This window comes from Euzebya sp., assembly GCF_964222135.1.
Lineage (GTDB): Bacteria > Actinomycetota > Nitriliruptoria > Euzebyales > Euzebyaceae > Euzebya.
Window position 1 is genome coordinate 1 of the sequence record NZ_CAXQBR010000006.1, and the last position, 56,980, is coordinate 56,980.

At 73.8% G+C, this 56,980-nt stretch carries 53 protein-coding genes (1 of these 53 cut by a window edge); 36 read left to right on the forward strand and 17 right to left on the reverse strand.

Translation table 11 applies throughout. The features are described from left to right. Positions 1–614: biotin carboxylase N-terminal domain-containing protein (locus ACEQ2X_RS02310; protein WP_370324140.1), on the reverse strand; the 614-nt coding region annotated here is incomplete at its 3' end. 89 nt (positions 615–703) lie between these two features. Between ACEQ2X_RS02310 and ACEQ2X_RS02315 the strand changes: the two genes are divergently transcribed. The 6 genes from ACEQ2X_RS02315 (at position 704) to ACEQ2X_RS02340 (ending at position 8,333) form a co-directional block, all read left to right on the forward strand. Beyond that, positions 704–2,641 carry an FAD-dependent oxidoreductase gene (locus ACEQ2X_RS02315; RefSeq protein ID WP_370324142.1) on the forward strand — a complete coding sequence of 646 codons (1,938 nt, stop codon included), beginning with the start codon at positions 704–706 and terminating at the stop codon, positions 2,639–2,641. A gap of 68 nt (positions 2,642–2,709) precedes the next feature. Beyond that, positions 2,710–3,915 (forward strand): acetyl-CoA C-acyltransferase, encoded by a 1,206-nt coding sequence (locus ACEQ2X_RS02320; protein ID WP_370324143.1) that lies wholly within the window; start codon positions 2,710–2,712, stop codon positions 3,913–3,915. A 49-nt stretch (positions 3,916–3,964) separates the two neighbouring features. Beyond that, the gene (locus ACEQ2X_RS02325; protein WP_370324144.1) at positions 3,965–5,605 is read left to right on the forward strand and encodes a class I adenylate-forming enzyme family protein; all 1,641 of its coding nucleotides are present in this window, start codon (positions 3,965–3,967) and stop codon (positions 5,603–5,605) included. Then, positions 5,602–6,423, forward strand: coding sequence for an SDR family oxidoreductase (locus tag ACEQ2X_RS02330; protein WP_370324145.1), 822 nt, complete (start codon positions 5,602–5,604; stop codon positions 6,421–6,423). Before ACEQ2X_RS02325 ends, ACEQ2X_RS02330 begins: the two co-directional genes overlap by 4 nt. Positions 6,424–6,445: 22 nt before the next feature. Next, positions 6,446–7,564 carry a Coenzyme F420 hydrogenase/dehydrogenase, beta subunit C-terminal domain gene (locus ACEQ2X_RS02335; protein ID WP_370324146.1) on the forward strand — a complete coding sequence of 373 codons (1,119 nt, stop codon included), beginning with the start codon at positions 6,446–6,448 and terminating at the stop codon, positions 7,562–7,564. Position 7,565: 1 nt separating this feature from the next. Next, a complete protein-coding gene (locus tag ACEQ2X_RS02340) occupies positions 7,566–8,333 on the forward strand; it encodes an SDR family oxidoreductase (RefSeq protein WP_370324147.1) in 768 nt (255 codons plus the stop codon). Positions 8,334–8,359: 26 nt separating this feature from the next. Here the strand turns inward: ACEQ2X_RS02340 and ACEQ2X_RS02345 are convergent, their stop codons facing one another. Beyond that, a complete protein-coding gene (locus ACEQ2X_RS02345; RefSeq protein ID WP_370324148.1) occupies positions 8,360–9,586 on the reverse strand; it encodes an NAD(P)/FAD-dependent oxidoreductase in 1,227 nt (408 codons plus the stop codon). A 14-nt stretch (positions 9,587–9,600) separates the two neighbouring features. Next, on the reverse strand, positions 9,601–10,320 hold the full coding sequence (locus tag ACEQ2X_RS02350; RefSeq protein ID WP_370324149.1) for an SDR family NAD(P)-dependent oxidoreductase: 720 nt from the start codon (positions 10,318–10,320) through the stop codon (positions 9,601–9,603). A 95-nt stretch (positions 10,321–10,415) separates the two neighbouring features. Here ACEQ2X_RS02350 and ACEQ2X_RS02355 point away from each other — a divergent pair, with 95 nt between their 5' ends. The 6 genes from ACEQ2X_RS02355 to ACEQ2X_RS02380 are packed head-to-tail and all read left to right on the forward strand — an operon-like array spanning position 10,416 to position 16,581. Next, complete coding sequence (locus ACEQ2X_RS02355; RefSeq protein WP_370324150.1) at positions 10,416–10,751, forward strand: non-heme iron oxygenase ferredoxin subunit; 336 nt, start codon at positions 10,416–10,418, stop codon at positions 10,749–10,751. A 32-nt stretch (positions 10,752–10,783) separates the two neighbouring features. Beyond that, positions 10,784–11,899 carry an LLM class flavin-dependent oxidoreductase gene (locus ACEQ2X_RS02360; RefSeq protein WP_370324151.1) on the forward strand — a complete coding sequence of 372 codons (1,116 nt, stop codon included), beginning with the start codon at positions 10,784–10,786 and terminating at the stop codon, positions 11,897–11,899. A 43-nt stretch (positions 11,900–11,942) separates the two neighbouring features. Continuing rightward, positions 11,943–13,187 (forward strand): cytochrome P450, encoded by a 1,245-nt coding sequence (locus tag ACEQ2X_RS02365; protein ID WP_370324152.1) that lies wholly within the window; start codon positions 11,943–11,945, stop codon positions 13,185–13,187. Positions 13,188–13,197: 10 nt separating this feature from the next. Beyond that, complete coding sequence (locus ACEQ2X_RS02370; RefSeq protein WP_370324153.1) at positions 13,198–14,004, forward strand: sugar phosphate isomerase/epimerase family protein; 807 nt, start codon at positions 13,198–13,200, stop codon at positions 14,002–14,004. Beyond that, the gene (locus ACEQ2X_RS02375; RefSeq protein WP_370324154.1) at positions 14,001–14,912 is read left to right on the forward strand and encodes an alpha/beta fold hydrolase; all 912 of its coding nucleotides are present in this window, start codon (positions 14,001–14,003) and stop codon (positions 14,910–14,912) included. The genes ACEQ2X_RS02370 and ACEQ2X_RS02375 overlap by 4 nt, the downstream gene beginning before the upstream one ends. A gap of 13 nt (positions 14,913–14,925) precedes the next feature. After that, the gene (locus tag ACEQ2X_RS02380) at positions 14,926–16,581 is read left to right on the forward strand and encodes a class I adenylate-forming enzyme family protein (protein WP_372530536.1); all 1,656 of its coding nucleotides are present in this window, start codon (positions 14,926–14,928) and stop codon (positions 16,579–16,581) included. 37 nt (positions 16,582–16,618) lie between these two features. Here ACEQ2X_RS02380 and ACEQ2X_RS02385 read toward each other — a convergent pair whose 3' ends face one another. Continuing rightward, positions 16,619–17,392, reverse strand: a complete 774-nt coding sequence (locus ACEQ2X_RS02385; protein ID WP_370324156.1) for an SDR family NAD(P)-dependent oxidoreductase — start codon at positions 17,390–17,392, stop codon at positions 16,619–16,621. Positions 17,393–17,494: 102 nt separating this feature from the next. Here ACEQ2X_RS02385 and ACEQ2X_RS02390 point away from each other — a divergent pair, with 102 nt between their 5' ends. Continuing rightward, positions 17,495–18,418: a DMT family transporter gene (locus ACEQ2X_RS02390; RefSeq protein ID WP_370324157.1), complete on the forward strand. Its 924-nt coding sequence runs from the start codon at positions 17,495–17,497 to the stop codon at positions 18,416–18,418. A 21-nt stretch (positions 18,419–18,439) separates the two neighbouring features. Here the strand turns inward: ACEQ2X_RS02390 and ACEQ2X_RS02395 are convergent, their stop codons facing one another. Continuing rightward, positions 18,440–20,056 carry an AMP-binding protein gene (locus tag ACEQ2X_RS02395; protein ID WP_370324158.1) on the reverse strand — a complete coding sequence of 539 codons (1,617 nt, stop codon included), beginning with the start codon at positions 20,054–20,056 and terminating at the stop codon, positions 18,440–18,442. 73 nt (positions 20,057–20,129) lie between these two features. Between ACEQ2X_RS02395 and ACEQ2X_RS02400 the strand changes: the two genes are divergently transcribed. Further along, complete coding sequence (locus ACEQ2X_RS02400) at positions 20,130–20,597, forward strand: nuclear transport factor 2 family protein (RefSeq protein WP_370324159.1); 468 nt, start codon at positions 20,130–20,132, stop codon at positions 20,595–20,597. An 86-nt stretch (positions 20,598–20,683) separates the two neighbouring features. Next, entirely contained in the window at positions 20,684–21,478 is a 795-nt protein-coding gene (locus ACEQ2X_RS02405) for a FadR/GntR family transcriptional regulator (RefSeq protein WP_370324160.1), read from the forward strand. Positions 21,479–21,493: 15 nt separating this feature from the next. Here ACEQ2X_RS02405 and ACEQ2X_RS02410 read toward each other — a convergent pair whose 3' ends face one another. Continuing rightward, positions 21,494–22,162 carry an EthD domain-containing protein gene (locus ACEQ2X_RS02410; RefSeq protein ID WP_370324161.1) on the reverse strand — a complete coding sequence of 223 codons (669 nt, stop codon included), beginning with the start codon at positions 22,160–22,162 and terminating at the stop codon, positions 21,494–21,496. Positions 22,163–22,283: 121 nt separating this feature from the next. On the opposite strand from ACEQ2X_RS02410, the gene ACEQ2X_RS02415 reads away from it, so the two are divergent. The 9 genes from ACEQ2X_RS02415 (at position 22,284) to ACEQ2X_RS02455 (ending at position 32,168) form a co-directional block, all read left to right on the forward strand. Then, positions 22,284–23,084, forward strand: coding sequence for an enoyl-CoA hydratase/isomerase family protein (locus ACEQ2X_RS02415; RefSeq protein ID WP_370324162.1), 801 nt, complete (start codon positions 22,284–22,286; stop codon positions 23,082–23,084). A gap of 5 nt (positions 23,085–23,089) precedes the next feature. After that, positions 23,090–23,938, forward strand: a complete 849-nt coding sequence (locus ACEQ2X_RS02420; RefSeq protein ID WP_370324163.1) for a hypothetical protein — start codon at positions 23,090–23,092, stop codon at positions 23,936–23,938. 79 nt (positions 23,939–24,017) lie between these two features. After that, positions 24,018–24,890, forward strand: a complete 873-nt coding sequence (locus tag ACEQ2X_RS02425; RefSeq protein WP_370324164.1) for a branched-chain amino acid ABC transporter permease — start codon at positions 24,018–24,020, stop codon at positions 24,888–24,890. Positions 24,891–24,903: 13 nt separating this feature from the next. Then, complete coding sequence (locus ACEQ2X_RS02430) at positions 24,904–26,025, forward strand: branched-chain amino acid ABC transporter permease (protein WP_370324165.1); 1,122 nt, start codon at positions 24,904–24,906, stop codon at positions 26,023–26,025. Next, positions 26,007–26,849: an ABC transporter ATP-binding protein gene (locus ACEQ2X_RS02435; protein ID WP_370324166.1), complete on the forward strand. Its 843-nt coding sequence runs from the start codon at positions 26,007–26,009 to the stop codon at positions 26,847–26,849. The genes ACEQ2X_RS02430 and ACEQ2X_RS02435 overlap by 19 nt, the downstream gene beginning before the upstream one ends. Beyond that, complete coding sequence (locus ACEQ2X_RS02440; RefSeq protein ID WP_370324167.1) at positions 26,846–27,676, forward strand: ABC transporter ATP-binding protein; 831 nt, start codon at positions 26,846–26,848, stop codon at positions 27,674–27,676. The genes ACEQ2X_RS02435 and ACEQ2X_RS02440 overlap by 4 nt, the downstream gene beginning before the upstream one ends. After that, entirely contained in the window at positions 27,676–29,430 is a 1,755-nt protein-coding gene (locus ACEQ2X_RS02445; RefSeq protein WP_370324168.1) for an AMP-binding protein, read from the forward strand. Before ACEQ2X_RS02440 ends, ACEQ2X_RS02445 begins: the two co-directional genes overlap by 1 nt. A 28-nt stretch (positions 29,431–29,458) precedes the next feature. Then, entirely contained in the window at positions 29,459–30,628 is a 1,170-nt protein-coding gene (locus ACEQ2X_RS02450; RefSeq protein ID WP_370324169.1) for an alpha-hydroxy acid oxidase, read from the forward strand. Positions 30,629–30,806: 178 nt separating this feature from the next. Then, positions 30,807–32,168, forward strand: coding sequence for an ABC transporter substrate-binding protein (locus ACEQ2X_RS02455; RefSeq protein WP_370324170.1), 1,362 nt, complete (start codon positions 30,807–30,809; stop codon positions 32,166–32,168). Positions 32,169–32,313: 145 nt separating this feature from the next. Here ACEQ2X_RS02455 and ACEQ2X_RS02460 read toward each other — a convergent pair whose 3' ends face one another. From ACEQ2X_RS02460 to ACEQ2X_RS02475, 4 genes are read right to left on the reverse strand one after another with little or no spacing between them, the layout of a single operon-like run. After that, positions 32,314–33,969 carry a thiamine pyrophosphate-binding protein gene (locus ACEQ2X_RS02460; protein WP_370324171.1) on the reverse strand — a complete coding sequence of 552 codons (1,656 nt, stop codon included), beginning with the start codon at positions 33,967–33,969 and terminating at the stop codon, positions 32,314–32,316. Then, on the reverse strand, positions 33,966–34,568 hold the full coding sequence (locus ACEQ2X_RS02465) for a carboxymuconolactone decarboxylase family protein (protein WP_370324172.1): 603 nt from the start codon (positions 34,566–34,568) through the stop codon (positions 33,966–33,968). Before ACEQ2X_RS02465 ends, ACEQ2X_RS02460 begins: the two co-directional genes overlap by 4 nt. A gap of 39 nt (positions 34,569–34,607) precedes the next feature. Further along, entirely contained in the window at positions 34,608–35,159 is a 552-nt protein-coding gene (locus tag ACEQ2X_RS02470) for a nuclear transport factor 2 family protein (RefSeq protein WP_370324173.1), read from the reverse strand. A gap of 4 nt (positions 35,160–35,163) precedes the next feature. Beyond that, positions 35,164–35,844, reverse strand: coding sequence for a class II aldolase/adducin family protein (locus tag ACEQ2X_RS02475; RefSeq protein ID WP_370324174.1), 681 nt, complete (start codon positions 35,842–35,844; stop codon positions 35,164–35,166). Between the two features lie 115 nt (positions 35,845–35,959). Here ACEQ2X_RS02475 and ACEQ2X_RS02480 point away from each other — a divergent pair, with 115 nt between their 5' ends. Genes ACEQ2X_RS02480 through ACEQ2X_RS02495 form a run of 4 tightly spaced genes read left to right on the forward strand, consistent with a single transcriptional unit; the run spans position 35,960 to position 39,593 of the window. Next, positions 35,960–36,973, forward strand: a complete 1,014-nt coding sequence (locus tag ACEQ2X_RS02480) for a ketopantoate reductase family protein (protein ID WP_370324175.1) — start codon at positions 35,960–35,962, stop codon at positions 36,971–36,973. Beyond that, on the forward strand, positions 36,961–38,196 hold the full coding sequence (locus ACEQ2X_RS02485; RefSeq protein WP_370324176.1) for a cytochrome P450: 1,236 nt from the start codon (positions 36,961–36,963) through the stop codon (positions 38,194–38,196). The genes ACEQ2X_RS02480 and ACEQ2X_RS02485 overlap by 13 nt, the downstream gene beginning before the upstream one ends. 1 nt (position 38,197) lies before the next feature. Further along, positions 38,198–39,151, forward strand: a complete 954-nt coding sequence (locus ACEQ2X_RS02490; protein ID WP_370324177.1) for a ketopantoate reductase family protein — start codon at positions 38,198–38,200, stop codon at positions 39,149–39,151. Positions 39,152–39,173: 22 nt separating this feature from the next. After that, positions 39,174–39,593 carry a nuclear transport factor 2 family protein gene (locus ACEQ2X_RS02495; protein WP_370324178.1) on the forward strand — a complete coding sequence of 140 codons (420 nt, stop codon included), beginning with the start codon at positions 39,174–39,176 and terminating at the stop codon, positions 39,591–39,593. Between the two features lie 3 nt (positions 39,594–39,596). Here ACEQ2X_RS02495 and ACEQ2X_RS02500 read toward each other — a convergent pair whose 3' ends face one another. Together ACEQ2X_RS02500 and ACEQ2X_RS02505 are read right to left on the reverse strand one after the other, a co-directional pair. Then, positions 39,597–41,240: an FAD-binding protein gene (locus ACEQ2X_RS02500; RefSeq protein ID WP_370324179.1), complete on the reverse strand. Its 1,644-nt coding sequence runs from the start codon at positions 41,238–41,240 to the stop codon at positions 39,597–39,599. Next, the gene (locus ACEQ2X_RS02505; protein WP_370324180.1) at positions 41,237–42,805 is read right to left on the reverse strand and encodes an FAD-dependent oxidoreductase; all 1,569 of its coding nucleotides are present in this window, start codon (positions 42,803–42,805) and stop codon (positions 41,237–41,239) included. The genes ACEQ2X_RS02500 and ACEQ2X_RS02505 overlap by 4 nt, the downstream gene beginning before the upstream one ends. Before the next feature lie 90 nt (positions 42,806–42,895). Here ACEQ2X_RS02505 and ACEQ2X_RS02510 point away from each other — a divergent pair, with 90 nt between their 5' ends. Then, on the forward strand, positions 42,896–44,044 hold the full coding sequence (locus ACEQ2X_RS02510; protein WP_370324181.1) for an acyl-CoA dehydrogenase family protein: 1,149 nt from the start codon (positions 42,896–42,898) through the stop codon (positions 44,042–44,044). A gap of 41 nt (positions 44,045–44,085) precedes the next feature. Beyond that, entirely contained in the window at positions 44,086–46,182 is a 2,097-nt protein-coding gene (locus ACEQ2X_RS02515) for a 3-hydroxyacyl-CoA dehydrogenase NAD-binding domain-containing protein (protein ID WP_370324182.1), read from the forward strand. 12 nt (positions 46,183–46,194) lie between these two features. Here ACEQ2X_RS02515 and ACEQ2X_RS02520 read toward each other — a convergent pair whose 3' ends face one another. Then, positions 46,195–47,001 (reverse strand): nuclear transport factor 2 family protein, encoded by an 807-nt coding sequence (locus ACEQ2X_RS02520; RefSeq protein ID WP_370324183.1) that lies wholly within the window; start codon positions 46,999–47,001, stop codon positions 46,195–46,197. An 89-nt stretch (positions 47,002–47,090) separates the two neighbouring features. Here ACEQ2X_RS02520 and ACEQ2X_RS02525 point away from each other — a divergent pair, with 89 nt between their 5' ends. Genes ACEQ2X_RS02525 through ACEQ2X_RS02545 form a run of 5 tightly spaced genes read left to right on the forward strand, consistent with a single transcriptional unit; the run spans position 47,091 to position 51,850 of the window. Beyond that, positions 47,091–47,864: an enoyl-CoA hydratase/isomerase family protein gene (locus ACEQ2X_RS02525; RefSeq protein ID WP_370324184.1), complete on the forward strand. Its 774-nt coding sequence runs from the start codon at positions 47,091–47,093 to the stop codon at positions 47,862–47,864. A gap of 5 nt (positions 47,865–47,869) precedes the next feature. Continuing rightward, entirely contained in the window at positions 47,870–49,417 is a 1,548-nt protein-coding gene (locus ACEQ2X_RS02530; RefSeq protein ID WP_370324185.1) for an acyl-CoA carboxylase subunit beta, read from the forward strand. Between the two features lies 1 nt (position 49,418). After that, entirely contained in the window at positions 49,419–50,033 is a 615-nt protein-coding gene (locus tag ACEQ2X_RS02535) for a TetR/AcrR family transcriptional regulator (protein ID WP_370324186.1), read from the forward strand. 60 nt (positions 50,034–50,093) lie between these two features. Beyond that, positions 50,094–50,594 carry a MarR family winged helix-turn-helix transcriptional regulator gene (locus tag ACEQ2X_RS02540; RefSeq protein WP_370324187.1) on the forward strand — a complete coding sequence of 167 codons (501 nt, stop codon included), beginning with the start codon at positions 50,094–50,096 and terminating at the stop codon, positions 50,592–50,594. Then, on the forward strand, positions 50,591–51,850 hold the full coding sequence (locus ACEQ2X_RS02545; RefSeq protein ID WP_370324188.1) for an MFS transporter: 1,260 nt from the start codon (positions 50,591–50,593) through the stop codon (positions 51,848–51,850). Before ACEQ2X_RS02540 ends, ACEQ2X_RS02545 begins: the two co-directional genes overlap by 4 nt. Before the next feature lie 14 nt (positions 51,851–51,864). Here the strand turns inward: ACEQ2X_RS02545 and ACEQ2X_RS02550 are convergent, their stop codons facing one another. The 3 genes from ACEQ2X_RS02550 to ACEQ2X_RS02560 all read right to left on the reverse strand — a co-directional run bounded on the left by ACEQ2X_RS02550 (position 51,865) and on the right by ACEQ2X_RS02560 (position 54,928). Next, complete coding sequence (locus ACEQ2X_RS02550) at positions 51,865–52,659, reverse strand: enoyl-CoA hydratase-related protein (protein WP_370324189.1); 795 nt, start codon at positions 52,657–52,659, stop codon at positions 51,865–51,867. After that, complete coding sequence (locus tag ACEQ2X_RS02555; RefSeq protein WP_370324190.1) at positions 52,656–54,191, reverse strand: acetyl-CoA acetyltransferase; 1,536 nt, start codon at positions 54,189–54,191, stop codon at positions 52,656–52,658. The genes ACEQ2X_RS02550 and ACEQ2X_RS02555 overlap by 4 nt, the downstream gene beginning before the upstream one ends. Before the next feature lie 98 nt (positions 54,192–54,289). Then, positions 54,290–54,928 (reverse strand): TetR/AcrR family transcriptional regulator, encoded by a 639-nt coding sequence (locus ACEQ2X_RS02560; RefSeq protein ID WP_370324191.1) that lies wholly within the window; start codon positions 54,926–54,928, stop codon positions 54,290–54,292. A gap of 21 nt (positions 54,929–54,949) precedes the next feature. Between ACEQ2X_RS02560 and ACEQ2X_RS02565 the strand changes: the two genes are divergently transcribed. Then, a complete protein-coding gene (locus ACEQ2X_RS02565; RefSeq protein ID WP_370324192.1) occupies positions 54,950–56,095 on the forward strand; it encodes an acyl-CoA dehydrogenase family protein in 1,146 nt (381 codons plus the stop codon). A gap of 82 nt (positions 56,096–56,177) precedes the next feature. Here ACEQ2X_RS02565 and ACEQ2X_RS02570 read toward each other — a convergent pair whose 3' ends face one another. Beyond that, positions 56,178–56,980: the 3' portion of an amidohydrolase family protein gene (locus tag ACEQ2X_RS02570; protein WP_370324193.1), read on the reverse strand. 646 nt of this gene lie beyond the right edge of the window; only the last 803 of its 1,449 coding nucleotides appear in the window; its start codon lies off the right edge, out of view; its stop codon occupies positions 56,178–56,180.

Here is a 56,980-nt window from a genome sequence, read left to right on the forward strand (position 1 = left end):
GCGAGTCCGAAGCCGATGACGGAGAACGTCGGGCCGCCGTCGATCTGGGCCACACGCATCCGGAGGTGCTGCTTCTGCGCGCCAACGCACGACGGCTGGCCGACGACCTTCAGGCCGCGGCCCCCGCCGCCGAACGCCGCCTTGACCGCGATCGGGTACCCGTGCGCCTCGCCGAAGCGCACCGCCTCGTCGGGGTCGTCGGTCGGCTCGGTCGTCCCCGGCACGACGGGCACGTCCGCCGCCGCGGCCACCGCGCGGGCGGACAGCTTGTCGCCCATGCGCTCGATGGCCGACGGGGGCGGCCCGATCCAGGCGAAGCCGGCGTCGATGACGGCACGCGCGAAGTCGGCGTTCTCGGAGAAGAACCCGTACCCGGGGTGGATGGCGTCGACGCCTGCCGTCGCAGCGACCTCGAGGATCCGCTCGGTGTGCAGGTAGCTCTCGGTCGCCGGCGCGGGCCCGAGGAGGTGCGCCTCGTCGGCGCAGCGGACGTGGAGCGCTCCGGCGTCCACGTCGGAGTGCACGGCGACGCTGCGGACGCCGAGCTCCCGGCAGGCGCGGATGACGCGGACGGCGATCTCGCCGCGGTTGGCGATCAGGACGGCATCGAACATGAGGCCCCCACCATAGTCCTCGACTTACTGTTCAGTAAACTGTGGTTCCCGACCTGGCGGCGGCAGACCGCCGGAGGACTGGAGCCGACGTGGCAGACCTCTTCGACCCGATCACCGTGGGGACCATCCGCCTGGACCATCGGCTCGTCATGCCGCCGCACTCGGGTGGGAGGGGCGCCCTCCTCGGGCGTCCGGACCAGTTCGAGCGGTTCTGCGCCTACTGGGTGGAGCGGGTCCGCGGGGGCGTCCAGTGGGTTGGCGGCACCCCGACGTTCGTCCGCAACCCGTTGATCCCGGGCTTCGAACCCACCGGCGTCGGTGCGAGCGGCCCCGGCACGTTCCGCCAGCCGGGCTTCGTTGAGCGGCTGGCGGAGTTCACCGCTCGCCTCCACGCGGCGGGCGGGTGGTCCACGGTCCAGATGGTGATGCAGGGCGGGAAGCCGTCGGCACCGTCGCCGCGGCTGAGCGGGTACCGCGACCACGCCATCCCCCACGCCCTCGACGCCGACGAGGTCGCGTGGCTCGTCCGCGAGTACGGCGAGTCCGCCGCCCTGGCCGCCGAGGGTGGCGCCGACGTCATCGAGCTCCACGCGAACCACGACGACGTCCTCCAGTGGTTCCTGTCGCCGCTGACGAACCACCGCGACGACGGCTACGGCGGCAGCGCCGAGGGCCGCCGCCGTCTGCTGCGAGAGGTCGTGGAGTCGATCCGCTCACACGTCGACCGGCCGCTCACGCTCGGCCTCCGGCTGTGCATCGACGAGATGATCGACGGCGGCTACGGGCTGGAGGACTGCCAGGCGCTGCTGGCGGCGTTCACGGCCGACGGCACGGTCGACTACTTCAGCCTCGACGTCGGGAACAACTGGGGGGCGCCGAGCTACGTGCCGCCGAACACCTACGGCGCGGCGCCGTGGGCGGAGCTGTGCGGTGAGGCGCGGACGGCGACCGATCTGCCGGTCCTCTACGCGGGTCGGGTGACCGATGTGGCCACGGCTCGCCGGGTCGTGGCCGACGGCCACGCCGACCTGGTCGGCATGGTCCGCGCGCTCATCGCCGAACCGCAGCTCCTCGAGCACGTGCGCGACGGCGCGGAGGAGGAGTCGCGGCCCTGCATCGGCGTCCAGGACTGCCTCAACCGGCGCGTGGTCGAGCACCTGCCGTTCGCCTGCGCGGTCAACCCCCACGTGGGGCGGGAGACCGAGCGGCTGGTGCCGACCTCTGCGCCCCGCCACATCCTGGTCGTGGGGGGCGGGCCGGCCGGGACCGAGACCGCCGCGCTGGCCGCCGAGCGCGGCCACCGGGTCACGGTGTGGGAGCGCGAGGACCACCTCGGGGGGCAGCTCGCCGTCGCCGCCCGGGCGCGCATGAACCGGCCCTACGCGGACTGGATCGACTGGCAGGCCCGCCGCCTCGACCGGCTCGGCGTGACCGTGGCGCTCGGCGTCGAGGCCACGGCGGACGCCGTCGTGGCGGAGGCTGCGGACGTGGTCGTGGTGGCGACCGGCGCCCGTGCCCGTCGGCCTGACGCCGAGGGGCTGGCGCAGCCCCACGTGCGCACCGCCGTCGACGTCCTGTCCGGCGCGGAGGTGGGCCGCCGCGTGCTCGTGGTGTCCGAGGACGACCGCCCCGGCCCCCTCGCCGTGGCCGACCACCTGGCCGGCCTCGGCCACGAGGTGGTCCTGACCCACCGCTCCCCCGCGCCGTCGCCGCTGGTCGGCGCCTACGCCCTCGGCGCGGTCCTCGCCCGGCTGGACCGCGACGGCGCGCAGCTGATCGCATCCACGCGGCTCGTCGCCGTGGACGGATCCACGGCCCACGTGGCCAACACCTTCTCCGGACGTCGCTGGACCATCGAGGGCGTCGACACCGTCGTCCTCGCCACGGGCTCGGTCCCCGAGTCGACGCTGCACGACGCGCTCAGGGGCTCGCTGCAGGAGCTCCACCTCCTCGGCGACGCGTACGCCCCGCGCCGGGTCGTCTTCGCCACCAGGCAGGCGTACGCGCTGGTCGCCGACCTCGGGTGAGCTTGTTTACCTACTGGTAGGTAAATAGACTGGCGCTGTCGTCCTGCGAGAGCTGAGGAGCTGCACCCATGCGCGAAGCCGTCATCGTCGACGTCCTGCGGACCCCGATCGGCAAGGGCAAGCCCGGCGGGGCGCTGTCCGGCTGGCACCCGGTGGACCTCCTCGCCGAGGTCCTGTCGGGCATGGTCGACCGGACCGGCATCGATCCCGGCGTCGTCGACGACGTCATCGCCGGGTGCGTGTCCCAGAGCGGGCAGCAGTCCTTCAACGTCGCCCGCAACGCCGTGCTCGGTGCCGGCTTCCCCGAGCACGTGCCGGCCACCTCGATCGACCGTCAGTGCGGCTCCTCCCAGCAGGCCGTCCACTTCGCCGCCCAGGGCGTGCAGTCCGGCGCCTACGACGTGGCGATCGCCTGCGGCGTCGAGGTCATGTCACGGGTCCCGATGTTCTCCTCCGCCCAGGGCGAGGACTCCTTCGGCACCAAGGTCGCCGCCCGCTACGCCGACCGCGGCGGGCTGGTCAACCAGGGCATCAGCGCGGAGATGATCGCCGCGCGGTGGGGGTTCAGCCGCGAGGACCTCGACGCCTTCGCCGTCGAGTCGCACCAGCGCGCGGCTCGCGCGACGGAGGACGGGCTGTTCGAGGCCGAGGTGCTCGGCGTCGAGGTCGACCGCGGGGAGGGTCGCACCGGCGAGGTCATGACCGCCGACGAGGGGATCCGCGCCGGGTCGCGCGTCGAGGCCCTCGCCGGCCTGAAGCCGGCGTTCCACTCCGACGAGCTCGCCGCGCGGTACCCGGACATCAACTGGGTCGTGACCGCGGCCGGGGCGTCGCAGATCTCGGACGGTGCCTCGGCGGTGCTGGTCGTGGAGCGCGAGCGGGCCGAGGCCCTCGGGCTGACGCAGCGGGCCGCGATCCGCCACGTCGCGGTGGTCGGTGACGACCCCATCATGATGCTGACCGGCGTCATCCCGGCGACGCAGAAGGTCCTCGACCGGGCCGGCATGTCCATCGACGACATCGACGCCTTCGAGGTCAACGAGGCGTTCGCCCCCGTCGTCCTGGCCTGGCAGGCGGAGACCGGCGCCGACCTCGACCGCGTCAACGTCAACGGCGGCGCGATCGCGAACGGGCACCCCCTCGGCGCGTCCGGTGGCAAGCTGATGGCGACCCTGGTCAACGTCCTCGAGCAGACGGGGGGCCGCTACGGGCTCCAGACGATGTGCGAGGGCGGCGGCATGGCCAACGCCACCATCATCGAGCGGTTGGGCTGAGGCCCGGGAGCTGAGGGTCCGGGAGCGGCGAGAGGACAGGAGCGCGCACGTGGAGCACCGACTGGTCTGCACCGGAGGGGACCTGCTGATCCGGGGTGCCGCGGCCGACCCCGATCGAGCCGCCGTGGTGATGCCCGGCGAGCGGCGCAGCTACGCCGAGCTCCTCGCCGCCGCGGTGGACGCGGCGCGCTCGTTGCACGGCCTCGGCGTCCGGCGCGGCGACCGGGTCGGCATCCTGATGCCCAACTCGCTGACCTACCTGGAGTCATGGTTCGGCGCCATGCTCCTGGGCGCCGTCGTGGTCCCGGTCAACAGCCGCTTCCGGACCCGCGAGCTCCGCCACGTGATGCCCGACGCGGAGGTCACGGTCCTGCTCGTCGCCGACGAGCCGGGCGTGGTCAGCTTCGTCGACCGGATCACCACGGCGTTCCCCGACCTGGCCGACCAGGCCGGAGCAGCTGGGGGCGCGCCGCTCGAGCTGCCCGACGCGCCCGACCTGGCTCACGTGGTCGACTTCAGCTCCACCGGCGCCCCCGGCGTCATCGACGTGGGCCGCTGGGTCGACGCCCGCGCCGACGTCGCACCGGACGTGGTCGAGCTGGCGGCGTCACGTGTCACCGTCCGGGACCCGGCGACGATCTTCTACACCTCGGGCACGACGTCGCTCCCCAAGGGCTGCATCCTGACCCACGAGGCCATGGTCCGACAGGGCCAGGACACCGCGGAGCGGATGGACCTCCGGGTCGGGGACGTCATGTTCAGCCCCCTCCCGATGTTCCACAGCGCCTGCTCGCAGCCGTTGTTCGCGATGCAGTGGGTCGTCGGCACGTACTGCACCATGCCGACGTTCGACGCCGCCGCGGGGCTGCAGCTGATCCGTGACGAGGGCACCACGGTGATGTACACGGCGTTCCCGCCGATCACGGACGGCCTGGTCGACCACCCGGACTACGACCCCGAGCCCTTCCGGCGGGTCCGGTCGATCTTCACCGTCGCCCCACCGACCCAGCTGCGCCAGCTCGAGGCGAAGCTGCCCGGCACCAAGGTGGTCACTGCCTTCGGGATGACCGAGGTGGCCGGGTCGATCGCGATGTCCGACCCGCGCGACCCGCTCGAGCTGCGCATCGCCCCGGGCAAGCCCCTGCGGGGTGCCGAGGTGGAGATCCGCGACATCGTCGACGACACCCCGGTGCCCGACGGCGTCGAGGGGCAGATCGTCGGTCGCGGGCCCACGCTGTTCTCCGGCTACCAGGGCAGCCCCGACCTCACCGCCGCGGTCCTCGACGCCGACGGGTGGTACCACACCGGCGATCTCGGCGTCATCGACGAGAACGGGCTGCTGCACTTCCGCGGCCGGCTGAAGGACATGCTCAAGATCGGCGGGGAGAACGTCGCCTCGATCGAGATCGAGTCCCACATCATCAGCCACCCGGAGGTCAACATGGCCGCCGTGGTGGGCATCCCGGACGCCCGGCTCGGGGAGGTCGCCGTGGCCTACGTCGAACCCGTCCGCGGCGCGTCGCTGACCCCCGAGGACGTCATCGAGTGGTGTCGCGGCGAGATCGCCAGCTTCAAGGTGCCGCGCCACGTCGAGCTCATCACCGAGTGGCCGATGTCGGCCACCAAGATCCGCAAGGTGGACCTCCGCGAGCGCGCGGCGGCGACCTTCACCGGCGAGGCGACCCCATGACCCCGACCCCAAGCCCCTTCGTCCAGGGACCCTACGCCCCGGCCGCTGGACGTGCGCTCGTGACGGGCGGCAGCTCGGGGATCGGCCGGGACATCGCCCTGATGCTCGCCAGCGCGGGCGTCCGCACCTACGTCGTCGGACGGCGTGCCGCCAAGCTCGACTCGGTCGTCGCAGAGGCCCCCGCGGGCACCGTCGTGCCGCTGGCCGCCGACATCCGCGACGCCGACGCCGTCGCCGCGGCCTTCGACGCCGCCGAGGCCGACGGGGGACCGGTGCCCCTGCTGGTGAACGCCGCGAGCGGTGCCTTCCTGGCCGCGGCTGAGGACATCTCGCCCAACGGCTTCGCCGCCGTCGTCGGCTCGAGCCTCACCGGGCCGTTCACCGTGCTGCGCCGCTGGGCGCGGCCGCTGCTCGACTCCGGGACGGCGGGGTGCGCGACGATGGTCTCGAGCGCGCTGGCCGAGCGCGAGGTCCCCGGCGCGGCGCACTCGAGTGCCGCGAAGGCCGGCCTCGAGGCGCTGATCCGCTCCCTCGCAGTCGAGTGGGGCCCCCGCGGCCTGCGGGTCAACTCCCTCGCCCCCGGTGCGTTCTCCACCGAGGGGGCGGACGCCGGGATGTGGAGCGACGACGCCGTGCGCACCGCAGCCCTGTCCAACATCCCCCTCGGCCGGTTCGGCACGTCCGACGAGCTGCTCGGCGCCGCCGCGTTCCTGCTGAGCCGGGCCGCGACGTACGTGACCGGCGCGACGATCGTGGTCGACGGCGGCTGGCACCTCTCGTCGCACCCCTTCGGCGATACCTTCCCCTCCCGGACCTGACCCCCACCTGACTGGAGTCGACATGGGTGACGTGCACTGGCGTGAGCTGTACCGCGAGGTGGTCGAGCCGGGGCTGTGCACCGGCTGCGCGGCGTGCGTGATGGTGTGCCCCCGCGACGTGCTGGACTACACCGACGACTACTGGCCGGTGCAGATCGGCGAGGGGATGGACGTCGACGAGTGCGCGATCGGGGACCGGGGCTGTGACATCTGCACCCGGGCGTGCCCGCGGTTCCGCAACTGGGAGTCCGACATCGACGAGGTGCTGTTCGGCCAGCCCCGGGAGCCCGACGAGGTGTACGGCCACGTCCGCTCGATCCTGTTGACCCGGGCGACGGACAAGGGGGTGCACGAGGCCGGCCAGGACGGCGGGCTGGTGTCGACGCTGCTGATCTGGGGCTTCGAGAACGAGATGATCGACGGGGCGCTGACCTCGGCGGTCACCGAGAAGCGGGGGCCGTTCGACTCCGAGCCGGCGCTGGTGACGGACAAGGCGGGGGTGCTGGCCACGGCCGGGTCGCGCTACACGTACTCGGCGAACCCGTTGGCGATGGCGGAGGCCGATGAGAGGAAGCTGAAGCAGATCGCGCTGGTCGGCATGTCCTGCCAGGCGTCGATCAACGGGACGGTGCAGACCTACGGGGTGAACAAGTACAAGCGGAAGATCGCGTTGACGATCGGGTTGCTGTGCTCCAAGACGTTCACCTACGAGGGCCAGAAGATCGTGTTGGCGTCCCACGGGATCGACATCGCCGACGTGGTGAAGGTGAACATCAAGGGCCGCTACATGGTGTGGCTGCGCGACGGGTCCTACCACGAGCTGCCGTTGAAGGAGTTCCACCCCTACACGCGTGAGGGGTGCAAGAAGTGCCCGGACTTCGCCGCGGAGCACGCCGACATCTCCACGGGCGGGATCGGGGCGGACGACAACTGGACGTTGACGCTGATCCGCACCGAGCGGGGTGAGGAGTGGATGAAGGGCGTGATCGACGCCGGGCTGGTGGAGGCGCGGCCGGGCGAGTCCGACCCGGTGGCGATGAACCTGCTGACCAAGCTGTCGACGGTGTCCCGCAAGCGCTGGCCGGTCGACGACCTGGTCGAGGGCGCCCGCCGACCCGGCCTGCTGCCCATCGTCAGCTGACATGGGGCCGGACCTGTTCGACGTCGCCGGCCGCCACGTCCTGGTGACCGGCGCCACCAAGGGCATCGGGGAGATGATCGTCCGGGGCTTCCACGCGGCGGGCGCGCACGTCTACCTGACGTCCCGGACCGCCGAGGACTGCGCGGCGCTCGCCGACGAGCTGGGGGGGCGGGCCGTCGGCCTCCCCGCCGACGTGTCGACCCTCGACGGCGTCCGTGCCCTGGCGGCTGCGGTGGCCGAGCGGACCGGCACCCTCGACGTGCTGGTCAACAACGCCGGCGCGACCTGGGGCGCCGACATCGAGGACTACCCCGACGAGGCGTGGGACAAGGTCCTCGCCCTGAACCTCAAGTCGCCGTTCCACCTGACGGTGGCCTGCCTGCCGCTGCTGCGAGCCGCCGCGACGGCGGAGCGGCCGGCGCGCGTCATCGCGATCGGGTCGGTCGACGGGATGCGGGTGCCGATCTGGGAGTCCTACGCGTACGCCGCGTCGAAGGCGGGCGTGCACCACCTGGTGAAGGTCATGGGGAAGCGCCTGGCGTCCGAGCACATCACCGTCAACGCGATCGCCCCTGGCGTCTTCCCCTCGAAGATGATGCGCTTCGCCATCGAGGAGGCCGAGGACGAGCTGGTGGCGTCCGTGCCCCTCGGGCGGCTCGGGCAGCCGGGGGATGCCGCCGGCGCGGCGGTCTTCCTCGCCTCCCCCGCGGCGTCGTGGATCACCGGCGCGGTCCTCCCCGTCGACGGTGGGATGGTCACGCTGGCCTGACGCGGAGCGGTCGCCCGGCCCGCGGCTCAGCCGCGCGCGAGCCGGCGGACGTCCACGTCGGGGTCGGCGAGCTGCCCGTCGGCCACCGCGACGCCGGCGGCGATCAGGCGCTGGGCGCCCCTGACGACCCGGCCGACGGCCCGGCCCCGGGAGACCCCGGCGGCCGCGACGACCACCCCGTCGTCGTCGACGCCGAAGGCGTGCAGGCCGGCCTCGAGGTCGTCCGCCGTCCCGCGCACGACCCACCGCACCGCGCGGTCGGGCCACCCCGCCGCCTGCACGCTGAGGTCGTGCTGATCCGACCAGGACCAGGGCACCTCGGTGAACGGCGCGGGCTGGCCGAGGATCGTCCGCGCCGCGTGCTGGCCCATCGACATCGCGGGTGTGTAGGCCTCGGTCCGCGACACCCGACCGTCCCCGGTCCGCAGCGCCGCGACGTCGCCGATCGCCATGACGCGGGCGTCCGAGGTGGTCAGCAGCTCGTCGACGACCACCCCGTCGGCGACCTCGAGCCCGGCGGCCTCGGCCAGCGCGGTCCGCGGGGCGATGCCGGTGGCGACGAGCACGCGGTCACCGGTGGCCGTCGTCCCGTCGGCGCAGGTCACCGCGAGCGCGCCGTCGACGGCGGCGACCGACGTCGGCCGCACGCCCATGCGCAGGTCGACCCCCTCGGCGCGGTGGCGGTCGAGCAGCGGGGCCACCACCGCGGGGGGCAGGACCCGGCCCATCGGCGTGACGGCCAGCTCGAGGACCACCACGTCCACCCCGCGTGCCCGCGCGGCCGCCGCCACCTCGAGACCGATGACGCCCGCGCCGACCACCACCAGGCGGCGGCCCGACACCAGCGCGCCGTGCAGCGCGGTCCCGTCGCCGGCCCCCCGCAGGAGGGAGACCCCGGGCAGGTCGAGCCCGTCGATCGGTGGCACGCGCGGCGCCGCGCCGGTGGCCAGGACCAGGCGGTCGTAGCCCAGCGCCCGGCCGTCGGCCAGCGCGACCCGGCGGGCCCCGAGGTCGATGCCGTCGGCCGCCACCCCCCGGTGCACCTCGACGTCGCCCCAGACCTCCTCGAACAGCGTCGGCGGCTCGTCGCCCGCGAGGAGGAGCCCCTTCGACACGACGGTCCGGTCGTACGGCAGCCGGTCCTCCTCGGCGACCACCGCCACGCCCCCGCGGTGGCCGCCGCGGTCCAGCTCGTGGACGAGGGCCGCCGCAGCGGGACCGCCGCCGATGACGACGACGTCGAGATCTGGCACTGCGCGCTCCTCGGTCAGCTGGTCGCGGCTCCGTCGACCACCAGCGTCGCACCCGACACGTACGACGCGTCGTCGGAGAGGAGGAAGGTGATCGCGGCGGCGATCTCGGACGGCTCCGCCCACCGCCCGAGGGGGATGCCGCGGGTCACCTGCTCGAGGGCCTGCTCGCTGACGTCCCCGACCATCGGCGTGGCCGTCCCGCCCGGGCAGATCGCGTTGACGCGGATGCCGTGCCGCCCGTACTCGCGCGCGGCGGTCCGCGTGTAGGCGATGGTGGCCGCCTTCGAGGCCGAGTACGGCGCCAGGCCGGGGCGGGCCCCGAGTGCGGCGTTGGACGCGACGTTGACGATGCTGCCGCGTCCAGCGGTGACCATGTGGGGTAGGACCTGCTGCATGGTCGACAGCACCGCGTGGGTGTTGACCTCGAAGGTCGCGCGGGCCCGATCGAGGGGGGTCTCGGCGATCCGCCCCCCGGTGTGCCCCAGCGTCCCCGCGCAGTTGACGAGCCCGTCGATGCGCCCGTGGGCGTCGACGACGGCCGTGACCGCGGTGGCGACCGCCGCGTCGTCGGTCACGTCGACCGCCGCCGCGGCGTGGGGCGCCCGGACGTCGACCGCCGCGAGGTCCCAGGACACCGCCACCGCGCCGAGCGCGCGCAGCCGCTCCACCGTCGCGAGGCCGATGCCGGACCCCGCCCCCGTCACCACGACGACGCGATCGTCCAGGTCTGCCATGGCCGTCCCTCCTCCCCTCGAACTTCTACTTACCGGTTGGTAAACTACTATGCTAGACGACGTCGAAGCCCACCGAAGTCCGGAGGCAGCCAGCCGTGGCCAGCGAGGAGCCCACCACCCACCGCGTCGCGGGAGCCGCGCAGATGGCGCCCGGGGACGTCCGGCTCGTCGAGGTGGGGGAGCGGCGGATCTGCCTCGCCCGAGCCGAGGACGACGAGCAGATCTACGCCGTCGACGACACCTGCAGCCACGAGGACGAGTCCCTGAGCCAGGGGTGGCTGGACGGCATGTGCATCGAGTGCCCCGCCCACAACTCCACCTTCGACCTGCGGACCGGTGAGCCCCTCACCCTGCCGGCGACCGAGCCCGTCCGGACCTACCGGGTGACCTCCGACGGGGACGACGTGCTGATCGAGCTGCCGAGCAGCTGACCCACCCCTCGACCACCCAGGAGCTGACTGACGTGGACATCCAGTTCGGTGCACCCGGCGCGCTGATCCCGCCCGTCGACAAGGGCGTCGCCGCCGGCGTCAAGATGGAGCAGGCCGGCTACGACGGGATCTGGTGGCCCGACCACCTCATGGGTTGGCACCCCGACACCATGTGGAACACCGACTACACCCCGCTGGCCGCCCACCAGCAGTCGAGCCACGTGTACGTCGACCCCTTCGCGATGATGGCGGCCGTCGGGGCCCAGACCGAGCGGATCAAGGTCGGGACGTGCGTCACCGACCTGCTGCGCCGCCACCCGGCCTCGGTGGCCCAGACGATGCTGACCCTCGACCACATGACCAAGGGCCGGGCCATCCTCGGCGTGGGCTCCGGCGAGCAGCTCAACATCGAGCCGTACGGCATCGAGTGGGACAAACCGGTCGGCAAGCTCGCCGAGGGGCTCGAGGTCATCCGCCTGCTCATGACGGCAGGGTCGGAGGCCGTCGACTACGAGGGCGAGCACTTCCGGTTGAAGGACGCCGTCATGGGGCTGGACCCGTACGGCGACACCCCGCCGGAGATCTGGCTCGCCGCCCACGGCCCGCGGATGCTCGGCCTCACCGGGCGCTACGGCGATGGCTGGCTGCCCACCAAGATGTCCCCGGAGGCGTACCGGGAGTCCCTCGACACGATCCACGCGAACGCGACGGACGCCGGCCGCGACATCGAGCACTTCACGCCGGGCATGCTCGGCTACATGCTGATCGGCCCCGACGAGGAGTCCGTCCAGCGCCTCCTCGCGTCCCCCATGGTCCGGATGCTCTGCATCCTGATGCCGAACTGGGTCTTCGAGAGCCTCGGCGTCCCCCCGCCCCTCGGTGGGGCCGGCGGGTTCCACGACTTCATCCCGACGCGCGTTCCCCGCGAGGAGGTCGACCGGATCGTCGAGGCCATCCCGCCGAAGGTGTCGGAGCACTACGCCTTCGCCGGGACGGTCGAGCAGCTCGCCGAGCAGATCACGGCCTACCAGGCCGCCGGGTTGCGCCACCTGGTCATGTGGAACATCACCGGGCTCGGGGACCCGGACCTGGCCCGGTTCAGCTTCAAGGCCATGAACGAGCTGAAGGACCTGGTCAAGGGATCCTGACGCCCCACCCACGCAGACCGCACCCGACGACGAGGAGCGCCCCATGTCCGCGACCGCACTGGACGACGTCGACCTCCTGAGCCCGGAGGCGACCGAGGACCCCTACTCGGTCTTCGCGACCCTCCGCGACACCGCGCCCGCGGTGTGGTCCGAACGCCACCAGTCCTGGGTCGTCGCCCGGTTCTCCGACGTCGAGGCGGCGCTGACGCACCGCGGCCTGTCCTCGGACCGCGTGGCACCGGTGCTGGCGCGCCAGCGCGCCAAGGACGAGCCGGGCACCGAGTCGAGCGCGACGCGGGTGCTCGACATCCTCAAGTCCTGGATGGTCGTCAGCGACCCGCCCGAGCACACCCGGCTGCGCAAGCTGGCCGCGGGGGCCTTCAAGGCCCAGCGCATCTCCCTGATGGGGGAGCACATCCAGAGCCGTGTCGACGCGATCCTCGACGACTTCATCTCCTCGGGGGAGCGCGACCTGATCCACCACGTCGCCTACCCCCTCCCGGCGGCGATCATCGCCGAGATGATGGGCGTGCCCCTCGAGGACCAGGACCGCTTCCGGGCCTGGTCCGACGAGCTCGCCCTCGTCGCCTTCGGCGCGGGCGGCGAGGCGCGGGGCGAGCGCCACACCCGGGCCCTCCGCGGCATCGAGGAGATGTTCGCCTACCTCCAGGGGCTGGTCGATGCCGCCCGCGCGGCGCCGGGGGAGGACATGATCAGCGCGTTGGCCGCACCGGTCGAGGACGGCGACCGCCTGGCCGACGACGAGCTGCTCAGCATGCTCGCGCTGCTGCTGTTCGCGGGCCACGAGACCACCATCAACGCCACGGCGAACGGCGTGCTCGCGCTGCTCCGCAACCCCGATCAGCTGGCGCTGCTCCGCGAGCAGCCGGACCTCGCCCCGAAGGCGGTCGAGGAGGTGCTCCGCATCGACGGGGCGATCAAGGTCCTGATCCGCTGGACGACCGAGGACGTCGAGGTCGGCGACATGACCATCCCGGCCGGGGACCGGGTGTTCCTGGCGCTCGCCGGCGCCAACCACGACCCCGACTACTTCCCCGATGCCAGCGCCATGGACATCACGCGCCACCCGAACCGGCACGTCGCGTTCGGTCGTGGGATCCACGCGTGCATCGGCGCGCAGCTCGCCCGCCTGGAGATGCGCCACATGATCGCCAGCGTCGTCGAGCGCCTGCCCGGGCTGCGGCTCGCCGACGACGCGGAGATCAGCCACGTGCCCAGCCTGGCTGCGCGGGCCCTGCGCGAGCTCCCGGTCGTCCACGACGCGTGAGGTCGAGGTCGTGGAGCTCGCGCTGTCGGTCATGACCATCCCGAACGCGACGTTCGCCGACCGCGTCGTCGCCGCGGCCGCCGCGGGCTTCGACGGGATCGGCCTGCGGCCCGGGGACCGCCGCCGGGCGCTCGAGGCCGGGGCGACCGACGACGACCTGCGGGGTGTCCTCGCCGAGCACGGGCTGGCGGTCGTCGAGATCGACGTCATCACCGGGTGGGGCGGCTCCGCCGCGGACGTCGAGGGAGCCCGTGCCCACGAGGACCGGGTCTACGAGCTCGTCGACGCGCTCGGGGGGCGCCACGTGACCGTCGTCGGCGACACCGAGGGGCCTGCGGACCGCGTCGCCGAGCTCTTCGCCGCCATGTGCGACCGCGCTGCCGAGCACGGGCTGGGTGTGGGTCTCGAGTACCTGCCGTGGACGACGGTCCCGACCCTGGGGGCCGCCCTCGACGTCGTCGAGGCCGCGGGTCGACCCAACGGGGGCGTGGTCGTCGACGCCTGGCACCACGAGCGCGGCGACGCTGACTGGGCCCTGCTCGCGGACGTCGACCCCGCACGCGTCGCCGGGATCCAGTTGTGCGACGGCCGGCCGGCGACCGACGAGCCGCTCCTCACCCAGACCTTCCACCGTGCCGTCCCCGGCGAGGGCGTGTTCGACCTGGTGCGGTTCCTGTCCAGCCTCGCACCCGTCCTCGACACCGCGCCGCTGTGCGTGGAGGTGATCTCGCCCGCCCTCGCCGCGCTGGACCCGGGGGACGCGGCGGCGGCCTGCGCGGACGCGACCCGCCGCCTGCTCGCGGAGGCCGTGGCGTGACGTCGCCGCCGGCGCCGCCGACCTGGCTGGCGCAGGCGCTCGACACCGCGCCGGCGTCGCGGCGGACCACCGTGGCGGGGCGGTCGATCCACTGGCTCGAGTGGGGTGACCCGCAGGCCCCCACGACCGCCCTGCTCCACGGCGGCGGCGCCCACGCGTGGTGGTGGGCGCCGGGGGCCGCCCTGCTGGCCCGCGACCTGCACGTCGTGGCCCTCGCCCTCTCGGGCCCCGGCGCCTCCGACCACCGCGACGCCTACCGGGTCGCCGACTGGGTGGCCGAGGTCGTGGCCGTGCTCGACGCCGCCGACACCGCCGGTCGCCCCCTCGTCGTGGGCCACTCGATGACCGGCATCGTCGCCGCCATGGCCGCCGCGGCGCACGGGCACCGGCTCGGCGGGGCCGTCGCCGTCGACACCCCGCTCGCCGTCCCCGATCCGGCCGCCATCGGCGACGCGGAGACGGTCTTCGCCGCCCCCAAGCGCTACGCGAGCGAGGACGAGGCCCGACGGCGCTTCCGCCTCCTCCCGGACCAGCCGGTCCTCCACGCCGCCCTGCTCGACCACGTCGCCGCCCGCAGCGCCGTGCGCCGCGCGGACGGGTGGGCGTGGAAGTTCGACCCGCGGGTCTTCGAGCGGCAGCTGCCCGACCGGCCGGCCGACGTCGGCGCCGTGCTGTCGGCGGCCCGCTGCCCGATCGCGGTCGTGGTGGCCGAGCGCTCCGTCGTGGTCCCCCTGGACCAACGCCGTCGCCTGCGGGCCATGGCCGCCGGCGGCCCGACGGACCCCGTCCTGGTCACGGTCCCCGGCGGCCACCACCACCTGATGTTCGACCGTCCCCGCGAGCTGGCGGCCGTGCTGGCGGAGCGGGCCGCCGCCCGGTCGGCCGTCGCGGCCGAGCCGGCGGGGTGAGGAGGACGTGGACGTGGATCCCGCCCCGGACCCGGACCCCGAGGTGACGTCGCCCCCTACCGCGACCCTGGCGGCGCTGCTCCGCGCGGCCGCGGCGGCCGAGCCGTCGCACGACGCCGTCGTCCTGCCCGGCGGCCGCGCCACGTACGCCGAGCTGCTCGCCCGCGCCGACGCCTGGGCACGCCGCCTGCACGGCCTCGGCGTCCGCCCCGGCGACCACGTCGGGGTCATCGGCATCAACGGCCTCGAGGTGGTGGCCGTCCTGTTCGGCATCGCCCTCGCCGGTGGCGTCGTCGTCCCCCTCAACCCCCGCTACCGGGCCGCGGAGCTCGCCCACGTCGTCGGGGCGTCGGACGTGGTGGTCCTCGTCGTCGACGACGCGGTGGCCGAGGACGTCGACTTCGCCGCCCGGCTCGTCGAGGCGCTCCCCGCCATCGCCGGCACCGACCCGTGGGCCCTCGCGGTGCCGCAGGCCCCGGCACTCCGACACCTCGTCCACCTCGGACCGCAGCCGCCCGCCGGCATGCTCTCCGGCGACGCCGTCGAGGCCGTCGCCCCCGCGGCGCTGCCCGCCGCCGTGGTCGGCGCCGTCGCCGCGGCCGGATCGCGCGACCCGGCGGTCATCATGTACACGTCCGGCACCACGTCCCACCCGAAGGGCGCTGTGCTGTCCCACGAGTCGCTCGTGGGCTCGAGCACCACCCTCGCCGAGCGGCGCTACGCCCTCGGGCCCGACGACCGCCTGCTCGACCCGCTGCCCCTCTTCCACATGGCCGGGATGATGGGCCTCGTGGGCAGCGTGGCGTGCCGCGCGACGTTCCTGACGCTGCCCCGGGTCGAGGCGGGCGCGGTCCTCGCGATGGCGCGCGCCGAGCGGCCCACGATCGCCTTCTTCGGCTTCTCCGCGATCGCGCTCGCCGTGCTCGAGCACCCCGACCGCCGCGACGACGACCTGGCGGCCCTCCGCATCCTCCACACCAACGGTGCGCCGGAGGCCCTGTCCCGCCTCCAGCGCGGGCTGCCGCACGCGGTGGTGCTGAACCCGTACGGCTGCACCGAGATCGGCGGGATGATCTCGCTGTCGGAGGTGACCGACCCGTTGGAGGCGCGGCTGACCCACTCCGGCCGGCCCTGGCCGGGCGTCGAGGTCCGCATCGTCGACCCGCTGTCGGGGACCCCGCTGCCGCCGGGCGCGCGCGGGGAGATCACCGCGCGCGGCTGGTCGCTCTTCGAGGGCTACCACGGCGACCCGGCGGCCACGGCCGCCGTCCTGGACGACGACGGGTGGTTCCACACCGGGGACCTCGGGTCGCTCGACGCGGAGGGTCGCGTCGAGTACGTCTCCCGCCTCAAGGACATGCTGAAGGTCGGCGGGGAGAACGTCGCGGCCGCGGAGGTCGAGCACCTGCTCATGGGGTACGCCGACGTCGTCGTCGCCGCGGTCGTGGGCGTGCCCGACCCCCGCCTCGACGAGGTCCCCGTCGCCTTCGTCGAGCTGCGACCGGGTGCCGACGTGACCGGCGAGCAGATCCGCGCCTGGTGCGAGGGACGGATCGCCAGCTTCAAGGTCCCCCGCGAGGTCCGGGTGGTCACCGAGTGGCCGATGTCGGCGACGAAGGTCCAGAAGTTCAGGCTGCGGGACCAGCTGCTCGCCGAACGGGGCGCATGACGTCAGGTCGGGACGCCGACGCCGACGCCGGCGCCGCTCATGCGACCGTGATGCCGCCGTCGATCACGAAGATGTGCCCCGTGGTCCACGCCGACTCCCGGCTGGCCACGTACACCGCCAGGTGGGCGTGCTCCTCGGGGGTGCCCAGGCGCCCCAGCGGGTAGCGCTCGTGGATCCGGTCCATCCCCTGGGCCGCCGACATGCCGCCCCCCGCCGCGTAGGTGGCCTCGACCAGCGGCGTCAGGATCGTCCCCGGTGCGATGCCGTTGACCCGGATCCCCGCCGGGGCGAGGTCGATCGCCGCCTGCTTCACCATCGAGATGCACCCGCCCTTCGCGACCGCGTAGGGGAAGATGCCCGGCACGCCGACGATCCCGCCGATGCTCGACTGCACGATGATCGACCCGCGCCCGCGGGCGCGCATGTGGGGGATCGCCGGGCGGAACGACAACCACTTCGCCTTGAGGTTGACCGCGATCACCCGGTCGAAGTCCTCCTCGGGCGTCGTGTCGGGCCCGCCCGGACCGGCGATGCCGGCGCACGCGTAGACGATGTCGACGACCTCGAAGGCGTCGAGGGCCGCCCGCGTCACCCCGTCGGCCTGGTCGCGGTCGCTGAGGTCCGCGACCACGTCGATCGCGGTCCCCCCGGCGTCGGTGATCGCCGCGACCGTCCCCGCCAGCCCCCCGGCGTCGAGGTCGGCGCAGACCACCGCCGCCCCCTCGGCCGCGAAGGCCGTCGCCGCCGCCCGGCCGAGCCCGGACCCGGCGCCCGTGACGATCGCCACCTCACCCGCCAACCGGTCGACCACGTGGACCTCCTCGCTCGTGCCGGCACACCCCGGACCCTGCACCCTACGCCACCTACTGCCCGTTTGGTAAGTCGTCTCCCGCGGCATACGCTGCACCCGCCGATGCGCCTGTCCACCACCACGACCCGCGCCCTGCTGACCGGCGCGATGGCGCTGTGGGGGCTGCAGTTCGTGGCGAACCACGAGCTCCTCGAGGTGCTGACGGCGGTCGACATCGTGGTGGTCCGCTTCATCGCGATCGTCGTCGTCGTGGGCGCCGCCCTGCTCGCGGTCCCCTCGCTCCGCCCCCGGATGACGCGGCGCGACCTGACCGTGCTCGCCGTCGCCGGCGCGCTGGCGGTGCCGGGATCCCAGCTCGCGCTGGCACAGGGGCAGAACTACCTGGCGCCCGCGATGGCCGGCCTGGTCGTGGCCACCCAGCCGGCGGTGACGGCCGCGATGTCCGCGGTCCTGCTGCGCGAGCGGCTCACCCGGCTGAAGCTCCTCGGCACCGTCCTCGCGCTCGCCGGCGCGGCGGTCGTCGTCGTGTTCGCCACGGGGGGCGGCACGGCGCTGACCGTCCGGAACCCCTGGGGGGCTGCGCTCGTGTTCGCCGCCCAGGTGTCCTTCGCCGGCTACACGGTCATGACCAAGGCCGTGCAGGGGCGCATGCCGCCCCTCACCCTGACCTTCAGCGGCCTCCTGCTGGGTGCGATCTGGTTGGCGCCGTTCGTGCCGCAGGCCCTGGCCGACGCCGGCGCGCTCGAGGGCCTGCGCTGGCTGTGGTTCATCCAGCTCGTCGTCGGGGGCACCCTGATCCCCTACATCGTCTGGAACCTCGCCCTGACGACCCTGCCGGCCAACGAGGTCGCCTCGTACGCCTACCTGGTGCCGCTCTTCGGCGTGGCGTGGAGCTGGGCGATCCTGCGGGAGGACCTGTCGCTGATCGGGCTGGCCGGCGGCGCGCTCATCATCGTGGGCGTGGTCCTCACCCAGGTGCGACGGCGCCAGCCGGTCGCCCCCGAGGTCCCCGCCGCCTCGGCCTGACGCGCCCGGCGGACGCCGGCGTCAGCGTCGGACGACGTACCCGATGGCCTCGCGGTCGACCGTGCCCTCCGGCAGGCCGCCACCGGCCGCACCCACCAGCAGGTGCTTCTGCACGCGGTGGGAGGTGTTGCGCGGGAGCTGGTCGACCACCGCGAGGTACCGCGGCACCGCGAAGTGCGGCAGGCGGGTCTGGCAGTGGTCCAGCAGGCCGGCCACGTCGAGCGTGGCGCCGGCCTGCAGCTCGAGGAAGGCCATCACCTCCTCGCCGCTGATCTCGTCGGGCACGCCGACGACGGCGCTGCCGGCGACGTCGGGGTGGTCCTCGATCACGACCTCGACCTCGAACGCGGAGACGTTCTCACCGCGGCGCCGGATCGCGTCCTTCTGCCGCCCGACGAAGTGGAGGTAGCCGTCGGCGTCGAACCACCCGCGGTCGCCGGTGTGGAACCACAGGTTCCGGAACGCCTCCACCGTCGCCTCGGGCATGCCCTCGTAGTGGGAGATCATGATGTGTGGCCGCGACGGCCGGACGACGATCTCGCCGACCTCGCCGGCCGGCAGCGCGCGGTCCTCCGCGTCGTGGATGGCGACCTCGCAGTCGTCGAGCACCTGCCCGCACGTCCCCAGGCGGTGGGCGCCGGCGCGGTTCATGGTCACCGCCCCGGTCTCGGTCATCCCGTAGAGCTCGTGCAGCGGGACGCCGAAGCGCTCGGTGAAGGCCCGTGCGACCGGCTCGGGTGCACCGGCCCCGTAGCCGACCCGGACGCCGTGCGCGGTGTCGACCGGCCGCTCCGGCTGCTTCGCCAGCATGGTGAGCAGCGACCCCAGGTAGTGGATGGCCGTCACCCCCTCGGCCCGGCACTCCTCCCAGAACCGGCTGGCGGAGAACCGCTCCCGGATCACGACCCGCCCGTCGACGAGCATCGCCGCCAGCGTCGACACGTACCGGGCCGCCACGTGGAACAGAGGGAACGTGGTGAACAGCACCTCGCCCGACCGGAACCCCGCGGCCCCCGAGACCGTGCGGGCCAGGCGGAAGTTGGCGCGGTGGCTGAGGACCACGCCCTTCGAGGGCCCGGTCGTGCCGGAGGTGAACAGGACGACCGACGGGTCGGTCTCGTCGACGTCGACGCGCGCCCGCGGCGTCGCGCCGGCGGTGAACGCCTCCAGTGTCACCACGTCGGCGCGCCCGACGGATCCGGGCCGGGCGCCCTCCGCCGGCCCGGCGGCGACGACCGTGCGCAGGGCCGGGAGGTCGTCGGCCACCGCGGCGATGCGGTCGAGCGATCGGGCGTCGACGACGGCGAGCGCGCTGTGCGTCAACGCGAGCGCGTGGCGCAGGCCGTCACCGCGCGAGGCGGTGTGGAGGGGCACCTCCACCACGCCGGCCTTGGCCATGCCGATCCAGGTGTGCACGAAGCTCGGGCCGTTCGGCAGCATGATCGCGGCCCGGTCCCCCTTCGCGAGGCCGGCGGCGCCCAGCGCCCCGGCCACGACCTCGGTGCGGTCGTCGAGCTCGCCGTAGGTGAGCGGCACGCCGGGCGACCCCGGCTCGGCGCCGTCGCCGGTGATCGTGATCGCCGGCACGTCGGGGTCCGCGGCGGCGCGCGAGCGGATCAGGTCACCGAGGACATCCATGCCCATCATGCTAGTGGATTCGGTGTTCTACTGTCTGTTCAGTAGAATCCGGTTCCCGATCGAGGAGCGCCCCGTGACCGACCCCGAGCAGCTGGCCGCGATCCGCGACGTCGAGCAGGTCTTCGTCACCTACTTCGACCGCGTCGACGCGAAGGACCCCGAGGGCGCCGCGGCGCTCTTCGCCGAGGACGCGCGCATCGAGATCATGACCGGGCGGCAGATCACCGGCCGCGACGCCTACGCCCGGACGCTCGCGGCGGTGCTCGGCCAGTACGCGAGGACCAGCCACCACCTCTCCAACGTCAAGGTGACCGTGGAGGGGGACACCGCCCGGCTGGTCGCCTACGTCGACGCCGTCCACCGCATGCGCGAGGACGGGCGGATCTGGGAGCTCTGGGCGCGCATCGTCGACGTCCTCGAGCGCCGCGACGGGGAGTGGGTCGTCGTCGAGCACACCCTCCACGGCGTCGACTCCGAACCGCCCTGGGACGCCATCCCGGAGGAGTGGTACCGCGGCCACCCCGACCGGCCCTTCGGCTAGGCACCACCTCAGCCGCCCGCCGCGACCCCGGTGGTAGGGTCCCCCGTCAGCGCTGGACCGGGACGCGGCAGACAGGGGTGGCACACATGGGTGATGGAGACGGTCCGCCGCTCCGCCCCGACGTGACCCCCCGCAGCGTGGCCCGCAGCCGCCCGCAGAAGACCGCGATCATCGTGGCCGCGGCCATCGTGGACCGCATCACCGCGCAGGGCCTGCACCCCGGTCACGTCCTGCCCGCCGAGCGCGTCCTCATGGAGGAGTACGACGTCGGTCGCGGCACCATGCGCGAGGCGCTGCGCTACCTCGAGCTCCAGGGCGTCCTGACCATCAAGCCCGGGCCGAAGGGCGGCCCGGTGGTCGCCGCGCCCGACAGCCGGCACCTGGCGTCGACCTTCGCGCTGCTGATGCAGTTCGCCGGCACGAGCTTCGGCGCGGTCATCGACGCCCGCCGCTCCATCGAGCCGGTGACCGCGTCGCTCGCCGCGACCCAGGCCACCAGCTCGCCCGTGGGGGACCAGCTGCTCGAGTCGGTCACGTCGATGGAGGCGGACCTGGGGGACTGGGACCACTTCCTCGACGAGAACCGGCGCTTCCACGACCTGGTCGCCTGGGGGTCGGGCAACCCGATCTTCGGCTACCTCGTGAACTCCCTCCACTGGATCACCGACGGCACGGTCCTCGGGATCGACTACCCCCTGCGGTTCCGCCGGGCGGTGCTCGACGCCCACCGCCGCGTCGCCGAGGCGGTGAAGGCCGCGGACCCCGAGGCGAGCCACGCGGCCATGACCGACCACATGGAGGACACGCGCCGGTACTTCGAGCGGCGCTACCCCCAGGTGCTCGACCAGCAGCTCAAGTGGGAGCAGTTCGGCGGCGCCTGAGCCGGGCGTGCGCCGTCAGCCGACGACGTCGATGGGGCGCGCCAGGTGGTGGGCGGAGCCGAAGACCGCGCCGGCCAGCGCCATGGCCGCCTCGTGGGCCGGCTCGGCGAGGTGGGCGAGGGCGTCGGCGACCGACGCGAAGGTGAGGACGTCGACCAGGTCGCAGGCGGCGGGTCGGCGCGCGGTGTGCCAGTCGTGTCGGGGTGTCAGCCGCGCGTGGCCGAGGACGCGGTCGTCGGCCGCCACCACCTCCGCCCAGCGGTGCGCGCGCTCGACCAGCGCGTCGACGCCGCGCTCGGGGTGGGCCCGCCAGAGGGACAGCAGCGTCACCGGATCCGACGGCCGGCCCCGGTCGAGCAGCTCCTCCCGCGTGCCGAGCACCCAGCTGGCCCGCGACTTGTCGACGAACCGGTCCTCGTCGGCCCGGACCGCCCCCTGGTAGTGGTCGGAGGCGAAGCCGGCGTCGTGGGCCTCGAGGTCGTCGAAGTCGAGCTCGGAGCACGCATCGAAGCCGGGGTAGGGCAGCGGCGGGCGCCCGTCGACCAGCACGCCGTGGTGCTGGGTGTAGCGGCGGACGCCGGGGATCGACCCGGCCGCGTCCGCGTGCTCCGTGCGCCAGTGCGCCTGGAACGACGCCGGCGTCGCGGCCGGGTCGCGGGGGGCCATGCCCAACCTGGTGATCATCGTCCGCCTCCTGCAGCTCGCGCTCGTTCGATGCGATCGATTATCCTAGATTCGGTCGACGCCGTCCGCGCCACCCCGCCCGGGGCCGGGGCGCCGACCGCCCCCGAGGGGCGTACGTTGGATGGCCGTGGTGGCAGGAGGGCACGTGGGTGACGTCCGGACCGAGCAGCGGGGAGACGTGGCCTGGATCACGCTCGATCGACCCGATCGGATGAACGCCTACGACCAGGCGATGGCCGAGGAGATGATCGCGGCGGTGCGGGACGCCGCCGACGCCGGCGTCATCGTGATCACCGGCACGGGGCGCGCCTTCTGCGCCGGCGGGTACCTCGCCAACCTGGCCGAGGCCGACGCGGCGGAGCTCCGCGGCATGTTCTACGGGTCCCTCCGCCTGCTCGAGGAGATCAGGCTGTCCCCGCGGCCGGTGATCGCCGCGGTCAACGGGGCGGCAGCCGGCGGCGGCAACGAGCTGGTGGTCGCCTGCGACCTCGCGGTCGCGGCGCGGTCGGCGACGTTCGGCCAGACCGGCCCGAAGGTCGGCAGCGCGCCCGTGCTCGGCGGGACGAACCTCCTGGCGGTGCAGATCGGCGAGAAGCGGGCCAAGGAGGTCAGCTTCCTGTGCCGTCGCTACGACGCCGAGCGCGCGCACGAGCTCGGCTGGGTCAACGAGGTCGTCGACGACGACGAGCTCGAGGCGGCCGTGACGCGCATGGCCGACGAGCTGCTCGCGATGAGCCCGCGGTACCTCGAGATCGCGAAGATCAGCTCGAACCTGTGGTGGAACAGCGCGCGGGACGGCTACGTCAGCGGGCTCGGGATGCTCGTCCAGGCCATCGGCTCGGACGACATGCTGGAGGGCGCCCGGGCCTTCATGGAGAAGCGCCGACCCCGCTGGCCGGGCCGGTCGGGGGCGGAGGGCTAGGCGCGGTGGCCGCCGACCAGGTCGTGGTCCACGACGCGGGGGAGGGGCGGGTGGTCTGCGTCGACTCCGCCTACGACGCCGACGGGCGCAACACCGGCACCGACGTGGTCGTGACCGGGTCGTACTGCGGCGTCCTGCCCGCCCGGTTCGTGTCGGCGCACCGGCCCCGCGCAGCCATCGGGCTCGACTGCGGCATCGGCCCGGCCGGGGCCGGCGTGGCGGGGCTGTGGTACTACGAGGCGCTCGACATCCCGGCGGCCGCGGTCGACGTGATGACCGTCCTGCTCGGCGACGGCGTGGACGTCTGGACCAACGGAGTCGTGTCGATGGTGAACGACCCGGCTCGCCGCGCCGGGGTCCGGTCGGGGATGGCCGTGGCGGACGCCGCGCGCCGGCTCCTCGCGGCGGACGCCGCGACCGGGCTCGGCCCGGCCGACACGACCAACCGCACCGTGGTCGTCAGCGGTGACGACGGGGACGTCGTGTGCACGGACTCCATCGCCTTCGGGCTGCCCTCAGACACCGACCGGAACGTCCTGTGCACGGCCGGGCACACGGGCCGGAGCGCCGTCCCCTACCTCCGCAGGGTCCGGCCGCGCGGCTTCATCTGCTCGGACGGGGGGCGGGGCAGGGACGACTCGGGCATCGCCGGCCTGGCCGTCGTGGGGGCCGAGGGGCTCGCCGGTGCCTGCGTCGACGCCCGCACCGCCGCCATGGGCGACGGCCGCAGCACGTACGACGACGGCGTGATCAGCGCGCGCAACGACCCCGCGGCCGCGCGTGGCGTCGAGGTCGGCATGCCCGCCTCGGAGGCGGCGCTCCGCCTGCTGTCCGGACCGCCTGCCCCGCCTTGACAACGCCCCGCCGGGGCGGGAGAGTATCGAGTTTAATTACTGGTCGGTAAACTAACCGGACCGACGAAAGGGCCACCGGGTGCTGTTCCTGCAACTCCTCCTCAACGGGATCGCGATCGGCTCCATCTACGCCATCGTCGCCCTGGGGTTCGTGCTGGTGTTCAAGGCCACTTCGGTGCTGAACTTCGCCCACGGGTCGTTCCTGATGATCGCCTCGTACCTGGCGGTGACCTTCATCGCGGTCATGGAGCTGCCGTTCGCGGTCAGCCTGATCATCATCGCGCTGCTGCTGGCCGTCCTCGGGGTGGTCCTGCACTACTCGATCATGCGGTTCATGGTCGGCAAGGCGTTCTTCTCCGTCGTGCTGGTCACGGTCGGCCTCGAGATCGTCATCCGCGCCGTCCTGCTGATCGCCTACGGCCCGACCCCCCGCGGACGCCTGACGGCGCTGCCGCAGGGCCAGCTCCAGTTCGGGGGGATCATCGTCCCCTACGTGAACCTGTTCATGGTGCTGGCGGCGGCCCTGGCGGTCGGCGCGTTCCTGCTCTTCTTCCAGCGCAGCCGGCTCGGGCTCCACATGCGCGCGGTGGCGGAGAACCTCGAGGCGGCGGCGGCGATGGGGATCGACCCCAACCGCATCTACGCGGCCGCCTGGGCCATCGGCCTCACGATGGCGGGCATCGGCGGGGTCATGTACGCCCACTACACCCCGTCGGTCTCCCTCGGGCTGTCGGTCATCGGCCTCCGCGCCTTCCCGGCCGCGATCCTCGGCGGGATCGACTCCGTCGGGGGCGCGATCCTCGGCGGGCTGCTCGTCGGCATCGTCGAGAGCGTCGGCGCCGGCTACCTGGGGGCCGAGTACCGGGATGTGATCGCCTTCGGGATCATGTTCGCCGTCCTGCTGTGGCGACCGTCGGGCCTGTACGGGACCCGCGACCTCGTCCGCGTCTGATCTGGTGAGGACCATGAGCCGATACACGACCGACTACCGCCAGGACCTCCGGCTGCTGCGGACCCGATCGCAGCGGTGGCTCGCAGCCGTCGTCGTCCTCGGGGCGATCGCCCTGCCGTTCGTCCTGTCGGCCAGCTTCCGACCGCCGCTCGGCTTCCCGTGGAGCGAGTGGTTCCCGGCGATCAACCTGGCCCTCATCGCGGCGATCGGCGCGGCCGCCTTCAACCTGCTGCTGGGCTACACCCACCAGGTGAGCGTCGCCCACGCGGCGTTCCTGATGCTCGGCACGATGGTCGGCGCCTGGATGGGCCAGCTCCACGACATCAACTTCGTCGTGGTGCTGATCGCCTCGACGGTCGCCGGCGGGGTGGTCGGGGTGATCGTCGGCCTCCCGGCGCTGCGGTTCCGCGGCCTGTACCTGCTGATCGCCACCTTCGGCGTGCACTTCTTCTTCTTCCTCGGCTACAAGGAGTTCATCACCGCCTTCTTCGGCTTCAACGCGATCCGCTTCGACGCGCCGATCGTGCCGGAGTGGCTGCACTGGCTGCCGTTCATCACCCCGGACGACGCCGGGGTCTTCGCGATCAGCGGCAACTTCCGGTGGTACTGGTTCCTGCTGCCGCTCGCGGCCGCGAGCATCCTCTTCATGTCGAACGTGATCCGCAGCCGCGAGGGCCGGGCGTTCATGGCCATCGCCGAGCACGACGTCAGCGCGTCGCTCATCGGCGTCAACGTCACCAAGACCAAGCTCCGCGCCTTCGCCCTCTCGTCGGCCTTCGTGTCGCTCACCGGCACCGTCGGGGCCTACTACATCGGCGCCCGCGGCGAGGACTCGTTCCCGTTCGAGATCGTCCTCTTCTACGCGATCATGATCATCGTCGGCGGCATCAGCTCGTTCCAGGGCGCCGTCTTCGGCGCCTTCTTCTTCTACCTGGCACCCGTCCTGTTCGACTGGATCCGCGCCGAGGTGCCCGGCATCCGCTCGATCCAGTTCCTGCAGGACTACGCCAACGAGACGAACCTCGCCATCTTCGGCGCGCTGATCGTCATCGTCCTCGTCGCCAGACCCACCGGCCTGACCGGCATGTGGAAGTCCGTGAAGGGATACGTGAGCTCATGGCCGTACAGCAGCTGACGGGCACCGGGGCGACCCCGGCGCAGGCGGACGGCGACGGGCTGGTCGTCCAGGGCCTCGCGGTCGACTACGCCGGCAGCGTCGTCGCCCTCGACGGCGTGTCGATCTCGGTGCCGCCCGGCGGGTTCGTGTCCGTGCTCGGCGCGAACGGCGCCGGCAAGACGACCCTCGTGCGGACGATCACGAACCTGCTCTTCGTCCACGACGGGCACATCCGCCAGGGGACCATCACCCTCGACGGCGAACCCGTGCACGGCATCGGGGCGCGCCGCCTGGTCCGCGCCGGCGTCTGCCAGGTGCCGGAGGGCCGGATGCTGTTCCCCCGCCTCACGGTGGAGGAGAACCTCCGCGTCGGCGCGGCGAGCCGCTCGTCGGCCAAGGAGATCGACGCCGACGTCGACCGCATGTGGGAGCTGTTCCCCAACCTCGTGAAGCGACGCGGGGATCGCGCCGGGTACCTGTCCGGCGGTGAGCAGCAGATGATCGCCGTCGGCCGGGCGCTGATGGCCCGCCCGCGCCTCCTCATCTGCGACGAGTTGTCCCTCGGCCTCGCCCCCATGATCGTGCGGGACCTCTTCGACCTGCTGACCCGCCTGAACGCCGAGGAGGGGGTCGGCGTCCTCGTCATCGAGCAGAACGCGCGCATGGCGCTGTCGCACAGCCACTACGGCTACGTGCTCGAGACGGGCCGCGTCGTCGTCGAGGGCACCAGCGCGGAGCTGCAATCCGACGGCTACGTGCAGGAGTACTACCTGGGCGGTGCCGGCGAGGCCAAGGAGGCCTACGAGGCCGTCGTCGCCCGGTACGCGAGGAGGAGCGCATGAGCGCCGCATCGACCGAGGTGGCGCCCGAGGTGGCGCCGCAGATGACCGACCCGATCCTGTCGCTGCGCGACGTGACGGTGCAGTTCGGCGGGCTCAAGGCCTGCGACGGCGTCACCGCCGACGTACGGCGCGGTGAGCTCTTCGCGCTGATCGGCCCCAACGGCGCCGGCAAGACCTCGCTGGTCAACGCGATCACGGGCATCTACCGGCCCAACAAGGGCGCCACCCTGGCCTACACGGGTTCCGACGGCGACACCCACGACCTCATCGGCCGGAAGCCGCACGAGGTGGTCACGCTCGGCGTCGCCCGCACCTTCCAGAACCTCGGGCTCTTCCCCGGCCTGTCGCTGCTCGACAACATGATGCTCGGGCGCTACATCCACCAGCGCGGCGGGGTCTTCTCCGGCGGGTTCCGGACCCGCCGCGCGGTGCAGGAGGAGGTCGCCGCGCGCGCCGCGGTCGAGCGGGTGATGGACCTGCTCGAGATCAGCCACCTCCGCTTCGACCTGGTCGGCGAGCTGCCCTACGGGCTGCAGAAGCGCATCGAGCTCGGCCGGGTGCTCGCGATGGAACCCGACCTGCTGCTGCTCGACGAGCCCATGGCCGGCATGACGGTCGAGGAGAAGCAGGACGTGGTCCGCTTCATCTTCGAGATCAGGGCCGAGCTCGACGTCACGGTGCTCCTCATCGAGCACGACATGGCCGTCGTCATGAGCATCGCGGACCGCGTCCTCGCGCTGAACTTCGGACAGCCGATCGCCCTCGGCACCCCCGAGGAGGTCCAGCGGACCCCCGCGGTCGTCGAGGCCTACCTGGGAGCCGAGTGATGCCCGACACCGTCTGGTCCCGCCTGCTGCAGCGCGCGACCGCCGAGCCCGGCTCCGTCGCCATCCTGCAGAAGCGCTTCGGCCTGTGGACCGAGACCTCCTCCGCCGCGCTCGTCGGGCGCGCCGGGCGGACGGCCCTCGCGCTGCGCGACGAGGGCGTCGGGCGCGGTGACGTGATCGCGCTGGTCCTCGCGCCCCACGAGGACCGCGTGGTCATCGACCTCGCCGCCCAGCTCGTCGGCGCGCAGGTCGTCGGCATCGCGACCGGCACGCCGCTCGAGACGGTGCGCCACATCCTCGCCGACGCGGCGCCGCGGTTCGCGGTGGTCCAGGGCCAGGCGGCGGCCGACGGGATCCTCGAGCTGATCGACGCCGGTGCGCTGCCCACCCTCGAGCGGATGTGGTACCTGGACCCCGCCGGCGTGCAGGAGTACGTCGCGACGGTCCTCGCGCCGTTCCCCGAGGTCGCCGCCGAGGGGTCGCCGCCGGCGGCGCTCGAGGGCATGGTCGCCGAGATCGCGCCGGACGCCCCGGCGGTGCGCAACCACACCTCGGGGACGACGGGCCTCCCCACCCCGGTGGTGCTCACCCACGCGAACCTGCTCGCCGCCGCCGAGGCGACCGTGGCGGCGTTCGGGTTGGGCGCCGGCGACCGGGTGCTGTCGTTCCGGCCGCTGTCGGACCCCGTCGAGCGCGGGGCCACGCTGTTCCCCGCCCTGCTGTCCGGCGCCACCCTCGTCCTGCCCGAGTCCCGCACGAGCGTCGGCCAGGCGATGGTCGAGGTCGCCCCCACCTACCTCCACCTCACCTCCCGGTTCGTCGAGGAGCTCGCGACCGACGTCCGCCTGCGGATGCAGGCGGCGCACGGGGGGAAGCGGGTGGTGGTGCGGTCCCGGAACCGGCGGGTCGGCGCGGCGGCCGACGCCGGCCGGACGCCGCAGCCGTCGGTCATCTCCCGCGCCCTCGTCGGCCGACCGGTGCTCGCCAAGCTCGGCCTCGACCAGGTCCGGTGGCTGCTGGTCAGCGGGACGGCGATCTCGCCCGAGGCGCTCGCGTTCTTCGCCGCCCTCGGCGTGCGCGTGCGGCCGGCCTACTCCTGCGCCGAGGCCGGCGGCATCGCCATGGCCGCCACCGCCGCGGAGGCGACCGACGACCAGGCCCTCCAGCCCCTCCCCGGGGTCGAGGTGCGGGTGGTCGACGACGAGCTCCAGCTCCGCGGCGCGCCGATCGCGGTGCCGGACGGCACCGACGGGTGGCTGCGGACGGGGGACCGCGCGGAAGAGGTCGCCGCCGGGACCGTCGTCACCGGGCGCGTGGGGCAGGTCGTCGCCACGCCCGGCGGCCGTGCCGTGACCGCCCAGCAGCTCGCCGCGCGCCTCCGGTCGTCGCCGTACATCAAGGAGGCGGTGGCCGTCCGGGAGTCCGACGCCCTCGTGGCCGTCCTCGAGCCGGCGATCCCGACGATCGGCCGGTGGGCCAGCCGCCAGGGCCTGCGGTTCACGACGCCGCGGTCGCTCCTCGAGCGCCCGGAGGTCCGCGACCTGCTCGAGCGGGCCACCACCGCGGCGGCCGAGCGCCTGGACGTCCGGGTGGACGAGGTGCGCGTGCTGGGCGAGCCGCTCGGCGTGCGGACGGGCACCCTGACCTTCACCGAGAAGGCGATCGCCGACGCGGTGCTCGCGGCCCCGCTCGTGTCGCGGGCCGCCTCGCCCACGGCACCCACCGCGTCACCCGAGGGGGCTCCCGCCCGATGACCGGTCGCTGCGCGCGGGGGCGGGTCGCGTGAGGGGCCGGTCGGTCCGCTCGCTGACCACGGTGGAGGACGTCCGGCAGGCCGCCCGGCGCCGCCTGCCGCGCATGGTCTTCGACTTCATCGACGGGGGCGCGGAGGACGAGACGACCGTCCGCGCCAACCGCGAGGGCTTCGCCGACCTGGCGTTGAAGCCCGCCGTGCTGAGCGGAGCGCGGACCCGCGACCTGTCGACGACCGTCGCCGGGCAGCGCCTGTCGCTGCCGGTGCTGCTGTCCCCGGCGGGCCTGCTGCGCCTCGCCCACCGCGAGGGGGAGCTCGGCGCCGCGCGCGCCGCCGCCCGGGCCGGCACGGTGTTCACGCTCAGCACCGGCTCGTCGTACACCATCGAGGAGGTCGCCGCGGCGGCCGACGGCCCGACCTGGTTCCAGCTCTACCTGTGGCGCGACCGCGCCGTCGTCAGCGACCTGGTCGAGCGGGCCCGGGTGAGCGGCTACGGGGCGCTCGTCCTGACCGTCGACGTGCCGGTGGTCGGGCAGCGCGAGCGGGACCTGCGCAACGGGATGACGCTGCCGCCCCGGCCGACCCCGCGGAACGTCCTCGACGTGCTGCGACGTCCCGACTGGCTGCGGGGGTACCTCGGCGGGCCGGCCCTGACGTTCGCCAACTTCACCGACATCGGTCGGGGCGACTCCGCCACCGCGCTCGGGGCCTTCGTCAACCGCGAGATGACCGATCCGGCGCAGAGCTGGGACGACCTGGCGTGGCTGCGCGAGCAGTGGCGCGGCCCCCTGCTCATCAAGGGCATCGTGTCGGGGGCCGATGCGCGGCACGCGGTCGACCTGGGGGTCGACGGGGTCATCGTGTCGAACCACGGCGGCCGCCAGCTCGACGGGATGGTCGGCGCCATCGGGGCGCTGGCCGAGGTCGTCGACGCGGTCGGTGGGGACGCGGACGTCGTGCTCGACGGCGGCGTGCGCCGGGGGACCGATGTCGCCAAGGCCCTCGCCATCGGGGCTCGCGCGGTCATGGTCGGCCGCCCCTACGTGTACGGGCTCGGCGCCGGCGGCGGCACCGGGGCCCTCCGCGTGCTCGACATCCTTCGGGACGAGCTCGACCGCTGCCTCGCGCTCATGGGGTGCGGCGGCGTGGGCGACCTCGACCGCTCGCACCTCGCGACGCCCGTCGGCGCCCGCTCCTAGATCCTCGTTGACCGCCGTCGTCCAACGGTCCTATGATCGCGGTCGTAGGTGGTTTACCGACCGGTAGGTAAATACTCGGTCCAAGGGTGGACGCCCGACCTCCTCGTCCGGTATATTCATGATAATCAAACGAATGGTTGAGGGAGCCGAGATGCAACGTCGTCGCTGGATAGTGCTCATGACCCTGCTCGCCGTGGTGGCCACCGCGTGCGGCGGCGGGGACGATGCGGGGGAGGAGGAGACCGCGGCCGAGGAGCCCGCGGAGGACACCGCGACGGACGACGCCGCCGCGGAGGAGGAGCCCGCAGACGACGCCGAGGCGACCGATGAGGCCGACGGCGGCGACGAGGGCACCGAGGCCGCCGCCGGTGGTGGCGAGGTCGCGGACGCACCGGACTTCGGCGTGACGTCCGACACCATCCGCATCGGCTGGATGGGTGACGTGACCGGCCCGACCGCGGCCGCCCAGGGCTTCAACCTGGCAGGCTCGGAGGCGGCCGTCGCGTACCTGAACGAGAACGGCGGCGTGCTCGGCCGCGAGATCGAGCTCGTCGTCGAGGACGACCAGTACAACCCCGAGACCATGGCGACCAACTTCGCCTCGATCACGGGTGACAACCCGGTCCTGGCCGTCGTGCAGTGCGGCAACTGCGTGTCGCTGCTCCCGGACTTCGGCAGCACCGGCATCCCGCTGATCAGCCCGCCGCAGACGGTGGACGCCCAGCTCGAGATCCCGACGGTCTACAACAACCTCGCCCACTACGGCGACGAGGCCGACGTCTCCGTCGAGTACATCGCCAACCAGATCGGGTCCATCGAGGATGCCGTGGTGGCGGTCGTCCACCTCGAGGTCCCCTCCGGTGCGGAGTGGAACGCCTACATCCAGCAGACGGTCGAGGACGCCGGCGGCACCTACGCCGGGGCCCTCACCCTCAACGTCTCCGCCCCCGACTACGCGGGCGTCGTCACCCAGCTCGGTCAGCTCGTCGAGTCCGAGGGCGTCAACTTCGTCGCCTTCCACGGCGCCCCCGAGGGCGGCCTGGGCATGATCAGCGAGATGGTCACCCAGGGCCTGGACGACCTGCCCATGGTCGGGATCCACGGCCTGGCCGGCGCGACGATCTACACCGAGGGCCCGCCCGAGGCCGCGGAGCTGCTGGCCGCCGCCCACTCGTTCCTGTCCCCGCTGGACGACTGCGAGGAGTGCGAGGTCATCCGCGAGTTCGTCGCCGGCACCGAGTGGGAGGAGGCCGCGGTCGAGCTGAACTTCTCCGACGGCTGGCACGAGATCATGATCGCCGCGGAGGCGGCCGAGCGGGCCGCGGCGGACGCCGGCGAGCTGTCCTGGGACACCATGAACGCAGCCCTCACCTCCGCGCCCTTCGACACCGGCGGCCTCACCTGCGAGGTCGACTGGACCGGTGGCAACCAGTCGCTCTGCGGCGCGGTCTTCACCTGGAACGGCGAGTTCATGGAGCCGGTCCAGCCCTTCGAGGAGTACGCCGACGTGATCGACGGCGAGTACGGCCTGGCCGGGTAGCCCAGGGCGCAACGACCCCCACACCGACCGGGCGGCTCCCAGCGACAGCTGGAGCCGCCCGGTTCGGTCTTGCCCCAGCCCCTCAGATCTGAGGATCAGCTCCGCCGGCGGAGCCACCGCTCAGATCTGAGCACCACCGGGTCGGTCAGTGCCCGACGGTGCGGGCGAAGGCCTCCTCGAGCCACTCCGCCCGGACGTCCCGGTTGACCGTGATGTGGGCCAGCAGGGGCTCCGACAGGTCCGCGGCGGCGGCCGCCAGACCCTCCAGGTCGTCGAGCGAGCGGATGCGCATGCCGCGCACCCCAACGGACTCGGCGACGCCGACCAGGTCGGGGGTGGGGAACAGCGACTGCTCCTCGGGCAGGCCGAGCATGCGCAGGAAGTGCATCTCGGCGCCGTACGCCCCGTCGTCGAACACCAGGACCAGCAGCGGGATGCCGTAGCGGCCGGCGGTCTCGAGGTCGCCGAGGCTCATCATCAGCCCGCCGTCCCCGATGCCGAGCACGGTCAGGCGGTCCGGGCGGGCGACGGCCGCGCCGAGGGCGGTGCCGAGGCCCAGCCCGACGGATCCGAAGTCCAGGGAGAAGATGAAGGCCGACGGCTCGGGCACCGACAGGTAGCCCGCGGGGAAGCCGCAGAAGTGGCCGCCGTCGGTGACGAGCGAGCGGTCGCGCGGCAGCAGCTCCTCGAGGCGCGCGCAGACCGTCCGGGGGTCGAGGGCCTCGCCGTCGCTCGCGTCCGCGTGGGCTTGCGCGAGATCGAAGTCGTCGAGGCGCGCGCGGACCGCGGCGGTCCGGTACCCCTCCCCCTCGCACGGGCCCGCGGCCACGAGCGCGTCGCGCATCTGCACCGCGGTTGCCCCCGCGTCGCCGACGACGGCCAGGGTCGCGGGCGTGTAGGCCCCGATCGCCCCCGCGTCGGCGTCGACGTGGATCAGCTCGGTGGGGGGGCGGAACAGCGAACCGGCCTTCGAGGTGAACGAGTTGACGCTCGCGCCGAGGACGACGACCACGTCGGCGTCGCGCAGCAGCTCGACGCCGAGGGGCGTGGCCAGGCCGCCGCAGATGCCCAGCGACCACGGGTGGCCGTCGAAGTACCCCTTGCCGGGTAGCGAGGTGGCCAGCAGCGCGCCCGCGGCGTCCGCCAGGGCGATCGCCGCCTCCCGCGCCCCCGCGCGCACGGCCCCGCGGCCGGCCAGCACGATCGGCCGCTCCGCGGTGCGGAGGCGTGCCACGGCGGCGGCGAGCTGGTCGGGGTCCGGAGCCACGACGTCGGCCTCGACCGGCGTCGGCGGGGGCGGGATCGCCCCGGCGTGCTCGGCGTCCTGGACGTCGGTCGGCATCGAGATGGCCACCGGTCCCGGGGCGCGCCGCGCCCGCTCGAACGCGGCCGCGACGTCCGCGGCGGCGGTCTCGGCCCGGAAGGGCTGGACGGGGATCCCCGCCGCGGCGAGCAGCGCGTCCTGGTCGCAGTCCTGCGGCAGCCCCGGCACGCCGTGCGGGGTGTCCCCCGCCAGCAGCACGAGCGGGGTGCGCGCCTTCCGCGCCGAGATCAGCGCGGTGAGCGTGTTGGTCAGGCCCGGCCCCTGGGTGACCGTGCAGACGCCGACCCGGCCGATGGTGCGCGCGTACCCGTCGGCCATCGCCAGCGCGGCGGCCTCGTGGCGGGCGCCGACCATCCGGACGCCGGCGGTGCTGGTGAGGTGGGGGATCAGCTTGAGGTTGCCGTCACCCATGACGCCGAAGACGTCGGTGACGCCCTGGTCGACGAGGACCCGGGCGACGGCCTCGTAGACCTTCACCGGCGGGCTCCGACCACCGTCGCGTCGTCACCGCCCCAGGGCGCGATCCGCCCGTCGCGCTCGTGGAAGCGGTCCGGCAGCTCGTCGACCATGTCCCAGGCCATCGACAGCCGTCCGTAGCCCACGTAGAGGGCGATGTGCATCCCGAGCTCGACGATCGCCGGCTCGTCGTAGTGCGCGCGGAGGTCCTCGATCGTCTGGTCGCTGATCGACAGGTGGTCGCTCGCGAGCAGGTCGGCGAACCGCAGTGCCGCGCGCTCGGCGTCGGTGAGGTCCGGCGCCTCCTCCGGCTTCTCGAGGGAGCAGACGAGGTCCTCGGTCACCCCCGCGTCCACCGCGTCGGCGTAGCGGATCGCCATGCAGCTGCGGCACTGGTTGTGGAAGGCCACGCGGAGCCGGACCAGCTCGACCAGCCGGGCCGGCAGCGTCGAGTTCGAGCGGATGCCCGCGGTGAACCGGACGTACGCCTCGGCCAGCTCGGGGCGGTGGGCGTAGATGCGCACGTTGCCGAGCTCGAGGTCGGTGCGGCCCTCGGGCTGGACCAGCTCCCGCAGGGAGGGCGTCCACTCGTCGGGGGGCAGCAGGCGGATGCGGCTCATGGAGGTCCTCCGTGGGGGTCGGTGGCAGGGGAGGGGTGGCTAGCGCGGGACCCCGGGCACGTCCGGCAGGTCGGCCGGGGCGGGGTCGGTGCCGGGCCAGCGCTTCCGGTCGGGCTGGGCCAGGCCGGAGGGCAGCTCGGACAGCGGCATCGCGTACAGCTGCTGGACGGTCCGCTCGCGGAAGCGCCAGCGCCCGCCCTCGCGGACGTAGGCGTCGGCGTAGCGCAGCGCGATCACGACGGTCTCGTCGCCGATCGCCAGCTCGGCGTGGGCCGCCACCGTGCCGGACGCGGTGTCGGGGCCGGTGAAGGTCACCACCTGGCTGTGGGGGTAGTGGTAGGTGGCGCCGAACTGCTCGGTCCGCTCGCGGTAGTACGCGACGACCGCGTCGCGCCCCCGGTTGGGGCCGAGCGAGCCCTGGAACACCGAGTCCTCGGCGTACATCTCGCCCACGGCGTCCCAGTCCCGGTCGTCGACGGCCATCGCGTAGGCGGCGACGAGGTCCTGCAGCTCCGCGCGGTCGACGAGCCACCGGACCTGCCCGGCGAGGTCGTCGGGGGCCGGCGAAGGTGCGCCCGGGGTCTGCGCCACGGCGTCAGGCGGCGGAGCCGGCGGGGGCCATCCGGGCGCGCGCCTTGCGCTGCACGAGGCCCCAGGTGTGGGTCAGGTAGTCCGCCTTGGTCACGAGGGCCTTGACCCGCTCGACCATCTCGGACGGCATCTCCTCCGCGCCCGTCGGGGTGATCCGCACGTCGAGCTCGGCGGCGTACTCGAGGGTCACCATCAGGGACACGGCCTGCCCGAGGTCGGAGTGGACGCAGATCGCGCCGTGGTAGGGGATGAGGAGGGTGTGGTTGGCACCGAGCGCCGGACCGACCGACTCGAAGTCGTCGTCGGGGCACATCGCGGTCTCGCCGGCGAAGAAGCTCGCCAGGTTGTGGTAGATCCGCGGCGGTCGCGACATCGCGCAGAGGGCGGTGATCCACGGGCCGTGGGTGTGGACGATGGCGTTGACGTCGCCCCGCTCGGCGTAGATGCCCTGGTGGAAGTCCGCGCCCAGGCTGACGACCCGGTCGCCGTCGACCTGACGTCCCTCGAAGTCGATGCGGACGACGTCGTCCGGCGTGATCTCCTCGAAGGTCTTGTCGAGGACGTTCATCCAGAACGTGTCGGACCCGGGGTCGCGCATGGAGACGTGCCCGCCGATCTCCGATCCGAGCCCGTAGGCCGCGAGCCCCCGGCACGCCAGTGCGATCTGCTCGGCTGGACTGGTCATGGTGGTCCTCCTCGGGACGGCTCGACCGGACTGGCGGGACGCTAGCCCGCGCGGTCTAGGATATGCAAACCATGCGCATGTTTACCCCATCTACCGGTGTCGGGAGGGCAGGGCCGTGCGCGTCCTGATCGCGGGCGCCGGATCGCTCGGGACGGTCTACGGCGGCTTCCTCGCCCGGGCGGGCCACGACGTGCAGCTGCTGTGCCGCCCGGCCCACGCCGCAGCCGTCACCGGGCGGGGCGGGGTGGAGGTGCGCTCGATCGACGAGACGTTCGTCGCGCCCCTCCGGGCCACCGCGGACCCGACGGCGCTCGACGCGGTGGACGTGGTCGTCCTCGCCTGCAAGGCACCCGACACCTCGGACCTCCTCGGCGGCATCGCCCACCTCGCGGGATCCGTCAGCACGGCGGTGTCCATCCAGAACGGTGTGACGGGCGGCGCCGCCCTGGCCGGGTGGTGCGATCCGTCGGCGGTCGTGGGCGGGGTCAGCATGGTCGGCGGCACGCTGGTCGAGCCGGGCGTCGTGGCGCACACCCTGGCGGGGCCGACCTTCGTCGGGCCGCTCGGGGGGACGCGCGCCGGCGCGGCGGCGCAGCTCGCCGACGAGCTCGGGGCGGCGGGCCTCGAGGCGGTGCTGACCGACCGGATCACGTCGGTCGAGTGGTCGAAGCTGGTCCACGCCAGCCCCTCGATGGCGCTCACGGCGCTGACCCGCCTGGACTTCCACCACGTCTTCGTGCAGCCGAACCTCGCCGAGGCGTTCCTTGACCTGGTCGTCGAGGGCGTGGCCATCGCCGACGCGGCCGGCGTGGCGGTGGACGACTGGCCCCACCTCCTCCCCGTGCGCACCCTCGCGCGGCTCCCGCGGGCCGAGGGCCTAGCGGCGGTGGCGGCCCACGGTCGGCGGCTGGTCGACGCGGGGATGACGTCGATCCGCATCTCGATGCTGCAGAGCATCGAGCGGGGACGGCGGACCGAGGTCGACGCGATCCACGGCCAGCTCGCGCGGGAGGCGGCCCGCCTGGGCGTCGCGGCACCGGCGACCCGGTTCGCCCACCAGGTCCTGTCCGGACTCGACCGGGTCCTGGTCCACCAGGGGGGAGAGGAGGAGGCACCGTGCAGCAGCTGATCGAGGACGCGGTCCTGGACGACTTCGAGGCGTTCGTCCGGGGCGACCGGACCGTCGACCGCCACGCGGTCTTCGCGCGCTGCCGGGCGGAGGCGCCGGTGTTCCGGTCCGAGGCGCTCGACGCCTGGGTCGTGACCCGCCACGCCGACGTCCGCGAGGTCATCGGCGACGAGGACCGCTTCCAGACCCTCCGCGAGGGGCCGGGCGCGCCCGTGTACGGCCCCTCGGTCCTGCAGTGGCGCGGCCGCGAGCACCAGCGGAAGGGCGGCATCGTCGCCAAGCGGCTCCGCAGCCCCCGGGCGGTGCGGGAGTTCGACGCGTTCGTCGCCGCGACGGCGGATCGGCTCGCCGACGACGTGGTGGCGCGGTCCGGACCGGTCGACCTGAAGGCCGAGTACGCCATGTGGTTGCCCCTGCTCGCCATCGGCGAGCTCATGGCCGTCGAGGGCGCCGACCGGTTCCGGGACTGGTACCACGACATCTCCGCGGGCGGGGTGTCCTCCATCGGCCACCCCGAGACCCGCGCGCGGGCGTTCGACGCGCTCGACGAGCTGTGGGCCTTCCTCGACCCGATCATCGCCGAGCGCCGTCGCGACCCCGGTGACGACCTCCTCAGCGACCTGTGCACCGCGACCTACGACGACGAGCCGCTGCCCGTCGCGGAGATCCGGTCCATGGCTGCGTTCCTGCTGACCGCCGGGGTCGAGACGACCGAGCGGGCCCTGTCGAGCTTGCTGGTCCACCTCTTCACCACGCCGTCGGACTGGCACGCCCTGCGCGCCGACCCCTCCCTCGTCGTGCCCGCGATCGCCGAGTCGCTGCGGTTCCTGCCGCCTGTGCAGGGCCTCACCCGGCTGGCCATCGACGACGTCGAGCTGCACGGCGTCGAGATACCCGCCGGTGACCGGTTCCTCGCCCTGATCGCCTCGGCCAACCGCGACGACGAGGTGTTCGAGGACCCCCGGTCGTTCCGGTTGGACCGCTTCGCCGACGACGCGGAGCGGCAGTTCACCAACGCCGGTCAGATCCTGCCCTTCGGTGCGGGGCGCCACCACTGCACGGGCTCGCAGCTCGCGCGCCTGGAGATGCTCCACGGACTGCGCGCGCTGCTCGCGCGGGTGGAGTCCGCAGACTTCGCCGTGGGCGGCCCGCCGCCTCCCGAGGGCTTCCTGCTCGTGTCCCCCGGATCGGTCGAGGTCACCCTGCGCACGGGGGCGCGCTGACGTGCGGTGGGCGATCGTCGGCGCGGGGGCGATGGGCAGCACGTTCGGGGGCTACCTGGCCCTGGCCGGGCACCGGGTGGTCCTGGTCGACGTGCGGGAGGACCACGTGCGCGCGGTTCGCGAGCGCGGGCTCGAGCTGCGCCGGCCGGGCGGGGAAGACGTGGTCGTCGAGCTCGACGCCACCACGGACCCGCCGCGTGACGTCGACGCCGTCGACGTGGCGCTGTTCCTCTGCAAGGGCTGGGCGACCGTCGACGCCGCGCGGTCGATCGCCCATGCCCTGGGTCCCGAGAGCTGGGCGGTCACCGTGCAGAACGGGCTCGGGAACGACCGCCGGCTCGCCGAGGTCCTCGGCGTGAGCCGGGTGGTGCCCGGCACCACGACGGTGGGCGCGATGAGCGAGGCGGCAGGGGTCGTCGCCGCCGCACCCGGCACCGTGGAGGGCCGGTCGCTGACCCAGCTGGGGCCACCGCGCGGATCCTCTGCCGTCCCCGACGCCGTCCACGCGATCGCGGCGGCGCTGACCGCGGCCGGCCTCCCCGCCGAGGCGCTCGACTCCGCCGACGTCGTCATCTGGACCAAGGTCGCCATGGCCGCCTCGATGGGCTGCCTCACCGCGGTGCTGCGCCGCACCGTCGCCGACGTCGTCGATGACCCGACCGCCTGGGAGCTGTGGACGGACGTCTTCGAGGAGGTCGTGGCGGTCGCTCGAGCCAGCGGCGTGGAGCTGGACGCCGATGCCCTGCTGGCCCACTGCCGCGAGACCTACGCCGCCGTCGGCCACCACACGACCTCGATGGCCGCCGACGTCGTCGCCGGGCGGCGGACCGAGGTCGACAGCCTCGCCCTCGAGGTCGCCCGCCGCGGGCGCGAGGTCGGCGTCCCCACGCCGGTCACCGACACCGTCGGCCGCTTGATCGCCGCCCTCGAGGGCTCCTACGAGCGCGCCCTGTAGCCGACCCGATCCAGGAGGACCCGTGGACATCACCGACCGACTCGACATCCTCGACCTGATCAGCCGCTACGGCCACTGCTACGACGAAGGCGACCTCGACGCCATGGCGGACTGCTTCACGGCTGACGCGACGTTCGAGATCCGCGGCGGCATCGCCGGGATGCCCGCGGTCATGGAGGGGCGCGAGGCGATCCGCCAGGCGATGGGTGCACGACGTGCGTCGACCGCGACCGCGCAGCGACGCCACCTCATCACGAACGCCATCGTCGACGCGGACGGCCCCCATCGCGCTCGCACCGCCAGCTACCTGCTGCTCGGCTCCACGGTCGAGGGCTCGCTGCACCTGCCGGTCACCGGCCGCTACGCCGACGTGGTCGTGCGCGACGGCGGGCGGTGGCGCTTCGCCGAGCGCGTGCTGACGATGGACGGCGCGATCGCCTGAGCCTCAGCGCGCCCAGTCCCGTGCGGCGAGGTAGCTCGCCGCCATGCCGCGGGACAACGAGAACCCGCTGTTGTAGCCGGCGCCGGAGTTGGTCATCGCCACGGCGGAACCCGACCCGTAGAGCCCCGGGATCGGCGTCCCGGTGCGGTCGACCACCCTCCCGCCGGTCGTCACACCCAGCCCCGCCGCCGGGATCCCGGTCATCGACAGGCGCAGCTCGACGGCGTGGAACGGCGGGACCTCGAGCGTGCCGATGTTCGGGTGCGGCCGGTGGTGGGCGTCGCCCTTGAACCGCTGGCTCCACGGCCGCGCGCCGCGCTGGTGGTCCGGGTCGCGCCCCTCGGCCGCGTGCACGTTGTAGCGGGCGACGGTGGCGGCGAGACCGTGCGGGTCGATGCCCACCGCAGCCGCCAGCGCCTCCAGGCTGTCGGCGGACGCGGCGACGTCCGGCGGGTAGGTGCCGCCCGGCGGGATGTGCGCCAGCCCGTAGCGCTGGCGGTGCCGGTCGTCTGTGACCATGAAGAAGGGGAGGTGGCGGTACCGACCCGAGGCGGTGCGCGCACCGAGCGCGGCAGCCGTGATCGCGTTGGGGAACGCGTCGTCGCAGAAGCGGCGGCCCTCCGCGTCCACCACGATGGCGTGGGGCAGGCCGTGCTCGTGGCACTGCCGGTCGCCGCTGTCACCGGGGAACGCCGGATCGACGCGGAGGCTCGGGAGGCGAGCGGCGGACTCGGCGGGCAGCTCGACCACCCGTGCGCCGACCGACTCCGCCAGGCGCACCGCGTCGCCGGTCAGGCTCGTCGGCGCGACGGACCCGGCGTGGGCCCGCGGGGTGCCGGAGAACCGCTCGGCCAGCTCGCCGTCGCTGTCGTAGCTCCCCGTGGCGAGCAGCACCGCGCCGGGTTCGACCCACGTCTCGCCGCCCCGCGTGACCCGGGCGCCCACGACCGCGCCGTCGCTGACCTGGACCTCGGTGATCGCGGTGCCCGTCAGCAGGGGCACGCCCCGCTCGGCGACCGCCACGACCATCGTGGCGGCGAGGGCCTGGCCGAACGTCATCACGTCCCGCGCGCGCCGGTCGGCGAGCACGTCGGCGTCCAAGTGGCGACGGCTGGCCTGGCCGCCCCAGTCGAACAGCTCCGCGTAGGTGACGCCGCTGGGGAAGTGAACGGACGGGGGGAGGAGGTCCCGCAGCGCGCCCAGGCGATCGCCGTCCACCGGCGCGGGCGTGAGGTAGCGACCCTCCGCCGTGCTGCCCGGGTGGGTGGGGTGGTGGTAGTCGGGGAACCCGGCGATCAGCGACCACTCGACGGCCCCGACCTCCTCCAACCACGACGCGGCCACCGGCGCGGTCGCCAACCACTCCTCCATGACCGCGTCGTCGAGGAGGTCGGGGTGGTCAGCCGTCAGCGCCCGGACGTACGTCGCGCCCGCGGCCACGTCGTCGACGATCCCGGCAGCCGCGGCGACGTGGTTGCCGGCGACCCAGACCTGCCCACCCGAGAGCGCCGTCGCCCCGCCCAGGAGCGGACCCTTCTCGCAGACGACGACGTCGAGGCCGGCGTCGTGCGCGGCCAGCGCGGCGACGAGACCTGCGAACCCGCTGCCGGCGACGACCAGGCGGCCGCGGTCGTCCGACGCGGTCACCTGCTCGCCGCCGCGGTGCCGGCCAGCCGCCCTGCGACGAGTGCGGGCCCGATCGTGCCGCCGGCACCCGGGTAGGCCATGCCGAGGGGGCTCGCCGCGACGTTCCCGGCCGCGTACAGCCCCTCGATCACACCGCCCTCGACGTGGCGGACCCGACCGTCCGCGTCGGTCCGCGGACCGCCCTTGGTGCCGAGCAGCCCCGCCAGGACCCGCACGGCGTAGAACGGGGGCTGGTCGAGGGGGCGGAGGTTCGGCTGGGCCGCGGCCCGGTCGCCGACGAACCGGTCGTAGGCGGAGCGCCCCCTCCCGAACAGCGGGTCGTCCCCCTCCGCGGCGTGGGCGTTGAACTGCTCGACGGTCGCCCCCAGCGAGGCCGGGTCGACGCCCATGGCCGTGGCGAGGTCCTCGACGGCGTCGGCTCGGTGCAGCCACGGCGGGTCGTCCTCGCGGGGGAGGAGCGGGCCGATCGGGTACCTCGCCCGGTACCCGGCGTCCACGACGAGCCAGGACGGCGATCGGGGGAAGCCGAACGCGCCCGGGTCGAAGTCGTGCAGCGAGCGGCCGACGTCGTTGTAGTTCTGGGCCTCGTTGGCGAAGCGGTTGCCACGGCCGTCGACCATGACCGCCCCGGGACGCGCGCGCTCGGCCAGCACGAGGCGGTGGAGGGGGACGCCGTCGATCTCGTCGCCGGGGATCTCTATCGCGGGGCACCACCAGGCCTCGGACATGTTGCCGAGCTCCGCTCCCGCGGCCATCGCCATCCGCAGACCCCGGCCGGTCGCGCCGGGCCCACCCGTGGGCGCCGGATCCGGCATGCGGAGGAACGCCCTCGCCAGCGCGGGGTCCCGCTCGAAGCCGCCTGACGCGAGCACCACCGCTCCCTCGACCTGGTCGCCGGTGTCGAGCGCGACGCCGACGACGCGGCCGTCGCGGCGGACCAGGGACGCGGCAGCTGCCCCGGTGCGGACCTGGACCCCCCGGCGGAGGGCGGCGGCGAGGAAGCTGCCCACCACGGCGGCACCCATCGTCATCACGCCGTCCTCTCGGCGGCGGGCCAGGACCTCGCGGTCGACGGTGTTGGCGATGATCTCGTGCTGGGTCATCGGCAGGCGCCAGGACAGGGCGGGGCGGACGAGCGCGGCCACGTCGGGATCGGGGGCGAATGGGTGGGGCTCGATGGAGCGGCCCCCCTCGCGGCCGCCGGGGAGCTCGCAGTGGTAGTCGGGGTAGCCGAGCGCCACCCACGTGTGGCCGGTCACGTCCTCGACCCACCGGGCGGTCGCCGGCGCCTCGGCGACGAAGGTGTCGACCAGCACGTCGTCCACGTCGCCGACCGCGAGGTGCCGCAGGTAGGTGCGGGCGGACTCGGCGTCGTCGTCGAAGCCCGCGTCAGAGGCCAGGTGGTTCCCGGGCAGCCACGCGACACCACCCGAGAGCGCCGTGGTCCCCCCGACGGTCTGCGTCGACTCGAGCACCGTCACGGTGGCGCCCGCCTCCGCCGCCGCGAGCGCAGCCGTCAACCCCGCGACCCCCGACCCGACGACGACGACCTGCTGCCCAGCCATGGCTCCTCCAGATGCCTTGCGTGCTCCGAGGGCGTGAGCGTAGCATCGACTTACCGGTAAGTAAGCTCCCCACCCGTCGAGGCAGGACCAGTGCGACGCACGATCTTCGAGTCCGAGCACGACCTCTACCGCGACACCGTCCGGCGGTTCGTGGACTCCGAGGTCGTCCCCCACCGCGAGCGCTGGGAGGCCGAGGGTCGCGTCGATCGCGAGCTCTTCGCCGCGGCCGGCCGGGCGGGGATCCTCGGCATCGCCGCGCCGGAGGTCCACGGCGGTGGCGGGACCCAGGACTTCCGCTACAACGCGATCCTCAGCGAGTGCCTGGCTGAGGCCGACGTCCTGTCAGCGGGCCTCGGGCTCAGCCTGCAGGCCGACATCGCCCTGCCGTACCTGATCCACCAGGCCGACGCCGACCAGCAGGCCCGGTGGCTGCCGGGGGCGGTGACCGGCGAGCTGATCCTGGCGCTCGCGATGTCCGAGCCGGGAGCGGGGTCCGACGTCGCCGGCATCGCGACGACGGCCCGCCGGGAGGGAGACGTGTACGTCGTCGACGGCGCCAAGACCTTCATCACGAACGGCCAGAACGCCGACCTGGTGATCACGGCGGTGAAGACCGACCCGTCGGCGGGGCACAAGGGCATCAGCCTGCTGGTGATCGAGTCGGACTCGCCGGGCTTCTCGCGCGGCCGGAAGCTGTCGAAGGTCGGCCAGCACGCCGCGGACACCTCCGAGCTGCACTTCGACGGCGTCCGCATCCCGGTGTCGAACCGGCTGGGGGAGGAGGGCCGGGGCTTCTACGCGATGATGGGCAACCTAGCCCAGGAGCGGATGTCGATCGCCGTGCAGGCCACGGCGCAGGCCGAGCGGTCCCTCGCCGCGACGGTCGCCTACGCCACCGAGCGCACCGCGTTCGGACAGGCCATCGGCAGCTTCCAGCACCTCCGGTTCCAGCTCGCGGAGCTCCAGACCGAGGTGGACGTCGCACGCACGTACGTCGACCGGCTGATCCTGGCCCAGGTCGAGGGCGAACTGTCGGACGTGGATGCCGCGAAGGCCAAGTGGTGGACCACGGAGCTGTGCCAGCGCGTGGTCGACCGCTGCGTCCAGATCCACGGCGGCTACGGGTACATGACCGAGTACCCCGTCGCGCGCGCCTGGGTCGACAGCCGCATCCAGACCATCTACGGCGGCACGACCGAGATCATGAAGGAGATCATCGGCCGGTCCATGGGCCTGTAGGTCCGAGTCGCCCCGAACCCCGACGACCGGGAGGTCCCGCCATGCCCGACAGCATCACCCGCACCGACCGCGACCGCGTGGCGGTCCTGGTCATGGACCGCCCCGGCGCGTCGATGAACGTCGTCGACGAGTCGTTCCTCGCCGAGCTGACGCGCCACGTCGACGCCGTGCTCGCCGACGACGCGGTCGACGCCGTGGTCCTCACCTCCGGCAAGGAGGGGTCGTTCGGCGCCGGGGCCGACATCGGCTGGTTGCCCGAGCTCGCCGCGCGCGACGATGCCGAGGACTTCCTGGCGGGGGTCCACGACCTCATGCTCCGCATCGCCCGCGGCTCGACCCCCCTGGTGACGGCCCTCAACGGGTCGGCGTTCGGGGGTGCGCTGGAGCTGGCCCTCGCCGGGCACGGCATCGTGGCGGTGCCCGACGCGCAGGTCGGACTGCCCGAGGTGGGCCTGTCCCTCCTGCCCGGTGGCGGTGGGACGCAGCTCCTGTCCCGCTGGGTGCCGCTCGAGACGGCCCTGGCGTGGCTGACCTCCGGCCGGCCGGTGCCGGTCGCGCAGGCCGAGGGCGTGGTCGCCCGGGTCGTCGACCCCGACGTGCTCGTGGACGAGGCCGTGGACCTCGCGCGGTCGCTGGTCCGGGTCGACCTGACGGGCGACCCGGTCCACCCGGCGGATGCGATGGCGGTGGTCGAGGGCGTCCGACGGGACCTGTCCGGTTCCCGGCGGGGCCTGTCGACCGCGGCGGAGCGGATCCTCGACGTGGTCGCCGTCGGCGTGGCCGACGGCGTCGAAGCCGGGCTCGCCGCCGAGCGAGAGGGCTTCCTCGCCCTGCTCCGCTCCGCCGAGGCCCGTGCCGCGCTCCACCTGTTCAGCGCCGAGTCCGCGGTGAAGCGGCGCAGCCGCGGCGGCAACGGTCCGGCGGTGACCCGGCTGGGCGTGATCGGCGGCGGACAGATGGGTGCGGGCATCGCATCGACCGCGGTCAGCCGGGGGCTGCCCGCCCTGGTCCGGGACGTCGACGAGGGGTCCCTCGAGCGGGCGCGCGGCTACCGCGACCGCGTGCTCGAGCGCAGCGCGCCGGCCGAGGGTGGCGATCCTCGCCTGGCCACCTGGTCCGACACCACCGCGTGGGAGGGGTTCGCCGAGGTCGATGCCGTCGTCGAGGCCGTCTTCGAGCTGCCCGAGCTCAAGACCGACGTGCTGGCCGAGGTCAGTGGCCTGGTCTCCCCCGACGCGCTGGTGGCGACCAACACGTCCGCGATCCCCATCGCCAGCCTGGCGGGCGCGGTCGAGGGGCCCGAGCGGTTCCTCGGCATGCACTTCTTCTCCCCGGTCGAGCGGATGCCCCTGGTCGAGCTGATCCCCCACGCGGGGACCGCACCGGCGACCACCGAACGCGCGGCCGCGGTGGGACGCCGCCTCGGGAAGGTCCCGGTGGTCGTGGGCGACGCGCCGGGGTTCTTCACCTCCCGCGTGTACGCCCGCTGGCTGGTCGAGGGGCTGCGCCTGCTCGCCGACGGGGTCGACGTCGCCGACATCGACGCGGCCGCCCGCGCGGTCGGGTTCCCCGTCGGACCGCTGCAGGCCATCGACGAGGCCACCCTCAACCTGGTCCTGCAGGCGAGCATCACCCAGGTCGCCGAGCCGGTCATGGCCGACAGGCTGGACGTCGCCGCGGTGCGGGGCGTTGCAGAGGCACTCATCGCCGCCGGCGTCGAGGGCCGCCGCCAGGGCAGGGGCTTCTACACCTACGACCAGGGACAGCGGGTGGGACCGAACCCCGACGTGCTCGACGTGCTCGGGGTGGAGCCGGGTCGCGCGGGCGTCGGGTCGGATGCCGTGGCCGAGCGGCTCCTCCTCGCCTTCGCGACAGAGTGCTGGCGCTGCAGCGACGACGGGACGATCTGCCACCCCGATGACGGCGATGTCGCCGCGGTGCTCGGCATCGGCTTCCCGCGGGCGCTGGGCGGACCGTTCCACTGGGCCGACGAGGTCGGCGCGACCGAGGTCGTCGCACGCTGCGCCGCGCTCGGCGATGACTTCGGGCCCGGCGGCCAGCTCGGGCGGCTCGCCGCCGACGGGGGCCGGTTCGCCGACCTCCCCCGCCGACCGGCTCCGTTCGCCGACCCGAGGTAGCCGCGGGCGGGGTCAGCTCGTCTGGAGGGCCTTGCGCAACCGCCGGATCAGGCCCCAGCGGTCCCGGACCAGCTGGAGGTCGACCACCGCGCCGTCGGCAACCCGGGCCATCAGCGTGGCATGCATGCGGCCCTCCACCCCACGCGCGTCGTCGGCCACTCCCGGCAGCCCGCCCGCGTAGACGCCGCGCATCGTGATCGCCGCGGCCGCGCGGTCGCCTGCGGTGAAGAGGTCGTCGACCTGCACGGCGAGGTCGTCGAGCACCGCCGGGCCCTCCCCGGTCTCGAGCCGCCGCCCGCCGGGGGCGTGCAGCGCGCCGGCCGGCGCGGCCGCCAGCTCCTCGAGCCACCCCCGCACCGCCGCCTCCGTCGCCTGGTCGGCCGGGCCGTCCGTGGTGGTCGCCCAGGGGTCGGGGTGGCCGGGCTCGAGCGGAGTGGTGAACCCCCCGCCGGTCTGCTCGTCCCGTCCCTGGAAGTCCTGCTCGACCCGGCAGGTGCGCAGCTTCTCGCCGTCCCAGTCGTACAGCGAGATCCCGGGCCAGACCGCCACCGACGAGGGGTCGCCCGCGACGGCGCCGTGCTCGCTGAAGCGCATGGCCAGCCGGTCGCCGGACAGGATCATGTCGTGGACCGTCAGGACGAGGGTGGGGTAGCGGCGGAAGGCGGCGGCCACCGCCTCGGTGTAGGCGTCCATCCCGAGGGTCCGCCCCGAGATGATGACCTGGTAGTCGTCCCGCATGAGATCCGCGGTCACCGCCTGGTCGTGCACACTTGTGTAGTCGATGCAGTACCGCCGCATCAGGGCTGCGTACGCTTCCATCGCCTGTCTCCTCCACCCGGCGTCCTTTGACCTCCAAACGGTATTGACCTACTGTTAAGTAATCAAAATCCCGCGAGGAGGGTGAGGCGTTGCAGGACAGGTACGGGATGATCGGCGTCCAGGTCGCCGACGGCATCTGCCGCGTGACCCTGGACCGGCCCGAGAAGCTGAACGCGCTCACGTACGCGTTCTGGACCGACCTGGTCCAGCTGCTCGCCGAGGCGGAGGCCGACGACGCCGTCCGCGTCCTCGTGATCCACGGCGCGGGATCGCACTTCTGCGCCGGAGGGGACATCGAGGGCTTCGGCGAGCTCGGGGACATCCCGGCCCGCCGGCGCTACCAGAAGCTCGCGTTCGACGCGTTCCGGGCGTTCGAGGTCTTCGCGAAGCCGACGATCGCCGCCGTCCACGGCTACGCGCTCGGGGGCGGCTGCGAGCTGACCATGGTGACCGACCTCGTCGTCTGCGACACCACGGCCCGCTTCGGCACGCCCGAGGCCGCCGTCGGGCTGATGCCCGGCCTCGGCGTGGTCCGCGGCCACGCGAACACCAACCTCCACTGGTTGAAGCAGATGATCTTCACCGGTGCGCGCCTGGACGCCGAGGACGCGCGCCTGGCGGGCCTCGTCACCACGATCGCCCCCGAGGGCCAGCACCTCGACGAGGCGCTGCGGATGGCTGCGGAGGTCGCGTCCCGCCCGGCCACCGCCCTCCGGGTGGCCAAGGCGATCCTCAACCGCGGGTCGGGTGAGGGGTACGACTACTCCCTCGAGGCGACCGCCCTGCTGCACAGCACCGACGACCAGCGCGAGGGGGTGGCCGCGTTCAAGGAGCGTCGCCAGCCCACGTTCAGCGACAGGTGAGCACCGTGGACCGACCGACGCCCCCGACCATGGAGGAGCGGCTCGCCCAGCTCGAGGCGCGCCGCGAGATCGCCCTCGCCATGGGTGGCCCCGAGCGGGTGCAGCGCCAACACGACAACGGCCGGCTGACGGTCCGCGAGCGCATCGACGGCGTCCTCGACGAGGGCTCCTTCTACGAGATCGGCATGCTCGCCGAACCGGAGCGGCGCCTGGAGCGGCCCATCCCGGGCGACGGCTGCGTCACGGGCTTCGGCCGCATCGACGGTCGGAAGGTGTGCCTCATCGGCATCGACGCCACCGTGCTGGCGGGGACCACCGCTCCGATCAGCATGCGCAAGCAAGGCCGCATCGCGGAGTTCGCGGCCCGGAAGGGCCTGCCGCTCGTCCTCCTGTGCGACGCCGACGGCGGCCGGATCCCCGACGTGATGGGGTGGCGGTTCTCCGGGCTCCCCTTCGACTTCTCGAGCTTCCTCCAGACCCCGGAGGGCTACCCCGCCATCCCCCGCATCGCCGCGGTCCTGGGGCCGGGGTATGGCGACTCCGCGCTGCACGCCGGCACGGCCCACATCGTCGTGATGACCGAGTCCTCGTCCATCGCCCTGTCGGGTCCGTCCGTGGTGGAGTCGGCGATCGGGGAGAAGGTGACCGACCAGGAGCTCGGCGGCCCCGAGCACGCCCAGGAGATCGGCACCGCCCACCTCGTCGTGCCGACCGAGGCCGAGGCCTTCGACGCGATCGCCGCCTACCTCTCCTACCTGCCGAGCAACGCGTCACGGCCCGCGCCGCGCGCGCCGGCGGTCGAGCCGCGCCTCCCCGCCGAGTCCCTCCTCGACGTGGTGCCGTCGAACCCCAAGCAGGCCTACGACATGCACGACGTGATCGACGCCATCGTCGACGCGGACACGTTCCTGCCGTGGCGCCCGGAGGCGGGCCGCGCCGTCATCACCGCCTTCGCCCGCATGGCGGGACAGGTGGTCGGGGTCATCGCCAACAACCCCCGGCACGGCGCAGGAGCCCTCGACGCGCGGGCCCTCGAGAAGTCCCACGGCTTCATCGACCTCTGCGACACCTTCAACATCCCGCTGGTGTTCCTGCAGGACGTCCCCGGCCTGATGATCGGCATCCAGGCCGAGCGCCAGGGCATCGTGCAGTGGTACGAGCGCCTCGTCGCCCGCCTGGCCCGGACCAAGGTGCCCCACGTCGCCGTGGTGATCCGCAAGGCGTTCGGTGGCGGGCACTACGCGATGGGCGGCCGACCGACCCTGCCGGACCTGCTCGTGTGCTGGCCGACCGCCGAGCTCGGGTTCATGGCGCCGGACACCGGCGTGGTCACGGTCAACCGCCGGCGTCTCGAGGCGGCGGAGGCCGAGGGTGGGCGTGCGGCGCGCGAGGCGCTCGAGGCGGAGCTGACCCAGGAGTGGATCGACGAGTCCGCTCCCTGGGAATCCGCCGCGCACACCTACGTCGATGACATCATCGACCCGCGGCAGACCCGCGAGGTGATACTCACCGGGATCGAGTTCGGGTGGGGCGACCGGGATGGAGTGCGCTGAGATGACCACGACGACCACGGCGACCGACGGCAAGGTCGACCGCCGCAAGCGGACCGGGCGCAAGGCCCAGATCATCGACGTGTCGACGGCCCTGTTCCGCGAGAAGGGCTACCACGCCACCTCCCTGGACGACATCGCCGACCGGATCGGGTTCACCAAGCCGGCGATCTACTACTACTTCAAGTCCAAGGAGGACATCCTCTTCGCGATCGTGGACGAGATCGTGGACGGGGCGCTCGAGCGGATGACGGCGATCGCGGAGACCGATCGGTCGCCGACGGAGAAGATGCACGACCTGCTGGCGGAGAACACGCGGGTGATCCTCGAGAACATCGATGCGAACACCGTGTTCTACAACGAGCGGGGGTTGCTGTCGGCGGAGCGGGAGCAGGCGATCCGCCAGCGGGAGCGGGAGTACACCCGCCTGGTGCGCCAGATCTACATCGACGGGGTCGAGGCGGGGGAGTTCACCGAGGTCAACCCGGCGGTGGCGACGAACACGCTGCTCGGCGCGTCGATCTGGGCGTACCGCTGGTTCGACCCGCGCGGCTCGCTCACCATCGAGGAGGTCGCCGAGCAGATCGCCACCCTGCTCCTCGAGGGGTACCGCGTCTGACCCGCCGGGCGCCCGTCCGGGCGACTGCACGTCCGGCATACATATGTATGCTGCACACACATGCCGACGTCCCACGGCGGCAGCGCAGACCTGGCGCCGGAGCTGGACCGCCTCGACCCCGCGCTGCTGGCCATCCGCAGCCTGGTCAACCGTCCTGCCTACCGCCGGCGGATCAGGGAGCTGCTGCCCGCCCGGGTCGAGCTGACCACCGTCCGGGTGCTGCGGGCGGTGGAGCGGGCCGGCGACACCGACCCCACGATCGGGGACATCGCCGAGGCGCTCGTCATCGACCCCTCGACCGCCAGCCGGTTCGTCGATCGGGTCGTCGAGCGCGGCGAGGTCGAGCGGCGCGCCTGCTCGGCTGACCGCAGGCGGACGCGCGTGGGGCTCACCGCGGCGGGGCGCGCCACCCTGGCGGCGGTCACCGAGGCCAGGCGCACCGTGCTCGCGGAGGTCACCGACGGGTGGGACCCCGCGGACGTCGGCGCCCTCGCCACGCTCCTCGAGCGCCTCCACGAGTCCTTCGACGCCCTCGGAGCCGGGGAGGGGTCGCCACGGTGAGCGCGACCGGGGTCGACGCCGGTCCTGCAGCTGCGCACGCGCCCGCGCGCAGCACGACCGGGCTCCTCTCAGACCGCGTCTTCGGGGCGTACTTCTTCGGCAAGCTGCTGTCGACCGCCGGCGTGTGGGTCTTCAACATCGTCGCCGCGATCATCGTCTGGGACATCTCCCGGTCGACCCTCGCGGTCGGGGCGGTGAGCATCGCCCTGTTCCTGCCGCAGGTCGCGTTCGCCCCGATCAGCGGCGCGCAGGCGGATCGGCGCGGGCCGAAGGGGCAGCTGCTGTTGGGCCGCCTGCTGATCGCCCTCGCGGCGACCGGCCTCGCGGGCACGGTGGCCGCGGTGGGGGTCGAGGGGTTGCCCGGCGCGTGGGTCGTGATCGCCGCATCGGCGGTGGTCGGCATGGGCTTCGTGGTGGGCGGACCCGCACAGCAGGCGCTGTTGCCCACCCTGGTGCGGCCGTCGGAGCTGACCGCCGCGGTCGCCCTCAACGGGTTGCCGCCCACGGTCGCCCGTGCCGGCGGCCCGGTGCTGGGCACGTTGCTGCTGGTCGCCGCGGGTCCCGCCGTCGCCTTCGGGTTCACGGCGGTCGCCAACCTCGTGTTCGCCTGGGTGATCCTGCGGCTGCCGCTCGAGCGCCCCGCCGAGCGGGCCAGCAAGGCCGACGGGACGGTTCGCGCCGGCTTCGCCTACGTGCGCGGGGACGTGACCGTCGCGCTGCTCCTGACCGCGGTGCTGGCCATCGGCTTGGGCGCGGACCCCGTGGTGACGCTCACCCCCGAGCTGTCCGCGGGGTTCGGGCAGGGGGAGAGCCTGGTCGGCCTGTTCGCCAGCGCCTTCGGCGTGGGCGCGGCCCTCGGCTACTTCGGCATCACGCCGATCACCCGCCGGTCGGGCACCGACCACGTCCTGGGCTGGGGCCTCTGCCTGCTCGGTGGCGGGATGCTGCTCACCGGACTCGCGCCGACGGTCGCCGTCGCGGTCCTCGGGTTGGCGATCGCCGGCGTCGGGTTCTGCTGGTCGTTGACGGGCTCGACCACCCGCATCTACGAGCGGGTGCCCGAGAGCCTCCGCGGAAGGGTCATGGCCCTGTGGTCCATCGCCTTCCTCGGGTCACGACCGGTCGGGGCGGCCATCAGCAGCGGCGTCGCCGAGGTGGCCTCCCCGGAGGTCGCCTTCGTCGCCGTCGCGGGGATCGTGGCGGTCCTGACCGCGATCTGCTGGGCCGGCGGCCGGCGGCAGCCGCGCGGGGCCTGACCGCTCGACGCGACTCAGCGCCCCTGCCACACCGGCACGCGCTTCTCGACGAAGGCGGTGATCCCCTCCATCGCATCCGCGGTGCCCGCGACGGCCTCGACCTCGGACTGGTTGCGTCCCCACGCCTCGGCCTCGGCGGGCACACCGCCGTCGACGATCCCGACCGCGAGCCGCTTGCTGGCCTGCACCGCGAGCGGGGCGTTCGCGCAGATCTGGGCTGCCAGGGCGAGGGCGGCGTCGCGCAGCTCCGCCGCCGGGACCACCTCGTTGACCAGCCCCCAGCGGGCGGCCTCCTCCGCCGAGATCGGCTGGCCGGTCAGGACCATGCGCATCGCCACCTTCCGGGGCATCTGCTCGGGCAGGCGCAGCGCCCCGCCGGCGGCGGCGATGATGCCGCGGCTGACCTCGGGCAGCCCGAACGTGGCGCCCTCCGCGGCCACGACCAGGTCGCTCGCGAGCGCCAGCTCGGTCCCCCCGCCCAGCGCGGTCCCGTTCACCGCCGCGATCGTCGGCACCGAGACGGCGTGGGAGACGTAGCCGGCGAACCCGCGCTCGGGGTGCTCGGGGTCGATCGGCAGCTCCCCGCGTCCCAGCGCCTTCAGGTCAGCGCCCGCGCAGAAGGACCGGTCGCCGGCGCCGGTCAGGACCACGCACCACACGTCCGGGTCGGCGTCGGCGTCTGCCAGCGCGGCGCCGACCGACCGGGCGACCGCGGTGTCCACGGCGTTCCGCGCCTCCGGGCGGTTGAGGGTGACGACGACGGTCCGGTCGATGCGGTCGACCAGGACGGGGGCGGTGGCGGCGGTCATGTGCGCTCCTGTGCGGTGGGGGAGGGGTCGACGGCGACCCCGTCGCCGGCGGGCACCAGGCGGACGGGGCGGCCGATGTGGGTCGTGAGGTCGTCGCCGAGCGCATCGCGGGACAGCGCGGCGGCCGCGGCGACGTCCCCCGGTGCGGTCGTCGCGGCGGTGCGCACGCCGTCGCGGGTCCGCGCCACCACGATCGCCGTCGCCGGCCCGCCGTCGCGGCTGTGCTCCACGGTCCAGGTCTCGATCGTGGCCGGCACCGGGCCGCCGGCCCCGGCGACCAGATCGCGGGCGTCGACGAACGGCGGGACGCCGTCGGCGTCGACCCCAACCGGATCGGGGTCCCCCGCGTGGGCACGCGCCGGCCGCCGAGACAGGACCACGACGTGCTGGTGGGTCAGGTAGCCGCCGTTCGCGTGGACCGCGGCGGTGCGGGCCCGTCCCTCCCGCAGCTGTCGGGTCACCGCCGCGATCGCGTGGAGGGAGTAGCTGGACAGCGGTCCGCCGAACGCGGCGTGCCCGCCGGTCGCGCTGAGCACGCGGTCGCCGGCCCCGAGGTGGTGGGCGACCAGCAGGGGGACGACCGGGAAGCAGCTGTAGACGTCGACCAGGTCAAGGTCGGCGGCATCCACCTCGGCCCGGTCGAGCGCGCGGTCGAACGCGGTCGCGAGGGCCCCCGACCGGGCGAAGGACGGACGGGCCAGCACGTCGGCGGAGTCCGTGGCCCCGGCCCCGCCGCGGACGTGCACCCACCGGTCCTCGGCGATCCCGCGGGCGCGGGCGGCTGCGGCCGACATGACCAGCACCGCGGCCGCCTGGTCGACGTGGGGCATCGCGTTGAGGGCCTTCGGGTACGGCTCGCAGATCATCCGGTTGTCCGGCCGGGGGGTGCCGACGTCCTCGGCGCTCCGCACCCGCGGGTCCCAGGCGATCGGGTTGACCGCCGCGACCTCGGTCAACCGGGCGAACGTCGCGGCCGCGCGTGCCGCCGCCCGCGCGGGAGGGAGCCCGTCCACCGCGTCGAGCGCCTGCTGGAACAGCGGGTACACCCGGGTCGGCAGCACCACCCCGCTGTCGCGCATCGCCGCGGTGCCGAGCTCCTCGGGGTCGAACGCCGGCGGACCCCCCGGCTCGCGCGACCAGCCGAGGTCGGCCACGGGGTCGATACCCGCCTTCGCGAGAGCCGTCACGGTCGCCTGCGCCTCGCCCCCGACGACGAGCGCGACGTCGGACTCCCCCGCGGCGAGCCTGGCGGCCGCGTCGTCGAGCAGGCGCGCCGGCCAGTGGCCGCCCACGGTGGTGTCCGCGGTGTGGCGGGGGGTCGCGCCGACGCGCGCGGCGAGCGTCGCCGCCGCCGTGGCGTAGGACCAGCTGGTCGTCCGGACGGCGTGGACGGCATCGACGGCCCGGAGCACGCCGGCCGGGTCGGCCACGCCGCAGTCCGCGGCGGCCTCCCGCACCGCGGCCAGGATCAGGTCCATCGGCTCGACCGCGGTGTCGGGGGAGGAGGACCGCGGTCCGACGACCTCTCCCACCCCGACGATCACCGGTGTCCGGTCCCCGATTGGTGTGTCGGTATGCCCGTCATCCTGACGGGTGTACCGACACACCTGACCGGGGGCGTCGCCAGCGCTCACAGCCGGGCCGCCGCCGTCGCGAGGTCCACGATGTGGTCGATCAGCTCGTCCGGGGCCACGCGCGGTGTGCCGTCGGTGGCCCACGCGATCAGCAGCTCCACCAGCCCGCCGGTCAGCAGGGCACCGGTGATCCGGGCCGCGGCCGGGTCCGGCACCGCACGGCCGGGGGCGTCCTCGCGCAGGGCCGCCATCAGCCGGACCGCGAGATCGCTGAAGCGCGCCAGCAGCTCGCGACGCCGAGCCCGGAACGCCGGGGTGGCGAGGGACTCCACCAGCGCGACCCGGATGGTCCGGGGATCGGCGGCGAAGTGGGCGGCGAGCGCCTCGAGCACCAGCCGGGCACGGTCCACGGGCACCACGTCCGGTGTGGCCGCCGCGGCGCGGATGACCCCCTCCACCTCGTCGGCGACGTGGTCGACCACGGCGAGGAACAGCGCCTCGCGGTCCGCGGCGTGCTCGTAGAAGTAGCGCCGGCTGAGCCCGGCGGTCTCGCAGATCCCCGCGACGGTGGCGTCGGCCCAGCCGTCGGCGGCGAACCGCTCGAGCCCCGCCGCCAGCAGCTGGCCGCGGCGGCGTGCGTGGCGCTCGTCGGCGTCGACGCCCCCGTACACGCGCTGCGCTGGTCGGTCATCCATCTGGAACGGTATCGTACAAGAATGCGCCACCCCGACTGGGACACCCCCGAACGCCGCGCCCTGCGCGAGACCACCCGACGCTTCACCGAGCGCGAGATCCTCCCCCACCTCACCACCTGGGAGGAGGAGGGGGCCCTGCCGCTGTCCCTCCACGCCCGCGCCGCGGCGGCCGGCCTGCTCGGGATCGGGTTCGGTGAGGCGGTCGGCGGTGCCGGCGGCACGCCGGTCGACACCTGGGTGGTCGCCGAGGAGATGATCCTGGCCGGCGGGTCCTCCGGCCTGATCGCGGGGCTGTTCACGCACGGCATCGGGCTGCCGCACCTGGTCGAGGCCGGCGATCCCGACCTGATCGCGCGCGTCGCCCGACCGGTGCTCGCCGGCGAGGCGATCTCGTCCCTGGCCATCACCGAGCCCGGCGCGGGATCGGACGTCGCAGGCATCCGCACCCGGGCGATCCGCGACGGCGACGACTACGTGGTCACCGGCACGAAGACGTTCATCACCTCCGCGACCCGGGCGGACTTCCTCACCACCGCGGTCCGCACCGGTGGGGACGGCCCCGGCGGCGTCTCCCTCCTCCTCGTCGAGCGCGACCGGCCCGGCGTCACCGTGTCAGCGCCGCTGAAGAAGATGGGGTGGTGGTGCTCGGACACCGGGGAGATCTCCTTCGACGAGGTCCGGGTCCCGGCGGCGAACCTGATCGGCGCCGAGGGGAGCGGGTTCGGTCAGATCATGCAGCAGTTCGCCGCCGAGCGGCTCAGCCTCGCCGTCCAGGCCTACGCCACCGCCGAGCGGTGCGTGGAGCTCGCGATCGCCCACGCGAGGCAGCGCGAGACCTTCGGCCGGCCGATCGCCAGCCGACAGGTCGTCCGGCACCGCATCGCCGAGATGGTCCGCCAGACCGACGTCGCCCGCACCTACGTCCGCGCCGTCATCGACCGGTGGCTGGCGGGCGACGACGTCATCCGCGAGGTGGCGATGGCGAAGAACACCGCCGTCTTCGCCTGCGACCGCGTGGTCGACGACGCGGTGCAGCTGCACGGCGGCATGGGCTACATGCGCGAGTCCGAGGTCGAGCGGCACTACCGCGACAGCCGCATCCTCGGCATCGGCGGCGGGACCAACGAGATCATGACCGAGGTCGTCTCCCGGCTCGTGCTCGCATAGGCGAGCGAGGCCGGCCCACCCCCTCCGGCAGCAGGACGCGCCGGCCGGCTCCCCCCGCCGGCCGACGCGCCGTCCGCCCCGCTCAGCGGCCGTGGGTCGAGGCCGACTTGTACTCGGTGTAGGTGTAGGGGTTGTCGAGGAGCGTGGTCTCGGGGACCTCCGGGTGCATCCCGGCCAGCCAGGCCTCCTCGCCCATCGACGTCCGGAGGTGGTCGACGGTCTGGCCGACCAGCTCGCGGGCCCGGCGGAGGTCGGCGTCGACCAGCTCGTGGTCCTGCTTCACGACCCGTCCGCCGACGATCACCGTGTGGACGTCACCGCGTTGTGCCTGGAAGGCGACGTGCCCGTAGGGGTTGATGATCGGGAACATCACCGGCGAGCGGTCGTTCTTGATCAGCACGACGTCGGCGAGCTTGCCGACCTCGAGGCTGCCGAGCTCGTCGTCGACGCCCAGCGCCCTCGCCCCGCCGAGCGTGGCCCACTCCACGACCTGGTCGGCGCGGAGGTGGCAGTTCGTGATGGTCTCGGCCTTGGCGTGGGCCTCGAGGTGTTCCCGGCAGCGGTCCGCCCCGAGCGTGGTCCGCATCGCGCTGAACAGGTCCCCGCTCCACCACACGCTCGTGTCCATCGACAGCGAGACCGGTATGTCGTGGTTCCGCAGCACCCACGTCGGGGGGTAGCCCTGGCCGGCGGACTGCTCGGACTCCGTCGACACCGAGACGTTGCCGCCGGTGGCCGCGATCCGGTTGTAGGAGTCGGCGGTGAGGGTCGCCGCGTGCACGTAGATGTTCTTCGGGCCCATGAACCCGTGCTCGTGCATCAGGCGGATGCCGTCGTCGTTCGTCGCGCCCCACACGCCGGCGTGGGTCGTGACCGCCACGTCGA

Excerpts from the sequence above, each read along its gene's own strand:
- ACEQ2X_RS02340 (WP_370324147.1), top strand. The coding sequence starts at position 7,566 with ATGGGGCCGGACCTGTTCGACGTCGCCGGCCGCCACGTCCTGGTGACC.
- ACEQ2X_RS02540 (WP_370324187.1), top strand. The coding sequence starts at position 50,094 with ATGCCGACGTCCCACGGCGGCAGCGCAGACCTGGCGCCGGAGCTGGAC.
- ACEQ2X_RS02520 (WP_370324183.1), bottom strand. The coding sequence starts at position 47,001 with ATGGAAGCGTACGCAGCCCTGATGCGGCGGTACTGCATCGACTACACA.
- ACEQ2X_RS02430 (WP_370324165.1), top strand. The coding sequence starts at position 24,904 with ATGAGCCGATACACGACCGACTACCGCCAGGACCTCCGGCTGCTGCGG.
- ACEQ2X_RS02550 (WP_370324189.1), bottom strand. The coding sequence starts at position 52,659 with ATGACCGCCGCCACCGCCCCCGTCCTGGTCGACCGCATCGACCGGACC.
- ACEQ2X_RS02330 (WP_370324145.1), top strand. The coding sequence starts at position 5,602 with ATGACCCCGACCCCAAGCCCCTTCGTCCAGGGACCCTACGCCCCGGCC.
- ACEQ2X_RS02455 (WP_370324170.1), top strand. The coding sequence starts at position 30,807 with ATGACCCTGCTCGCCGTGGTGGCCACCGCGTGCGGCGGCGGGGACGAT.
- ACEQ2X_RS02435 (WP_370324166.1), top strand. The coding sequence starts at position 26,007 with ATGGCCGTACAGCAGCTGACGGGCACCGGGGCGACCCCGGCGCAGGCG.
- ACEQ2X_RS02395 (WP_370324158.1), bottom strand. The coding sequence starts at position 20,056 with ATGGATGTCCTCGGTGACCTGATCCGCTCGCGCGCCGCCGCGGACCCC.
- ACEQ2X_RS02465 (WP_370324172.1), bottom strand. The coding sequence starts at position 34,568 with ATGAGCCGCATCCGCCTGCTGCCCCCCGACGAGTGGACGCCCTCCCTG.
- ACEQ2X_RS02415 (WP_370324162.1), top strand. The coding sequence starts at position 22,284 with ATGGCCGTGGTGGCAGGAGGGCACGTGGGTGACGTCCGGACCGAGCAG.
- ACEQ2X_RS02505 (WP_370324180.1), bottom strand. The coding sequence starts at position 42,805 with ATGGCTGGGCAGCAGGTCGTCGTCGTCGGGTCGGGGGTCGCGGGGTTG.
- ACEQ2X_RS02440 (WP_370324167.1), top strand. The coding sequence starts at position 26,846 with ATGAGCGCCGCATCGACCGAGGTGGCGCCCGAGGTGGCGCCGCAGATG.
- ACEQ2X_RS02535 (WP_370324186.1), top strand. The coding sequence starts at position 49,419 with ATGACCACGACGACCACGGCGACCGACGGCAAGGTCGACCGCCGCAAG.
- ACEQ2X_RS02335 (WP_370324146.1), top strand. The coding sequence starts at position 6,446 with ATGGGTGACGTGCACTGGCGTGAGCTGTACCGCGAGGTGGTCGAGCCG.
- ACEQ2X_RS02320 (WP_370324143.1), top strand. The coding sequence starts at position 2,710 with ATGCGCGAAGCCGTCATCGTCGACGTCCTGCGGACCCCGATCGGCAAG.
- ACEQ2X_RS02405 (WP_370324160.1), top strand. The coding sequence starts at position 20,684 with ATGGGTGATGGAGACGGTCCGCCGCTCCGCCCCGACGTGACCCCCCGC.
- ACEQ2X_RS02365 (WP_370324152.1), top strand. The coding sequence starts at position 11,943 with ATGTCCGCGACCGCACTGGACGACGTCGACCTCCTGAGCCCGGAGGCG.
- ACEQ2X_RS02560 (WP_370324191.1), bottom strand. The coding sequence starts at position 54,928 with ATGGATGACCGACCAGCGCAGCGCGTGTACGGGGGCGTCGACGCCGAC.
- ACEQ2X_RS02515 (WP_370324182.1), top strand. The coding sequence starts at position 44,086 with ATGCCCGACAGCATCACCCGCACCGACCGCGACCGCGTGGCGGTCCTG.
- ACEQ2X_RS02445 (WP_370324168.1), top strand. The coding sequence starts at position 27,676 with ATGCCCGACACCGTCTGGTCCCGCCTGCTGCAGCGCGCGACCGCCGAG.
- ACEQ2X_RS02350 (WP_370324149.1), bottom strand. The coding sequence starts at position 10,320 with ATGGCAGACCTGGACGATCGCGTCGTCGTGGTGACGGGGGCGGGGTCC.
- ACEQ2X_RS02410 (WP_370324161.1), bottom strand. The coding sequence starts at position 22,162 with ATGATCACCAGGTTGGGCATGGCCCCCCGCGACCCGGCCGCGACGCCG.
- ACEQ2X_RS02565 (WP_370324192.1), top strand. The coding sequence starts at position 54,950 with ATGCGCCACCCCGACTGGGACACCCCCGAACGCCGCGCCCTGCGCGAG.
- ACEQ2X_RS02475 (WP_370324174.1), bottom strand. The coding sequence starts at position 35,844 with ATGACCAGTCCAGCCGAGCAGATCGCACTGGCGTGCCGGGGGCTCGCG.
- ACEQ2X_RS02390 (WP_370324157.1), top strand. The coding sequence starts at position 17,495 with ATGCGCCTGTCCACCACCACGACCCGCGCCCTGCTGACCGGCGCGATG.